Raw genomic sequence first — 56600 nt, 5'->3', positions numbered from 1 at the left:
TCTGCCCGCTGCTGGACGTCACCGTGATGTGCGACTGCACGGCCTTGCGCGCGGTGATGGCCTTGTCGAAGGTGAACGACACCGGCATGCCCACGCCGACCGTCGTGCCGTTGTCCGGCGTGTACGTGCCGATGAAGCTGTTCGACGACGTCACCGTCGTGAAGATGGAGTTGGCCGCTGCCGTCCGGCCGTCCGCGTCCTTGGCGGTCGCGGATATCTGGTACTTGGTCCCGCGCTCCAGCTGCTCCTTCGGCTTCCAGACCTTGCCGTCGCCGGAGACCGTCCCCGCGACGGCCTGGCCGCTGCCCGCCACTGTCATCTTCACGTCGGTCAGCTTCCCGTCGCTGACCTTCACGCCGGTCGCGTTGATGGACGCGCCCGTCGAACCGTCCTTCGCCGAGATGGCGATCTTCGCGACGGACGTCTTGGTGCCGCCCTTGCCGCCCTTCTCGTCGTCCTTGGCGTTGGCGCTGCCGCCGCAGGCGGTGAGGGTCAGGGCGCCGACCACCAGGGCGGCACAGGCCCCCAGAGTGCGCCGCGCTGAAATGTTCGGCGTTGTCACGGGCTGCTCCCAGTTCGTGTGATGTTGCGTGATCCGCTCCAGTACGTGGGAGTAGAGGGGCCGGGAGGCCGGGCGGGTTCCGTCCGTTCCCCATGAAGGCCGTCACGTGACAGAACCGCGACAAATTCCGGCTGCGCTGTGCATCCGCTGTGCGCAGCACGCCTGTTCAGCGGCCCCCGTACAACTCCCCGTACGACGGCCACGCTCCGCCCGGGCCGTCGACCGGCTCCGCGGCCCGCACGGCCCGGGTGATCGCGCGCGTCACCATGTCGGCGCCCGCAGCCAGGATCTCGTTCAGGGCGAGCGGGTCCGCGGTGTCCAGGGCGCGGTCGCCGGTCGCCAGCGTGAACACCGTGTCCCCGTCGTTGAGGAGATGCACCGGACGCACCGCCCGGGCGATGCCGTCGTGCGCCGTGCCGGCCAGCTTCTGCGCCTGGGCCTTGGTCAGATCCGCGTCCGTGGCGACCACCGCGAGCGTGGTGTTGAGCGGCGGCGGCGTGCTCCTCGCGGCCGTCTCGGCGAGACGCCGCTGCGCGGCCGCGTGGACCTCCGCCCCCGGGTACTCCACCCGGCCCTGGAACAACTCCCCGTACAGCACCCCCGTTTCCGGATCCACCGTCGACCCCGCCGCGTTGGCCACCACCAGCGCGGCCACGGTGATCCCCGAGCCGAGCACCGTGCTCGCGCTGCCGACACCGCCCTTCACCACCCCGACCACGGCCCCCGTGCCCGCGCCCACACACCCCTGTTGCACCTGGGCGCCCAGCTCGCTCGCCGCGGCCGCCTCGACCGCGGCCCGGCCGGTCGCCGCGTCCGGCCGGGCCCGGAAGTCACCGCCCCGCCCCAGGTCGAAGACGCACGCGGCGGGCACCACCGGCACCACATGCGCCGGAGCCGCCCCGACTCGGATTCCACGACCCCGCTCCTCCAGCCACGCCATCACCCCCGAGGCCGCGTCGAGCCCGTAGGCGCTGCCACCGGTCAGCACGACCGCCTCGACCTTGCGCACCACATTGCGCGGGTCGAGCGCGTCCGTCTCCTTGGTGCCGGGCCCACCGCCCCGCACGTCCACGGCTGCCACGGCCCCGCCCTCCGGAGCGAGTACGACCGTGGTGCCGGTGAGCCAACCGTCGCCGGTGCGTGTCGCGTGCCCCACCCGCAGGCCGGAGACATCCGTCAGTGCGTCAACTGTCATGAGTCACAGTCTCGTCCAGCCGTCGGCCTCGGCGGACGCACCGAGCCGGTGGGCGCCGTGTCAGCCCGTGGACGTGCGCGTGGAGGAGAATCCCGGGCGCCCTCACCCGGTGCGCGTCGCCGTCGCGCTCTCCCCGGCCGGCCGGCGCGCGGCCACGGTCTCTCCGGCCACCACCGACAGCGCGCAGACCACGCCCGCCGCGAACACCGCCCAGTGCCCCAGGAACGTGCAGCAGATCACCAGCAGGGCCGTCGTCGGCAGCACCAGCTGCTGGGTGATGCCCCGCTTGAAATGGCGCGAGTGCAGGGCCCACACCGTGAGCAGGTACAGAGCCGTCGGCAGGGTCACGGCAGCCGACGCCGCCAGCGTGGAGATGTGCGCCTTGCCGACCGTCTCCTCCACCGCCACCTCCAGCCCGGCCCCGATCGCCGCCGCGGAGGCGAACACCAGGTAATGGCCGTAACCCCAGAGGAACGCCTGCCGGTTGGATCGCAGATGGCCGTGGATGGGCACCGCGAAGTAGATCCACCAGGCCGCGAAGACGACCAGCAGCCCACCCGCCGCGATGGGGAGGAGCTCGCCCAGCGCGTCGTTCTCGTCGATGCCGGACTTCACCGCGACCGTGGCCGCCGCGATCGTCTCGCCGAGCACGATGATGGTGAACAGCCCGTACCGTTCCGCGATGTGCCGGGGATGCCAGGACGTGATGTGACCCCTCTCCGCGAGGGGTGGCACGCACATCTCCAGCAGCGCCATCACCAGGAACCACCAGGGCCGGGCCCCCTCGGGCAGGAACAGCAGCCCCAGCCAGCCGACCTGGCACGCCAGCACGCCGCCGGCGTAGCGCAGGGCAGTCGTGCGCTCGGGGCCCTCCCCGGCCCGGGCCGCCCGCAGCCACTGCGTCGCCATGGCCACCCGCATGATCGCGTAGCCCAGCCAGACCACGAGGTAGTCGTGTTCCTCGAACGCCTGCGAGACCCCCGCCGCGAGGACCAGCACACCCGCGATCTGCACCAGCGTGACGACCCGGTAGAGGACGTCGTCGTTGTCGTACGCCGAGGCGAACCAGGTGAAGTTCATCCACGCCCACCACAGGGCGAAGAACACCATCGCGTAGTCGAGGATGCCCTGGCCCGCGTGCCCCTCGGCGACGGAGTGCACCAGCTCGATGCCCGCCTGGGCGACGGCCACGACGAAGCACAGGTCGAAGAAGAGCTCCAGCGGCGAGGCCGTCCGGTGCGCCTCGTCGCGGCCACGGGCCCGGAGCCTGCGCAGCGGTCCCCGGCCGCCGGGCGCGCCGGAGGGGACGGGCGGGGGAGTGGGGCTGGACGTCATGCGTCCCAGCAGAGCAGAAGGCGCGGGGAATTTCTCCGCGACCGTACCCTGGTTGCATGAGTACCGTCCCCGGCCCCGAGCCGCGTGAGCCGAAGCCCGCGCTGGTCTTCGACGACCCGCTCGACCAGCAGTCCTCCGACGACACCGACCGAGGCTGGGGCGAGCGCACCGACTCCGGCGGCAGTGCGGCGGACCTCAAGCGCTTCCTGGACGAGAAGCCGCCCCACCACATCTGAACCGGCCGGGCGGCCGCCCCAGCGGGCTTCCGAGCCGCCCGCCCGGGCCTACGAGCTGTCCGCGCCGGCTTCCCGGCCGCCGGCGCCCGCTTCCACACCGCCCGGACCGCTCCCCGCAGGGCCGTTACTGCCGGTCGTGTCCCGAGCCGCGCTGGGCGACCAGGGCGTCCCGGATCTCCTTCAGGACCTCCAGCTCGGTCACCTCGATGATCTCCTGCGTGCCCTCCTTGGCCTTCCGGCGGGCCTCCTGCCGGGCCAGGTACTTCGCCATGGGCAGGACCATCAGGAAGTAGACGACCGCCGCGGTGATCACGAAGCTCAGGGTGGCGCCCAGGACGGAGCCCCACATGATCTGGATGCCCTGCTCGCCCCTGCAGGCCGAGCTCAGGCACGAGCTGTAGTGGTCGAGATTCTTGGTCCCGATGGCTCCCACGACCGGGTTGATGATCCCCTTCACCACGGCGTTCACGATGTTGGTGAAGGCGGCACCGATCACCACCGCCACCGCCAGATCGACGACGTTCCCGCGCATCAGGAAGGCCTTGAAGCCCTGCAGGACGCTCGGCTCCTTCTTCTCGCTCACCTCGGGGCGTCTCCTCACATGAGCAGCTTGTGGAACAAAACGCTCCGCAACCTATGTCAACGCCGGGCCGAGACGGGAACCTGGGTCCCACAACTAGGAACCAGGGTTCCCCGAACGTCACCACAACGTCACCGCCAACCGCCCGGTCGCACCCGCACCCGCCAGCCGCGCCGCGACGGCCCGCGGCACCGACAGCACGACCAGTGCCCCGCTCTCGCCCGCGTCCTCCACGGACTCCGGCACCTTCGTCACCCGAGCCCCGCGCGCCACCACCTTGGCGTCGCCCCCCGGCACCGCCCCCTCTGCGGCGATGACGTCGACCCGGTCGCCGGGCCGCAGCAGCCGCACGGTGGCCGCGTCGGAGATCCGGACCGGTGCGGTCACCGACCCCGCGGCACGACGCGGGTGCGCGGGCTGCTGCCCGGACATCGTCGCCGTGTGCGCGGGAGGCCGGGCCCGGGGATGACCACGGGCGCCGTCGGTATCGCGTGGACCCGCCGCCACGAGCGCGGTCGCCGTGATCGCGAGTCCGACGGCCAGGGCCCGCCGCCGGTGCCGGACGAGCCGGCCGGAGCGGTGACCCCCGCGCACCCGTACCGGGTCGAACCGCGGCACCTCACGGGTCGCGGGCACTTCCGCCCCGGGCGGACCCGAGGCGAGCGACCAGGAGGGAGGAGAGGACACGACGGAGGAACGAGCGAAGGGCACGGAGACCACCACCTGCGACGAGGGACCGGCTTGCGCTTCCCACGATGAGGCCTCGCGCCACCGCCCGCTCAAGCCTGTGGACCACCATCCGGCCTGGGGACAACTCCCTCACCCGAACGGGACGTTCCACCACCCACGCCCACGCCCCGAAACGCCCCCTGCCCCTAAACCCCCGGCCTGGGAACGCCCCCGGCCCGGAGACGCCCCCGGCCCCGAAACGCCGCCCCCTGCCCCTAAACCCCCGGCCCGGAGACGCCCCCGGGCCCCGAAACGCCCCCGCGTCACACAGCCGCCTACGGCAGCACGAACCCCGGATCCATCCCGCCCAGCGCACTCACACACAGACAGTCCCGCTCGCCCTCCGCGGGCAACCCGGCCACCGCGTCGAACAGCACCCCCCGCAGCCGGTCCACGTTCGCCGCGAACACCCGGAGCACCTCGTCGTGCGAGACCCCCTCACCCGTCTCGGCACCCGCGTCGAGGTCGGTGACCAGGGTCAGGGACGTGTAGCAGAGCTCCAGCTCCCGGGCGAGCGCCGCCTCGGGATGACCGGTCATGCCCACCACCGACCAGCCCTGCGCCTGGTGCCACAACGATTCCGCGCGGGTCGAGAAGCGCGGCCCCTCGACGACGACCAGCGTGCCGCCGTCCACCGGCTCCCAGTCCCGGCCGCGCGCCGCCTTCAGCGCGACGGCCCGCCCGGCGGGGCAGTAGGGGTCGGCCAGCGACACGTGCACCACGTTCGGCACCGAGCCGTCGGGCAGCGGCAGCCCGTCGAAGAAGGTGCCCGCGCGGGACTTCGTGCGGTCGACCAGCTGGTCCGGGACCAGCAGCGTGCCCGGCCCGTACTCGGGGCGCAGGCCGCCCACGGCGCACGGGGCGAGGACCTGGCGTACGCCGACCGAGCGCAGCGCCCACAGGTTGGCGCGGTAGTTGATCCCGTGCGGCGGCAGGTGGTGGCCCCGTCCGTGCCGCGGCAGGAAGGCGACCCGCCGGCCGGCGACGTCACCGAGGAAGAGGGAGTCGCTGGGCGGCCCGTACGGGGTGTCGACCTGGATCTCGGTCACGTCGTCGAGGAAGGAGTAGAACCCCGAGCCGCCGATGACGCCGATCCCGGCGCCTGCCCTGTCCGTCGCGTTCGCCTTGTTCGCCATGACCGCACCCTAACCGCAGGCGGAAACGCCGAGGACCCCGTCGCCCGAGGGCGACAGGGTCCCGTAAAGAATCAGGCCTTACGCGGCGGTGGTGCTGCTGGAGGAGCTGCCGGTGCTCGACGACGAGCTCGAAGCGGAGCTCGACGAGCCGGAGTCGGAGGACGAGGAGCCCGAGGACGAGCCGCTCGACGACTTCGCCGCCGGGGAGCTGCTCGACGAGGAGCCGCGGCTGTCGTTCCGGTAGAAGCCGGAGCCCTTGAAGACAATGCCGACCGCCGAGAACACCTTCTTCAGGCGGCCCTGGCAGCTGGGGCACTCGGTGAGGGCGTCGTCAGTGAACTTCTGCACCGCCTCGAGGCCCTCGCCGCACGCGGTGCACTGGTACTGGTAGGTCGGCACTGTCTTCCTCCTGGCACTCTCACTCGATGAGTGCTAACGACGATCCATAGTGACGTATTCCGGCCGCTCAGTCCACTGCCACCGGCACGCGGTGACCCACGCCACGTGCGACGGTCCGTCCGGTCGCCCGCGCCGCCAGCCGGGAGCGCAGCGCCAGGAGGGTCGCCAGGGCCAGCACCGTGCCGCCCATCGGCACCAGGAAACCGGCGCCCGACCAGAAGCGGTCCTCCAGCTGCCCGGCGGCCGTGACGGCGGCGGCCTGGCCGAGCGCCACCGCTCCGGTCAGCCAGGTGAAGGCCTCGGTGCGGGCACCGGCCGGGACCAGGCTGTCGACCAGGGTGTAGCCGGTGATCAGGGCGGGCGCGATGCACATGCCGACCAGCAGACCGAGGCCGGCGAGGACCGGCACGGAGTGGGCGGCCCACAGGCCGGACGCGGCCAGGGCGAGCGCCGCGTAGCCGATGACCAGGCGCCGCTGCGGGGCCGCCTTCCAGGCGATCGCGCCGCAGACCACGCCGGAGAGCATGTTGCCCGCGGCGAAGACGCCGTAGAGGACGCCGTTCAGGCCCGGTTCGCCGATCGACTCGGTGAACGCGGCCAGGGAGACCTGCATGCCGCCGAAGACGGTGCCGATGCCCAGGAAGGTCACGATCAGCACGCGCACTCCGGGGACGCGCAGTGCCGAAGCGTGCTCCACGCGCGCGTGCCCGCTGCCGGCGACCGAGGGCTGCGTGCTCTTCTGCGCGGCGAACAGCAGGCCGCCGATCAGGGTCAGCGAGGCTTCCGTGATGAGCCCGGCGGCCGGGTCGACGGCCGTGCACAGGGCGGTGGCCAGGAGCGGTCCGACCACGAAGGTCAGTTCGTCCGTGACGGACTCGAAGGCCGCGGCGGTGGTCATCAGCGGCGAGTCCTTGAGCTTCACGCCCCAGCGGGCCCGCACCATCGGGCCGACCTGCGGCACCGAGGCGCCGGTCGGAACGGCCGCCGCGAACACCGCCCACAGGGGCGCGTCCAGCAGCGCGAGCGCGGTCAGCGTCAGACCGGACACCGCGTGCAGCAGCACGCCGGGGATCAGCACGGCGCGCTGCCCGTAGCGGTCGGCGAGGCGGCCGCTGTAGGGCGCGAACAGGGCCATGGAGACACCGGTGACGGCCGCGGCGGCGCCCGCCGCTCCGTAGGAGCCGGTGGTGTGCTGCACCAGCAGCACGATGGAGATGGTCAGCATCGCGAACGGCTGGCGTGCCGCGAAGCCGGGGATCAGGAACGTCCAGGCGCCGCGGGTGCGCAGCAGCCGGCCGTATCCCGGGCGGGCGGAAGCCGTCGGGTTCTCCGACGCCTTCGAGGTGACCGTGGACGCCACGGCCCGTGCCTTTCTGCCGCCTGGTAGCGCGGCCCGGTAGCGGGCGGCGCCGAGAGCTGTCCTCTTGCGCGGAACTGCGGTAGATGCCGGGGCCCGGTGAGGAGGGGTGTCCCGACCGCCATACGGTCGCGCCAGCTCTGCGTCAGGCAGAGTTGGTTCGATCTGGGTAACGCCTTCATCGTACAGGGATCAAGGTGGGGTGCGCCTGTGAAAGTGAGCACCATGAGCTGCCCGCCCTGTGAATCACAAACGGTGCAAAGCGCCCTCTCAGGCGCTGGTCCCGCCCGTCCCCAGCCAGCCGGCCAGCTTGCCGCCGTGTCCCACGGCCCGCAGCCGGTTCTCGGTCGCGTCCCGGACGGGGTCCGTGGCGACCACGAGGAGCTCGTCTCCGCGCTGCAGAATCGTCGTCGGCAGCGGAACGAAGGACTCGCCGCCGCGCACGATGAGGGTCACGGCCGCGCCGTGCGGCAGCCGCAGCTCGGCCACCTCCACACCGTGCATCTTCGATTCGCCGGGGATCGCCACGGACAGCAGATGCCCGCGCAGCCGCTCCAGCGGCGCCGACTCGATGCCGAGGTCGGCGGCCTCCGAACCGTCGCCGAGTCGCAGCTTGCGGCCCAGCCACGGCAGTGTCGGGCCCTGGACCAGGGTGTAGACGACGACCAGCACGAAGACGATGTTGAAGATCCGGCGGCTGGCGTCGACGCCCTGCACCATGGGGATGGTCGCCAGGATGATGGGCACGGCGCCGCGCAGTCCCGCCCAGGACATCAGGGTCTGCTCCTGCCAGGGCACCCGGAACGGCGACAGGCAGAGCACCACGCTCAGCGGCCGGGCCACCATGGTCAGGACCAGCCCGATGACCAGCGCGGGGACGATGTCGTCACCCAGCTCGTGCGGGGTGACCAGCAGGCCGAGCAGGACGAACATGCCGATCTGGGCCATCCAGCCGAGCCCGTCGGCGAACCCGCGCGTGGCCGGCCAGTGCGGCAGGCGCGCGTTGCCCATCGCCATCGCGGCGAGGTACACCGCGAGGAAGCCGCTGCCGTGGGCCAGCGCGCCGGCCGCGTACGCCACCACGGCGATCGCCATGACCGCGATCGGGTAGAGACCGGACGCGGGCAGCGCCACGTGCCTGAGGCCCCAGGAGCCCAGCCAGCCCACCGCGAGCCCGATGGCCGCGCCGATGGCCAGTTCCCCCACGATCACGCCCAGCAGCGTGTACCAGTGCTCGACCGGACCGGCCGTGGACAGGGACACCACGAGGATGACCACCGGGGCGTCGTTGAAGCCGGACTCCGCCTCCAGCGTGCCCGTCACGCGCGCGGGCAGCGGGATCTTGCGCAGCACCGAGAAGACGGCCGCCGCGTCCGTCGAGGAGACGACCGCCCCGATGATGAGCGCCTGCCGCCACTCCAGCCCGATCAGATAGTGCGCGGCCGACGCCGTGACCCCGACGCTCACCGCGACACCGGCCAGCGCCAGTGCCGTGGCGGCCGGCAGGGCCGGCTTGATCTCCTTCCACTTCGTGCCCAGACCGCCCTCGGCCAGAATCACGACCAGGGCCGCGTACCCGATGACCTGGGTCAGCTCGGCGTTGTCGAAGTGGATGTCGCCCACGCCGTCCTGGCCCATGGCGACGCCTATCCCCAGGTACACGAGCAGGCTGGGGAGCCCGCTGCGCGAGGAGATCCGTACCGCTGCGACGGCGACGAGCAGGACGAGCGAGCAGACGAGCAGGAGCTGGTTGAGGTGGTGAACAGTCAGCGGCCGATTCCTTCCCTGGCCCGCACGCACGCGCGCGTGGGCTCACGTACATCGCACATGAAGCTGTGGCGCAGCGCGCCAACTACTTCGTTACCTTACCTAACTCTTGACGATTTCTTGACGCTTCCGGGGGCAAGATCGAACGCCAGTCCGTGCCGGTTCCCGACTCCGCGTCAAGGCGCGGAAGGCCCTGCGCCTATCGTTGCTCCAGCGCTCAGTTAAAAGCACAGCCGAACCTGCCGCTCGCGTTAGGACAGCAAGGACAGCGATGCCCCCCAACACCACCGCCTCCACGGGTCAGCAGCCCGGCAAGTCCGGCAGGAGAAAGGGGCGCAAAGCCCGCCTAATCGTGCTCGTCCTGGTGCTGGCCCTCATAGGGGGCGTGGCCTACGGGTCGTACTGGTCCATCAGTACCGTCCGGGCCTCCTTCCCGCAGACCAAGGGCACCCTGACGTTGAAGGGTCTCTCGGGCCCCGTCGAGGTCAAACGCGACAACTACGGCATCCCGCAGATCTACGCCTCCTCCGACGCGGACCTGTTCATGGCGCAGGGCTACGTCCAGGCGCAGGACCGGTTCTACGAGATGGACGTCCGCCGCCACATGGCCTCCGGCCGGCTCTCGGAGATGTTCGGCAAGAGCCAGGTCGACAACGACGAGTTCCTGCGCACCCTCGGCTGGGACAGGGTCGCCAAGCAGGAGTACGACACCAAGCTGTCGGCCACCACGAAGAAGTACCTCCAGGCCTACGCCGAGGGAGTCAACTCCTACCTCCAGGGCAAGGACGGCGAGGACATCTCCCTGGAGTACGCGGCGCTGGGCTTCACCAACGACTACAAGCCGCAGGCGTGGACCCCGGTCGACTCGATCTCCTGGCTGAAGGCGATGGCCTGGGACCTGCGCGGCAACATGCAGGACGAGATCGACCGCGCCCTGCTGACCAGCCGCCTCGGCCCGAAGCAGATCGCCGACCTGTACCCGCAGTACCCGTACAGCCGGAACAAGGCGATCGTCCAGGAGGGCCAGTACAACGAGCTGGCGGGGGCGTTCGAGCAGGGCGGCACGAGTGGCACGTCCGGCACGAGCGGCACCTCCGGCGCCAACGGGACCGGCGGTACCTCCACCGGCACCGCGTCGGGCGGCTCCGGCACAGGCGGCACCGGCTCCGGCACGGGCGGCACCGGCTCCGGTACGGCGGGCACCGCCTCCGGCACCTCGGGCACCGCGGGCCTGGACAGCCAGCTCGGCGGCCTCACCGACGTCCTGGACGACCTCCCGCCGGCCGTCGGCGTGAACGGCGACGGCATCGGCTCCAACTCCTGGGTCGTCGGCGGGACGCACACCATCACCGGCAAGCCGCTGCTGGCCAACGACCCGCACCTGTCGCCCTCCCTGCCGTCCGTCTGGTACCAGATGGGCCTGCACTGCCGCAGCGTCTCCAGCACCTGCCAGTACGACGTCAGCGGCTACACCTTCGCCGGCATGCCCGGCGTGATAATCGGTCACAACCAGGACATCGCCTGGGGCATGACCAACTCCGGCGTGGACGTCACGGACCTCTACCTGGAGAAGATCACCGGCAACGGCTACCTGTACGACGGCAAGGTCAAGCCCTTCGAGACGCGCGAGGAGACCATCAAGGTCGCCGGGGGCAAGCCCAAGAAGATCGTCGTGCGGCAGACCGAGGACGGGATGCCCCTGCTGTCCGACCGCGACGAAGAGCTCGTCAAGGTCGGCAAGAAGGCCACCGTCGACACCGCCGCGCCCGACAGAGGTGACGGCTACGGCGTCGCGCTGCGCTGGACCGCCCTGCAGCCCGGCACCACCATGGACGCCGTCTTCGCCATGGACAGGGCGAAGAACTGGGGCGACTTCCGCAAGGCCGCCTCGCAGTTCGAGGTGCCCTCGCAGAACCTGATCTACGCCGACAACGAGAACCACATCGGCTACACACTGCCCGGGAAGATCCCCATCCGCGCGAAGAAGGACAACGGCTCCATCCCGGCGCCCGGATGGGACCCCGGGTACCGCTGGACCGGCTACATCCCGCAGGACGCGCTGCCCTACGAGTTGGACCCGAAGCGCGGCTACATCGTCACCGCCAACCAGGCCGTGATCGACCCGGACGAGTACCCCTACACGCTCACCGCGGACTGGGGTTACGGCGCGCGCAGCCAGCGGATCACCGACCTGATCCAGTCGAAGATCAAGGACGGCGGCAAGATCTCCACGGACGACATGCGCCAGATGCAGCTGGACAACAGCAGTGAGATCGCCCGGCTGCTGGTGCCCACCCTGCTGAAGATCGACCCGGAGAACAAGGACGTCCGCGAGGCGCAGAAGCTCCTGGAGGGCTGGGACTACACCCAGGACGCCGACTCCGCGGCGGCCGCCTACTTCAACGCCGTCTGGCGCAACATCCTCAAGCTCGCCTTCGGCAACAAGCTGCCCAAGGAGCTGCGGCCCAAGGGCCAGTGCCTGTGGGTGGAGCCGGTCAACACCACCGGCCCGGCCGACGAGGCCGAGAAGGTCCGCGAGTGCGGCCAGCGCGACCCCGATAAGGCTCAGCCGGACGGCGGCGATCGCTGGTTCGAGGTGGTCCGGGGGCTCATGGCCCAGCCGGACAGCGACTGGTGGACGACCCCCGAGGTGGGCACCCGCCCCGCCGCCCACAACCGCGACCAGCTGTTCAAGCGGGCCATGATCGACGCCCGCTGGGAGCTGACCGCCGAGCTCGGCAAGGACATCGACACCTGGAGCTGGGGCCGGTTGCACCGCCTGTTCCTGAAGAACCAGACCCTCGGCACCTCGGGCCCCGGTTTCATCCAGTACGCCCTCAACCGCGGCCCCTGGGAGCTCGGCGGCGGCGAGGCCACCGTCAACGCGACCGGCTGGAACGCGGCCGGCGGCTACGGGGTGGTGTGGGTGCCGTCCATGCGGATGGTGGTGAACCTCGGCGACCTCGACAAGTCGAAGTGGATCAACCTCACCGGCGCCTCCGGGCACGCCTACAGCGCCCACTACGTCGACCAGACCGACAAGTGGGCCGACGGCGAACTGCTGCCGTGGGCCTTCTCGGACCAGGCGGTCGAGAAGAGCACGGCCGACAAGCTGGTGCTCAAGCCGTGAGCCACTGACGCCGGCAAGCCACTGACGCCGGCAGGACGGGCGGCCCTCCACGCACGCGTGGAGGGCCGCTTCGCGTCAGGGCGCCTGCCCGAACCGCCGTACCCCCGACGGTGTCACCACCGCGTGCACCGGCCGGTCGTGCGGCTCCTCCGGGACGTGTCCGACGACCTCGGAGTCGTACAGCAGTACCACCAGGGCGGGATGAGCGCCCGCCCGCTCCAGCCGTGCGAGGACCCGGTCGTACGAGCCGCCGCCCCGCCCGAGCCGCATCCCGCGCTCGTCCACCGCGAGCCCGGGCAGCAGTACGGTGTCGGCGGTGGTCACGGCATCCGGCCCGAGACGCTCGCCCGCGGGCTCCAGGAGGGCCATCCTGCCGCCGTGCCGGACGGGCGCGAGCGAGCCCTCGCCCTCGTACGCGCCCCAGTCGAGGTCGTTGTCGGGCAGCAGGACCGGCAGCAGTACGCGCACGCCCCGGGTGCGCAGGGCATCCAGAAGCGCGAGGGTGCCGGGTTCACTCCCCACGGAGACGTACGCGGCGACCGTGCCGGCCCCCGCCAACTCGGGCAGCCCCAGCGCCCGCCCGGCCAGCGCGGCCGACGTTTCCCGCAGGTCATCCGCCGTCAACCTGCTCCTCACCGCGAGGAACCCGCGCCGCAAACTCCGCTTGTCAGGCTCGCCCGGACGTGCGATAGGCCTCAATGGTTGCTCCCGTACCGTCGCAATACGCTCATATGAGCTCCTATGAACCGGAGCCACAGATTCCATGCAAAGGCACCGGATAGGGTGGCCGACATGACTCAGCACCCTCGGATCAGCAAGGCTGTCATTCCCGCAGCAGGCCTCGGCACCCGGTTCCTGCCGGCCACCAAAGCCACTCCCAAGGAGATGCTGCCGGTCGTGGACAAGCCCGCGATCCAGTACGTGGTCGAGGAGGCCGTCGCGGCGGGTCTCGACGATGTCCTCATGGTGACGGGCCGCAACAAGCGCCCCCTCGAGGACCACTTCGACCGCAACTACGAACTGGAGTCGGCCCTCCAGAAGAAGGGCGACGCCGGCCGTCTCGCCAAGGTGCAGGAGTCCAGCGACCTCGCGACCATGCACTACGTCCGTCAGGGCGACCCCAAGGGCCTCGGCCACGCCGTCCTGTGCGCCGCCCCGCACGTCGGCGACGAGCCCTTCGCGGTCCTCCTCGGCGACGACCTCATCGACCCCCGCGATCCGCTGCTGCAGCGCATGGTCGAGGTCCAGGAGCAGCGCGGCGGCAGCGTCATCGCGCTCATGGAGGTCGCCCCCGAGCAGATCCACCTCTACGGCTGCGCGGCCGTGGAGACCACCGAGGACAGCGACGTCGTCCAGGTCAGCGGCCTCATCGAGAAGCCCGACCCGGCCGACGCGCCCTCCAACTACGCCGTCATCGGCCGCTACGTCCTCGACCCCCACATCTTCGACATACTGCGCCGGACCGAGCCCGGCCGCGGCGGCGAGATCCAGCTCACCGACGCCCTCCAGCAGCTCGCCGAGACGTATACATCAGCGGCTACCGCCGCGGAGAAGATCGGCGGCCCGGTGCACGGCGTCGTCTTCAAGGGCCGCCGCTATGACACCGGCGACCGCGGCGACTACCTGCGTGCCATTGTCCGACTCGCATGCGAACGTGAAGACCTGGGCCCGGACTTCCGGACCTGGCTTCGCAGTTACGTAGCCGAGGAGATGTAGCACGTTGAGCAGCGCCGCGCCCCACGTCACCGGCCAGGACGACTTCGGCCCCGACCACCTCTGGTCGGTGGACGAGCACCTGGAGGACATCCTCGCCACCGTCAGGCCCCTGGAACCCATCGAGCTGCACCTGCTCGACGCCCAGGGCTGCGTCCTCGTCGAGGACATCACGGTGCCGGTGTCCCTGCCGCCCTTCGACAACAGCTCGATGGACGGCTACGCGGTACGGGTCGCGGACGTCGCGGGCGCGAGCGAGGAGTTCCCGGCGGCCCTGGAGGTCGTCGGGGACGTCGCTGCCGGCCAGGCCGAACTGCTCCACGTGGGCCCCGGCCAGGCCGCCCGCATCATGACCGGCGCCCCCCTGCCGCCCGGCGCCGAGGCGGTCGTGCCCGTCGAGTGGACCGACGGCGGACTCGGCGAGGGCCCGGTGCGCGGCATGCTCGCCCGCAGCCTCGGCCCCGAGGGCGCCACCGGGCACGTGCAGGTGTACCGCCCGGCCGAGGCCCGCGCGCACGTGCGCGCGAAGGGCAGCGACGTGAAGGCCGGCGACCGCGCCCTGGAGGCCGGCACCGTGCTCGGCCCGCCCCAGATCTCCCTGCTCGCCGCGATCGGCCGCGGCACCGCCCGGGTACGCCCGCGCCCGCGCGTGGTGGTGCTCTCCACCGGAAGCGAACTCGTCCAGCCGGACACGGAACTGGGCACCGGTCAGATCTACGACTCCAACAGCTTCGCCCTCACCGCCGCCGCCCGCGACGCCGGCGCCATCGCCTACCGCGTGGGAGCCGTCGCCGACGACGCCGAGACCCTGCGCTCCACCATCGAGGACCAGCTGGTCCGCGCCGACCTGGTGGTGACCACGGGAGGTGTGAGTGTCGGCGCGTACGACGTGGTCAAGGAGGCCCTGTCCCACGTCGGCGACGAGGACGAGGCCGGCAGCGGCATCGAGTTCCGCAAGCTCGCCATGCAGCCCGGCAAGCCCCAGGGCTTCGGCTCCATCGGCCCCGACCACACCCCGCTGCTGGCCCTGCCCGGCAACCCGGTGTCGTCGTACGTCTCCTTCGAACTGTTCGTCCGCCCCGCGATCCGCACCCTCATGGGGCTGAAGGACGTCCACCGTCCGACGACCCGGGCGACCCTGTCCGCCGACACGGCACTGACCTCCCCGAAGGGCCGCCGGCAGTTCCTGCGCGGCACGTACGCCGCCGGCAAGGTCACGCCGGTCGGTGGCGCCGGGTCCCACCTGGTCGCCGCCCTCGCCCACGCGGACGCTCTGATCACCGTCCCCGAGGACACCGTCTCCGTCGAACCCGGCACCGAGGTCGAGGTGGTCCTGCTCGGCCGATAGCCGCTGGTTGGGGGTACCGTGTCGCGCACAACAGGCCCGTGCGCCGCACCGCGACGGGCCCGGACCGGGAGCGCCACACAGCATGAGCACGCAGGACCCACCCCCGCAGGACGGCCGTGCGCCGGACCGGCTGACGCACATCGACGAGGCGGGCGCCGCCCGCATGGTCGACGTGTCGGAGAAGGACGTGACCGCGCGCACCGCCCGCGCCAGCGGACGCGTCCTCGTCTCGCCCCGTGTGATCGAGCTGCTGCGCGGCGAGGGTGTCCCGAAGGGCGACGCCCTCGCGACCGCGCGGATCGCGGGGATCATGGGCGCCAAACGCACCCCTGACCTGATCCCGCTCTGTCACCCGTTGTCGGTGTCCGGTGTGAAACTGGACCTGTCGGTCGCGGACGACGCCGTGGAGATCCTGGCCACCGTGAAGACGACGGATCGCACGGGTGTCGAGATGGAGGCCCTCACCGCGGTCTCCGTCGCCGCGCTCACCGTGATCGACATGGTCAAGGCGGTCGACAAGGGAGCGGTCATCACGGACGTACGGGTGGAGGAGAAGACGGGCGGCAAGTCGGGCGACTGGAGCCGGTCATGACGTATCGCGCGCTCGTCGTCACGGCCTCGAACCGGGCCGCCGCCGGGATCTACGAGGACAAGGGCGGCCCGATGGTCGCCGACGGCCTGAAGGGCTTCGGCTTCGAGGTCGACGGCCCCCAGGTCGTCCCCGACGGTGACCCCGTGGAGGCCGCCCTGCGCGCCGGTGTCGACGCCGGCTACGACGTCATCGTCACCACCGGCGGCACAGGCATCTCGCCCACCGACCGCACGCCCGAGGCGACCCGCCGCGTGATCGACCACGAGGTGCCGGGCATCGCCGAGGCCATCCGGGCGTTCGGCCGCCAGAAGGTGCCGACCGCGGCGCTCTCCCGGGGCCTGGCCGGAGTGGCGGGCGGCACGCTGATCGTCAATCTGCCCGGCTCCAGCGGCGGTGTGAAGGACGGCCTCGCCGTCCTGGAGCCGCTGCTCGTCCACGCCGTCGAGCAGCTCAGGGGCGGCGACCACCCCAGACCCGGCAGCGGGGGTGCGAGCTGAACAGCCCATCCTGGCCCGTGGAGCTGGTGGACGGTGACATCGTCCTTCGGCCGATAAAGCTGCGCGACCAGCGGGCCTGGCGCGAGGTCAACCGGCGCAACCGCGACTGGCTGCGCCCCTGGGAGGCGACGATCCCGCCGCCCGCACCGGGCGGGCCGATGGCGCACCGCCCCACCTTCCGCCAGATGGTCCGGCATCTGAGGTCGGAGGCGAACGCGGGCCGGATGCTGCCCTTCGTCATCGAGTACCAGGGGCGGCTGGTCGGGCAGTTGACCGTCGCCGGGATCACCTGGGGCTCGATGTGCTCGGGGCACGTCGGTTACTGGGTGGACGAGTCGGTGGCCGGACGCGGGGTGATGCCGACGTCGGTTGCGCTCGTCGTGGACCACTGTTTCCGCACCGTCGGACTGCACCGCATCGAAGTCTGCATTCGCCCGGAGAACGGGCCGAGCCGCCGGGTCGTGGAAAAGCTCGGATTCCGCGAGGAGGGGCTGCGGCCGCGCTATCTCCACATCGACGGAGCGTGGCGTGACCATCTCGTCTTCGCCCTCACGGCCGAGGAGGTGCCGGACGGCTTGCTGAAGCGCTGGCACCGGGCACGGTCGCAGAGCAACCCCGGAATGCGGCATCACCCCGGAAATTGAATATGTGTTCGAAATTGATCGGTCGATGACCGTCTCAGGGCAATGAATTCCCGGCCTGAGCGGTCTGCTGATCGCATCGGTCACAAAAAAAGTTCGAAATATCAGCCAGATCGTGCGACACACCGGCTCAATTGGCAGATGGCCTCACGCAAACCCCTCTACGGTGTGAGACGTGAGCAGCAGCGGCCTCATCTACGCAGTCATTGTCGGGGCCTGGGCCGCCTACTTGGTGCCGATGTGGCTCCGTAGGCAGGACGAGCTGAACGAGGCCCGTCCGACGGAACGCTTCAGCACCGCCATCCGGCTGCTGTCCGGACGGGCGGGAATGGAGCGCCGGTACGCCAAGGACCTGCGGGCGCGCTCCACCGACGAGGGGGAGCAGGGCGCCGACGATCCGGACGCCGTCACCGACTCGGTGGACGTCCGGGCCTTCGCCGTGTCCAAGACCCGTCCGCAGACCCAGGCACCCGTACCGTCGCCCGCCCCCGAGCAGCCGGCCCGCCCGGCGGCCCCCGAACCCCAGGCCCGGCAGTCGCCCGCACCCAACGCGGCGCGCTCCGGTCGCCCCCGGGAGCGGGTGCCCGCCGCCCGGCGCGGCGCCTCGGCGCAGGCGAACCAGGCGGCCGCGGCACGAGCCCGGCGCTCGAAGGTCCTCGCGCGCCGTCGGCGCACCACCACCATGCTGTTCCTCGCCTTCACCCTCGGCGCGATCGTCGCCGCGGTCGGAGGACTCGCGTTCCTGTGGGCCCCCGGCGTGCCCGCGGTCATGCTCAGCGTCTACATCGCCTACCTGCGCTCCCAGGAGCGCCGCCGCTTCGCCTACCAGATGGACCGCCGGATGGCCGAGGCCGCGGCCCAGCGCCTGCGGGAGCGGCAGCGCCAGCCCCGCCGGCGCGCCCTGGCCGACGAGGAGAGCGACGAACCGGAGGAGGGACCCGAGTCGGTGACCGACCCCGGCCTCTCGGCCCTCGCGGCGGACCGGCGCGCCCTCGTCGAGCAGACCGACCACGCGGAGTGGGTCGATCAGCAGCGCGAGCGCCGGCGGCGGCCCGGCCAGGGCGGCGACAGCTGGGAGCCGGTGCCGGTCCCCCTGCCGACCTATGTGACGGCCCCGGTCGCCCCGCGGGCCACCAGCGACGTGGACCTCGGGGCCCCCGACACCTGGAGCTCGGCCCGGTCCAGCACGGTGACCCCGGACGCGGAGAACGACTCCGGCGCCGCCGACCACCCGGGCGAGCCGCACCCTCCCTCCCAGGACACCGGCGACGGCGACGGACGCACCGACGCTCTCCCCCCCGGTCGAACGCGCTCGCGCGGGGGGACCCCCAGGGCGGCCTCCGCCCGGCGGGCCCGGGAGCGCGGCCGCACCCCGCTCTTCGACCAGTACGAGGACGGGGAGCGGCCCCGGGCCGCGAACGAGTAGGGCCGCGAAGCCGCAGGTGACCGCCCCTGGGGAACGGATTTCCAAGCAGGCCGATCGGGGTGCTAAAGTTTCACTCGTTGCAAGGGCCTGTGGCGCAGTCCGGTAGCGCACCTCGTTCGCATCGAGGGGGCCAGGGGTTCAAATCCCCTCAGGTCCACGCAGCTCAGAGCCCCGGTCGGGAAACCGACCGGGGCTCTGACGTGTGTTCAGCGCCACAACGTTGCCCAAGCTTGGCCGGGCCGTGAATCTCCTTCGCGATCTCACCGCGGACACTGGGGCGTCCAGCCGATGCGCTCACCGCGGAGGTGCCGTGGCACACCTCGTTCCCGACGCCGCAGGCGCCGTCGCCGCCGTCCTCGCGGGCGGCATGGACCTCTTCTTGGTCCGGGCGGCGTGGCTGCACTGGACCGGCTCCGACCGGGCGCCCGACATCTCGTACGGGTACTCGTGGAACCCGTCGGTCGTACGCGGACACGAGCGCGGCATCGTCGCCCTCGCCGCCTGGGCGGTCTGCCTCACGGTCGGGATCGCCGCCGCCGTCGCTGCCGAGGACGTCGCGGGGCTCGCGCTGGTGCATGTCAGCGCCATCTTCATCCTGGGCTCGCTCCCTTGGACGGCGCTGCATCTGACGATCGCCTGGTTCAACCGGCCCAAGGCGCTGGTGCCGCCGCACCGGCGGGGCGAGAGCGGCTCGGTGACCGAGTGGTGGCGGCAGCGCGCGGCGCGTGACAAGGGCCGCGGCCCAGACGGCCGCTGAGTCCTTGTCAGCCAGGTGATCAGAGTCGCTTCGCGAAGCAGCGGCTCGCGTCGTGGAAGCGGTAATAGCCGAACTTGGCGCACGGCTCGTAGCCACTGGACGTGTACAGGGCTATGGCCTCCGGCTGCTTGGTACCGGTCTCCAGGACCATCCGGACGCGGCCGGCCGCGCGGGCGTCCTCCTCCAGAGCGGCCAGGACGCGCCGCGCCAGGCCCCGGCCGCGCATGCCCTCGACCACGTACATGCGCTTGAGCTCTGCGTCGCCGTCGAGATTGCCCTCACCGTTGGTGTCCTGGGCGCGCCAGCCGCCCGAGGCGACGGGGGTGCCGTGCTCGTCGTACGCGATCAGGTAGACGCCGTTCGGCGGGTCGAAGTCCGCGGCGGCCATGGGCGTGGCGTCGCCGTCGTCGCCGTAGCGGACGGCGTACTCGGCCTGAACCTGGTCGTTCAGCTTCATGGCGTCGGGGTGGTCGAAGGAGACCCGGCGTATGTGCATGGCCGCTACCGTATTCGATCCGGAACTGGACCTCGTCCAGTGTGCCGGTATCGTGCCGGGGTGCTCACTGTGACCTCTGTGAATGTGAACGGGCTGCGTGCCGCCGCGAAGAAGGGCTTCGTGGAGTGGCTCGCCGACACCGAAGCCGATGTGCTGTGCCTGCAGGAGGTGCGCGCCGAGCCGGGGCAGCTCCCCGAGCACGTCCGCACGCCCGAGGGGTGGCACGTCGTGCACGCGCCGGCCGCCGCCAAGGGGCGGGCCGGGGTGTCCCTGTACAGCCGCCGCGAGCCCGACCGGGTCCGGATCGGGTTCGGCTCGGAGGAGTTCGACGGCAGCGGGCGGTACGTGGAGATCGACCTGCCGGGGGTCACCGTCGCGTCCCTCTACCTGCCCTCCGGCGAGGTCGGCACCGAGCGGCAGGACGAGAAGGAACGCTTCATGGGCGAGTTCCTCGTCTACCTGAAGGGGCTGCGGGAGCGTGCGGCCGCCGACGGGCGCGAGGTGCTCGTCTGCGGCGACTGGAACATCGCCCACCAGCCGGCCGACCTCAAGAACTGGCGCGGCAACCAGAAAAACTCCGGGTTCCTGCCGGAGGAGCGGGAGTGGCTCGGCCGGGTGCTCGACCCGGCCGACGGCGGCTACGTCGACGTCGTACGCGCCCTGCACCCGGACACCGAGGGGCCGTACTCGTGGTGGTCGTACCGGGGGCGGGCCTTCGACAACGACGCAGGGTGGAGGATCGACTACCACCTGGCCACCCCGGGGCTCGCCGAGCGGGCGGTCAAGGGATTCGTGGAGCGGGCGGCCACGCACGCCGAGCGGTGGTCCGACCACGCGCCGGTGACCGTGGTCTACGACCGCTGAGGCTTTCGCATCCTCCGGTCCAGTGCCAGGGAAAGCTCCGCCTCCACCACGCTGCGGGCCAGGGGGCGCAGGCGGGGCAGGTCCTGGGCGGAGGCGTGGCGGAGGACCAGGTCGGTGAAGAGGTCGGCGAGGGCGTCGGCGTGGGTGCGGACCTGTTGGGCCGCGGCGAGGACCTCCGCGAGGGGGATGCCCTCGTGGACCAGGGCGGATGAGACGTCCAGGAGGCGGCGGCTGATGTGGACGATCTCGCCGCCGTCGGTGCCGAGGTAGCCGAGTTCCATCGCGGCGGCGAGGTTCTCCGGGGTGGCCTCGCCGGCGAAGTGGTCGGCGAGTTCCTCGGGGGTGAGGTGGACCGGCTCCTCCTCGGTGGGGCCACCGACGCCGAGCAGGTCGCCGACGTCGCGGCCGTGGTCGAAGGCCTCCGCCAGTTCCGCGATGCCGCTGAGGGTGTGGCCGCGCTCCAGCAGGGCCGTGATCGTGCGCAGCCGGGCCAGGTGCTGGTCGTCGTACCAGGCGATGCGGCCCTCGCGGCGGGGTGGCGGGATCAGTTTGCGTTCGCGGTAGAAGCGCAGGGTGCGCACCGTGATCCCGGCGAGGCGGGCCAGCTCTTCCATGCGGTATTCACGCTTCTCGGCCACCTGGGCACCTTAAGGCGTACCAGGGGTAACTTTCCTCGTCCCGCCCCCTACCCATCAGTACGTCGCTGCCCTACGCTCCCATTGCGCCAGTGTTCACTGGCATGGTTCTCGTGGTGTGTGGAGGTGTCGGCATGGGCGAGCGCGAACACGAGCATGTGCGGGTCGCGGTGGTCGGGTCCGGGTTCGGCGGGCTGGGGGCCGCCGTGCGGCTGCGCCGCGAGGGCGTCACCGACTTCGTCGTCCTGGAGCGGGCGAGCAGTGTCGGCGGCACCTGGCGGGACAACAGCTACCCGGGATGCCGGTGTGACGTGCCCTCGCACCTCTACTCCTTCTCCTTCGCGCCCAACCCCGACTGGCCGCGCACCTTCTCGGGGCAGGAGCACATCCGCGCCTACCTGGAGCACGTGACGGACGTGTTCCGGCTGCGGCCGCACATCCGCTTCGACTCGGAGGTGAAGCGGATGAGCTGGAACGGCGAGCGGCTGTGCTGGGACATCGAGACCAGCAGCGGGAACCTGTCGGCGGACCTGGTCGTCTCGGCGACGGGGCCGCTGTCCGACCCGAAGGTGCCGGACATCCCCGGGCTGGAGTCCTTCCCGGGCAAGGTGTTCCACTCGGCCCGCTGGGACCACGACTACGACCTGAGCGGCAAGCGCGTCGCGATGGTGGGGACCGGTGCCTCGGCCGCCCAGATCGTGCCGTCGATCCAGCCCGATGTCTCGCGGCTCACCCTGTTCCAGCGCACAGCGCCCTGGGTGATGCCCCGCATGGACCGGGCGATCAGCGATACCGAGCGGTGGGTGCACCGGCGGTTGCCCTTCACCTCGCAGGTGCGGCGCGGACTGCTGTGGGGCATCCGGGAGGTGCAGGTCCAGGCGTTCACCAAGCATCCGAAGCAGCTCGGGCTCGTCGAGGACCTGGCACGGCGCAACATGGCCCGGTCCATCAAGGATCCGGCCCTGCGGGCGAAGCTCACCCCGGACTACCGCATCGGCTGCAAGCGGATCCTGCTGTCCAGCGACTACTACCCGGCGCTCGCGCAGCCGAATGTGGACGTGATCGCGAGCGGGCTGACCGAGGTCCGCGGCTCGACCCTCGTCGCCGCCGACGGCAGTGAGGCCGAGGTGGACGCGATCGTCTTCGGTACCGGCTTCCACGTCACCGACATGCCCATCGCCGACCGGGTCGTGGGCGCCGACGGACGGACCCTCGCCGAGACCTGGAAGGGCGGCATGGAGGCCCTGCGCGGCGCCTCCGCGGCGGGCTTCCCCAACTGGATGACGGTCATCGGACCCAACACCGGCCTCGGGAACTCCTCGATGATCCTCATGATCGAGTCCCAGCTGAACTACCTCGCCGACTACGTCCGCCAGCTCGACGTCCTCGGCGGCCGGGTCGCCCTCGACGCCCGGCCGGACGCCGTGCGCACCTGGAACGACCGGGTGCAGGAGCGCATGAAGCGCACCGTGTGGAACACCGGCGGCTGCACCAGCTGGTACCTCGACGCGAGCGGCCGCAACACCACCATCTGGCCCGGCACGACGGGCGAGTTCCGGCGGGCCACGCGGCGCGTCGACCTCGCGGAGTACGACGTCCTGCGGGCTCCCGCGGCGAGGAAGGACACCGCGCAGGAGAAGGCCGGGGTGGAAGCGTGAGCAGCCTCCCGCACGCCGACTCCGGCCCCTACGCCCCGCCCGCCCCGGCGCGTGAACTGACCGCCGTCTCCGCCGACGGCGCCCGGCTGCACGTCGAGGTCCACGGGCCCGAGGGCGCCCACGCCGTCGTCCTCGCCCACGGCTGGACCTGCTCCACCGCCTTCTGGGCCGCGCAGATCCGCGACCTGGCCGCCGACCACCGGGTCATCGCCTACGACCAGCGCGGCCACGGGCGCAGCCCCGCGAGCCCGGCGTGCAGCGCGGACGCGCTCGCCGACGATCTGGAAGCCGTACTGGAGGCCACCCTCGCGCCCGGCGAACAGGCCGTGATCGCCGGGCACTCCATGGGCGGGATGACCATCATGGCCGCCTCCGGTCGAGCCGCCTTCCGGGCGCACGCGGCCGCCGTCCTGCTGTGCAGCACGGGCAGTTCGCAGCTGGTCGCGGCCTCCACCGTCGTCCCGCTGCGGGCGGGGCGGGTGCGGACCTGGCTGACCCGGCGGATCCTCGGCAGCCGTGCCCCGCTCGGGCCGGTCACGCCGCTGGCCCGGCGGATCCTCAAGTACGGGACGATGGGCCCCGGTTCGGCCCCGCACATGATCGAGGCGTGTGCCCGGATCGTGCACGCCTGCCCCCGCAAGGTCCGCCACGCCTGGTCGCAGGTGCTGGATCTGCTCGACCTCGACCACGGTGTGCGCGAGCTGGAGGTGCCCACGGCCGTGCTCGTCGGTACGGCGGACCGGCTGACGCCGCCGGTGCAGGCCCGGGCCCTGGCCGCAGCGCTGCCGCACTGCACGGGCATCACCGAACTGCCCGGCATCGGTCACATGACGCCCGTCGAGGCGCCCGACCTGGTCAGCCGCACCATCCGGGACCTCGTCCGCACCCACATCCAGGTCGTATCCGAGGAGAGCGCATGAGCAGGGTGAGCCTCGAAGGCAAGGTCGCCGTGGTGACCGGGGCGGCGCGCGGCGTAGGGGAGTTGCTGGCCCGCAAACTGTCGGCGCGTGGTGTGAAGGTGGCGCTGGTCGGCCTGGAGCCGGACGAGCTCAAGAAGGTCTCCGGCCGGCTGCACAGCGACAGCGACCACTGGCACGCCGACGTCACCGACCACGAGGCGATGGCCCGCGTGGCGAGCGAGGTCGAGGAGCGCTTCGGCCGGGTCGACATCGTCGTCGCCAACGCCGGTGTGGCCACCGGCGGTCCGTTCGCGGACTCCGACCCCGAGTCCTGGCGGCGGGTGATCGAGGTGAACCTGATCGGTTCGGCGGTGACCGCCCGGGCGTTCCTGCCGCTGCTGACACGGAGCCGGGGCTATCTGCTGCAGATCGCCTCGTTGGCGGCGATCACCCCGGCGCCGATGATGACCGCGTACTGCGCGTCCAAGTCGGGCGTGGAGGCGTACGCGCACAGCCTGCGGGCCGAGGTCGGGCACCGGGGCGTGAAGGTGGGCGTCGGCTATCTGTCGTGGACGGACACCGACATGGTGCGCGGGGCCGACCAGGACGATGTGATGCGGGAGTTGAGGCAGCGGCTGCCCTGGCCGTCCAACAAGACGTACCCGCTGGGACCGGCGGTGGACCGGCTCGTGGAGGGGATCGAGCGCAGGTCGAGCCATGTGTACGGGCAGTGGTGGCTGCGGGGGATGCAGGGCGTGCGCGGTTATCTGCCCGCGGTCATCGGGACGGTGGGCCAGCGCGAGATGCGGCGGTTCGCGGACCGGCTGACGGGCATGCGCACGGGCCTGGTCGGGGCCGGTGGTGCGGCCGATGAACAGCAGCGGACTACGCTCCGTGAGTGATCGACATGCGCAGGGTCATGGCCCGTGTGAATCTGATCGAGCCAGATCCCCTCACCCCCAACGGGAGTGAACCCACATGGGTATGAAGGACCAGTTCCAGGAGAAGTCCGAGCAGTGGCAGAACCAGGCTCGCCAGAAGGCGGAGCAGGCTCGCGAGCAGGTGCCGGGCCGTGGTCGCCGGCGCGACGAGGACATGGACCCCTCGCAGCCGCAGCGCGACCGTGAGCGCCCGGAGCCGCAGCGCGACCGTGAGCGTGACCAGGAGGACCGCTTCGACCAGGACTACGACGCCTGACGTTGCGTGCCGAGCGGACTGGGGCGTCCCCGCGCGGGGCGCCCCTTTCCCCAGTCCGGGGCCGGGCGTTCACGTCCTGGGCGGCAGCTTCGGACGGGAGCGGTCCGGTACGTCGCTGTAGGTCGGCGGTGTGGCCGGCGGGTTGGTCTCCAGCAGTCCGAGCGCCAGTTCCACCGCGTCGGCCAGCTGGGCGTGCCGCCCCTCGGCCCAGTCCAGCGGGGTGCGCAGGACGTCGATGTCGGGGGCGACGCCCTTGTTCTCGATCGACCAGCCGTACGCGTCGAACCAGGCCGCGTTCATCGGCACCGTGATCACCGTGCCGTCGCCCAGCTCGTGACGGCCGGTCATGCCGACCACACCGCCCCAGGTGCGCTGTCCCACGACGGGGCCGAGCTTCAGCAGCTTGAACGCGGCGGTGATCATGTCGCCGTCGGAGGAGGTCGCCTCGTCGGCCAGGGCCACCACCGGGCCGCGCGGAGCGTTCGAGGCGTACGACACCGGCTGGGCGTCGCGGGTCAGGTCCCAGCCCAGGATCGTCCGGCTCAGCGTCTCGATGACGAGTTCGCTGATGTGGCCGCCCGCGTTGCCGCGCACGTCCACGATCAGCGAGGGGCGGGACACCTCCATGCGCAGGTCGCGGTTGAACTGCGCCCAGCCCGAACCGCCCATGTCCGGGATGTGCAGGTAGCCGCAGCGCCCGCCGCTCAACTCCCGCACCACCGCCCGGCGTTTGGCCACCCAGTCCTGGTAGCGCAGCGGGCGCTCGTCGACGAGCGGGACGACGGCGACCCGCCGGGGCGGGCCCCCGGCCCGCACCGAGTCCGCCGGCGGGGTACCGGCCGAGTCCGTCGGCGGAGTATCGACCGAAGCCGCCGAGTTCGTCGGCGGAGTATCGACCGAAGCCGCCGAGTCCGTCGTCGGGCCATCCGCCGATACCGCCGCCGATACCGCCGCCGAGTCCGCAGCCGAAACCGCCGCCGAGTCCGCCACGGGGGCATCGGCCGAGCCCCCCGCCGAGCCCCCCGCCGGGTCGAAGGTCAGCTCCACCGTCGTACCGCCCGCACCGGCCAGCAGCGGATACGGGCCCGCGTCCGGGTCCACCGGGCGGCCGTCGACGTGGGTGAGGACCGCGCCCTCCCGGATGCCCGTGCCGGCCAGCGGGGAGCGGGCCTTGGAGTCGGAGGAGTCGCCGAGCAGGATCCGCTTGACCGTCCAGCCGCCGTCCCTGCGTACGAAGTTGGCGCCCAGCAGGCCCTGCCGGCGCTGGTAGTGGGGCGGGCCCTCGTTGCGCCGGGCGGCGGTGACATAGGCGTGGGACGTGCCCAGTTCGCCGAGGGCCTCGCGCAGCAGGTCGGCGAACTCGTCGGGGGAGGCCACCCGGTCGACCAGCGGGCGGTACTGGTCCAGCACCCCGTCCCAGTCGATGCCGCACATGCCCGGGTCCCAGAAGTAGGCCCGGATGAGCCGGCCGGCCTCCTCGTAGGCTTGCCGCCACTCCGCCGCCGGGTCGACCGTGTGCAGGATGCGGCGCGCGTCGATCCACACGGTGGAGTCGCTGTCGCCCGGCTCGTTGGCCGGGACCGCGCGCAGTTCGCCCTCGTCGACGATCACCAGCCGGCTGCCGTCGCCGCTGACCGCGAACCAGTCGAGGTGCTGGGCGAGTTCGGACTTCCTGGCCTTGGTGATGCCGAAGTGCTCCAGGGTCGGCCGGCCGCTGGTGTCGTCCGGGTTGGCGAACGTCTCGCCGAGGGCGCCGGAGATCGGCCAGCGCAGCCACACCAGTCCGCCGCCCGCGACCGGGCGCAGCGCCGAGTACTTGGAGGCGGCCACCGGGAAGGGCGTGACGCGGCTCTCCAGCCCCTCGACCTCGACGGTCACGGCGGCCCCGTGGTCCCCCTCGCCGTCGTCCTCGACCGGGTCGAGGCCACCGGCGGCCGGGCGGCCCTCCGGGTTCACGGCGAACGGTGAGGGCGTCGCGGAGGACAGCGGCACCAGGTACGGGCGGCAGCCCAGCGGGAAGGACAGGTCGCCGGTGTGCACGTCGTAGACGGGGTCGAAGCCGCGCCAGGACAGGAAGGCGAGGTACCGGCCGTCGCTGGTGAAGACCGGGTTCTCGTCCTCGAAGCGGCCGCCCGTGACGTCCACGACGAACATGTCCTTGATCCGGGCCATCTTGATCTGCCGCAGGCTCCGCCCGATGCCCGGGTGCGACCAGGTGAGCCACGCTCCGTCCGGGGAGAACGCGAGGTCGCGCACGGGCCCGTTGACCGACCGGATCAGCTCCGTGACCTCGCCGCCGGTGTCCTCCGTGACGTCCACCAGGAGGAGCCGGCCGTCGTGCGAGGCGATCGCCAGCCGCTCGCCCTCCGGGTCCGAGACCAGCTCGTGCACGCGGCCCAGGCGGCCCGCGGCCGGCCGCCGGGGCGCCCGGTCGCCGCTGGCCCGGGGCAGGGAGGCGATCTCGATCGCGTCCTCGCCCTCGGCGTCCGTCACGTACGCCACCCGCCCGCTGCCGCCGAGCATCTCCGGCAGCCGCACCCGGACGCCGGGGGTGTCGGTGAGGGTGCGGGCCGGGCCGTCCCGGTGGGTCAGCCAGTACAGGCTGCCGCGCACGACGACGGCACTGGCCCGCCCGGTCTCGTCGACGGAGAGCCCGTCGAGATGCCGGGACGCCGCCACCTGGTAGGGGCGCCGCCCGGCCCGCGGCCCGCTCAGCCGTACGTCCAGCCGGCGCGGCTGGGAGTCCGGGGCCAGGTCGTCGACCAGCCACAGGTCGCCCCCGCACTGGTACACGACCCGGGTGCCGTCGCTGGCGGCGTGCCGGGCGTAGAAGGAGTCGTGGTCGGTGTGCCGGCGCAGCCCGGAGCCGTCGTAGGCGCAGGAGTAGAGGTTGGCGACGCCCTCGTGGTCGGAGAGGAACGCGATGCGGCCGCCGACGAACATGGGGGAGTGCAGGTGGCCCCCGATGCCTTCGAGCAGCCGTTCGCCGTGCAGCCAGAGCCGGCCCGTCGCCCCGCCGCGGTAGCGCTTCCAGGAGGCCGGTTCGTGCGGTGGGGTGCCGGTGAGGAGGAGGGACTTGCGCTCCCCGTCCACGTCGGCGACCTGGATGTCGGAGACCGGCCCCCAGGGCAGTTTGCGGCCCGGGTCGCCGCCCGGGGTGACCTTGTAGGCCCAGGTGAAGTAGGAGAAGGGTTCGCCGTGCGAGGCCACGGCCAGGATGTCGCCGTCCGGGGTCCAGCCGCAGACCCGGGTGTCGGCGCTGCCCCAGTGGCTCACCTGGCGGCCCGGCCCGCCGTCCACCGGGACGATGTGGACCTCGGGCAGCAGGCTGCGCCAGCTGGTGTACGCCAGGTGGCGGCCGTCGGGCGAGAAGCGCGGGTGACCCGCCTTGGTGCGGTCGACGGTGAGCCGCCAGGCCCGGCCGGGGGAGTCGAGCGGGGCGAGCCAGAGGTCGTCCTCGGCCACGAAGCACAGCAGGTCGTCATGGAGGTGCGGCAGACGCAGATAGGTCACGTCCTCATGCTTTGCCGAGGGACGTACCCGGGCAACTCAGGGCAACGGCCCGGCGGTGACCCATAGCTCGTACGAAACCGTTTCGTTTCCTTAAGGGGTGCGCTACATTCGTGACGTACGAAACCGTGTCGTTCGGAGCAGGAGGGCGAGAGGATGGCCGAGGTCGCCGCCGCGCGTCGCAGCCGGATCACCCCCGAGCGTGAGGCCGAGCTGTACACGGCCGTGCTCGACCTGCTCCGCGAGGTCGGCTACGACGCCCTCACCATGGACGCCGTGGCCGCGCGCACCCGCTCCAGCAAGGCCACCCTCTACCGCCAGTGGGGCGGCAAGGCCCAGCTGGTCGTCAAGGCGCTCCGTCACAACAAGCCGGTGAAGAACCTCGACGAGGTCGACACCGGCTCGCTGCGCGGCGACTTCCACGCCCTTCTGGCGCGCGCGGACGACGCCGAGATCGAGCAGAACGGCGCGTTGATGCGCGGCCTGGCCACGGCGATACACGCCAACCCCGATCTCCACAGCGAGTTCCGGAGCCAGATCATCGAGCCGGAGATCGCGGACTCGCGCCGCGTGCTCCAGCGCGCCGTGGACCGGGGCGAGATCCGCGCGGACTGCCCCGCGCTGGAGTTCGTGGTGCACATGATGCTCGGCGCCTTCGTCACCTGCGCGATCGTCGACGACCGGCCCCCGACGGCGGCCTTCCTCACCTCGTACATCGACGCCGTGGTCCTCCCCGCCCTCGGGGTCCCCACCGAGTAGTCCGCCTCGGCCGGCGGCGAGCCGCGCCCGCACGCTCCGGGCCACTCGCGTGCGCCCTACACGGACTACTACCGTGCTCCCCATGACGACGACAGCCGCCACGGACGCCGGGAACTCCGGAGCTCATCCCCGTTTCGCCGAAGCCCTGCGGGAGCTCGGGCTGGGGGACCTCGTGAGTCAGGTCCGCCGCTTCCCCGACGCCACCCGCACCGCCGCCGAGGCCGCCGCCGCGGTCGGGTGCGAGCTGAGCCAGATCTGCAAGTCGCTGATCTTCGCCGCGGACTCGGTTCCGGTGCTCGTGCTCATGGACGGAGCCTCCCGGGTCGACCTCGAACTCGTCCGCAAGGAGCTCGGCGCCGACAAGGTCACCCGGGCCAGGGTGGACGTCGTGCGGGAGACCACCGGGTACGCCATCGGCGGCGTGCCGCCCTTCGGGCACCGGACCAGGACCCGGGTGCTCGCCGACCGGTCCCTGCTGGAGCACGACGTCGTCTGGGCCGCGGCCGGCACGCCGTACACCGTGTTCCCCATGGCCCCCGAGGACCTCGTGACATACGCCGACGGCACCCTGGTGGACGTGCGCGAGCCCACCCCGTGACCCCCCTGGTCACCGCCGCCGTCCTGCTCGCCGCGGTCACCCACGCCAGCTGGAACGCCATCGCCCACAAGATCACCGACAAGCTCGCCGGCTTCGCGCTGATCTCGGGCGGCGGGATGGTCATCGGGCTGGCCCTGGCACCGTTCGTGGCGTTCCCGGCGGCCGGGGCCTGGCCGTACCTGCTCCTCTCCGCCGCCGTCCACATCGCCTACTACGCCCTGCTGATGACGTCCTTCCGGCTGGGAGACTTCGGACAGGCCTATCCCATCGCCCGGGGCACCGCGCCGCTCGTCGTGACCCTGCTCGCCGCCCTCTTCGCGCACGAGGTGCCCGACGGGTGGGCCGCCGCCGGGATCGCCCTGTCCTGCGCGGGGCTGACCGGCGTCGCCCTGTGGGGACTGCGCGGGCGGCGGCCCGACTGGGCGGCGATCGGGGCGGCCCTGGCAACCGGGCTGACCATAGCGGTCTACACCGTCCTCGACGGCCTGGGCGTGCGGGCCTCCGGGTCCTCCCTCGGGTACATCGCCTGGCTGATGGCGGTGCAGGGGGTGGTCGTCCCGGCGTACGCCGTGTGGCGCCGACGCGGTCGGACCGTCGCCCTGCTGCGGCCCTTCGCCGGGGTCGGGCTGATCGGTGCCGCGCTGTCCGTCGCCGCCTACGCCCTCGTCCTGTGGGCCCAGACCAGGGCCGAACTCGCCCCCATCGCGGCCCTGCGCGAGTCCTCGATCATCGTGGGCGCGGCGATCGGGGCCGTGTTCTTCAAGGAGCGGTTCGGGGCGCCGAGGATCGCGGCGGCCGGGCTGCTGGTCGTCGGGATCGGGCTGATGCTGCACGCCGGATAGGAGCCTGTCAGGCGGGTGCGTCCGGCGGGTGCGAGGAGCACCCTGGAATTAAGCGTTCCGGAGGTGATCGTCATGATGCACACCACTGTGGGATGGCACGTCGAGATGGAGTTCACGGAGGACGACCAGCACACGCGCGCGGCAGCGATGGTCCGCTTGCCCGACGGCAGTGAGGTACGGGCGCACGGGCACGCGAGCCGGCACCGGACCGACGCCAACCAGCCGAGGGTCGGGGAGGAGATCGCCGGGGCCCGGGCGTTGAACGAACTCGCCATGCGGTTGCTCACCAAAGCCCACGAGGAGATCGACCAGGCCTCCGGGCGGACCTCCCACCCGATCCACGTCTAGGGCCTGTCGTCCGGATCAGGTCGGCCGAGAGTGACTGCGCCTCCCGGCCGGCTCGAGCCCCGCGACGCCGGCATGATCCGAACGACGGGCCCTGAAGGCCGCTGATGGTGTCCGGGGGCTCTTAGAGGTTCAGCACTGCCCGCACCGCCCGCACCAGCCCCTGTGCCCGCGGGTCCGCCGTCACCGTCTTGCGGAAGCCGTTGGTGACGTAGCCGAAGGCGATCCCGGTCTCAGGGTCGGCGAACCCGAGGGCCCCGCCGCGGCCGGGGTGGCCGAAGGAGCCCGGGGTGAGGAGCGGCGAGGCGCTGCCGTGCAGCATGTAGCCGAGGCCGAAGCGGGTGCCGACCACCAGGACCCGGTCGGGGCCCGCCGACTCCTCGGCCCGGGCCAGTTCCACCGTCTCCGGTGTGAACAGGCGTGTGGAGAGGCGCCCCGCGTCGGCCGTGTCGTCGATCAGGGTCGCGTAGAAGCGGGCCAGCCCGTCCGCCGTCGCTATGGCGTTCGTCGCGGGGAGGGCGGTCGCGCGGTAGGCGGGGTCGTTCTGGTCCGGGAACGGGGAGATCGCGGCGAACGCCCGGCGCGTGAGGGAGGCCGGGTCCTCGTAGGCCTCGGTGACCGAGCGCTTGGGGCGGGCCCGCAGGCCGCCGGCCGGCTCGGCTCCCTCGACGCGGCCCACCCGCCCGACCCGGCCGGCCTCCGACTCCGGCAGACCGAGCCAGAGGTCCAGCCCCAGGGGGCCGGTGATCTGCGACGCCAGCCACTGTCCGGTGCCCTGCCCGGTCACGCGCCGCACCAGTTCGTCGACCAGCCAGCCGTAGGTGAGCGCGTGGTAGCCGTGGTCGGTGCCGGGCTCCCAGGCCAAGGCCTGCCCGGCGAGCGCCTCCGGGCCCCGCAGCGGGTCCAGCGCCTCCTGCGGGGTGAGCGGCCGGTCGAGGACCGGCAGCCCGGCCCGGTGGTTCAGCACGTGCCGGACCAGCACCCGCTCCTTGCCCCGCGCCTTGAACTCCGGCCAGTAGTGCCCCACCGGCGCGTCCAGGTCCAGCTGCCCGCGCTGGTGCAGCAGCAGGAGGACGGCGGCGGCGACACCCTTGGTCGCCGAGCGCACGACCTGGGCCGTACCGCGCTCCCAGGGGGCCGTGCCGTCGACGTCCTTCGTGCCGCCCCACAGGTCGACGACCTTCTGCCCGTCCCGGTAGACGGCGACCGCCGCGCCACGATCACCGAGCGTCTCGAAGTTCCGTACGAACGCTTCCCTGACCGGCTCGAAGCCCTCGGCGACTGTGCCGTTCACGTCCACGTCGGTACTCCTCGTCTTGCGGGCCGCTCCCCTCTAGCCAAGCAGGATGGTCACGTCGATGTTCCCGCGGGTCGCGTTCGAGTACGGGCAGATCTCGTGGGCCGCGTCCACCAGCCTGTTCGCGAGCTCCGTGTCGACGACCGGCAGCGAGACGCTGAGGGCGACCGCGAGGCCGTAGCCGCGCTGCCGGTTGGGGCCGATGCCGACCTTCGCGGCGACCGTGGAGCCGGCCAGGTCGTAGCCCTCGCGGTTGCCGACGAGGATCAGCGCGTTGTGGAAGCAGGCGCTGTAGCCGGCCGCGAAGAGCTGTTCCGGGTTGGTGCCGTTGCCGTCGCCGCCGAGCTGCGGGGGCATCGCGACCCTGAGGTCGAGCTGACCGTCCTGGCTGGTCACATAGCCCTCGCGGCCGCCGTGGGCGGTGGCCTCCGCCACGTACATGATCTTCGTCGGGCGGGTGTCGACGGCGGGGCCGTCAGTCATGCTGTCCTCCCCCGGAACCAAGTGCGCACAAATACATCGTGCACAAGGTACTGGCCGGTAACTCCCCTGTCATGACCAGGGGGTGGGAAACCGGGGGTAACCCTCAGCGGGACCGGTCCGCCGCCGACTCCGCACGCTCGGCCAGCCGCCACAGCTCCGCACGCAGCCGCCCGGCCTCCGCCGTGTCGAGCCCGGTCGCCGTGAGCAGCGCACCGGGCACCCGGCCCGCCCGCTCCCGGAGTTCGAGCCCGCGCCCCGTCAGGGCCACCAGCACCGACCGCTCGTCCCGCGCCGACCGCTCACGCCGTACCAGACCGGCCGCCTCCAGCCGCTTCAGCAGCGGCGAGACCGTGCCGTAGTCCAGGCGCAGGGCCGCGGCCAGCTCCTTCACCGGCGTCTCGCCGCGCTCCCAGAGGACCAGCAGCACCAAGTACTGGGGGTAGGTGAGGCCCAGCTCGTCGAGGAGCGGGCGGTACGCCGCCGTCACCGCACGCTGGGCGGCGTACAGCGCGAAGCACAGCTGGTCGTCCAGCCGTGGTGATCCGTCGCTCTCCTCGTTCGTCACGCGGCCATTGTCACGGACGGGCCGGAGCCGCCGGGACGGAACGCGGATCGAAACCGAAGGGCAGCTCCAGACGGTGGGCCCGCATCAGCTCCTCGTCCGAGAGCAGCTCGCCGGTCGGCCCGTCGGCCGCGATCACCCCGTCGCTGAGGATCAGGGAGCGCGGGCACAGCTCCAGCGCGTAGGGCAGGTCGTGCGTGACCATCAGCACGGTCACGTCCAGGGAGCGCAGGATGTCCGCCAGTTCGCGGCGGGAGGCGGGGTCGAGGTTGGACGACGGCTCGTCCAGGACGAGGATCTCGGGCTCCATCGCCAGTACGGTCGCGACGGCCACCCGGCGGCGCTGCCCGAAGGACAGGTGGTGCGGCGGCCGGTCCTTGAACTCCGCCATGCCGACCCGCTCCAGTGCCCGCTCGACGCGCGCCTCCAGCTCAGGCCCCTTCAGACCCGCCGCCGCGGGCCCGAACGCCACGTCCTCCCGGACCGTCGGCATGAACAGCTGGTCGTCCGGGTCCTGGAAGACGATGCCGACCCGGCGCCGGACCTCGGCCATGTTCCGCTTGTCCACGGGCAGCCCGGCGACCCTCACCGTGCCGGCGCCGCCGGTCAGGATGCCGTTGAGGTGCAGCACGAGGGTCGTCTTGCCGGCGCCGTTCGGCCCGAGCAACGCGACCCGCTCTCCGCGCGCGACCGAGAAGTCGACGCCGAAGAGGGCCTGGTGTCCGTCGGGGTAGGCGAAGGCGAGGCCGGAGACCTCCAGAGAAGCAGTCACAGGGTCCATCCCAGCAGACAGACGAGCAGCGCGGCGCAGGGGAGGGCGAGGGCGTACGACCACTGCGCCCGGGACGCGGTCACCTCGTCGATGACGGGCATGGAACCGGCGTAGCCGCGGCTGACCATGGCCAGGTGCACCCGCTCGCCGCGCTCGTAGGAGCGGATGAAGAGCGCGCCGGCCGACTTGGCGAGCACGCCCCAGTGCTTGACGCCGCTGGCTTCGAAGCCGCGGGACTCCCGGGCGATCCGCATGCGCCGCATCTCGTCGGTGATGACGTCGCCGTAGCGGATCATGAAGGACGCGATCTGCACCAGGAGCGGCGGGAGCTTCAGGCGCTGCAGGCCCAGCAGCAGTTCGCGCAGCTCGGTCGTGGCGGCCAGCAGCACCGAGGCCGCGACGCCGAGCGTGCCCTTGGCGAGCACGTTCCAGGCGCCCCACAGGCCGTTCACGCTCAGGGACAGACCGAGGACGTCGACCCGCTCGCCCTCCGCCACGAACGGCATGAGCACCGCGAACGCGACGAACGGCACCTCGATCAGCAGCCGCCGGAGCAGGAAGCCGGCGGGCACGCGCGCGACGCACGCGACGGCCCCGAGCAGCACGGCGTACAGCCCGAACGCCCACATCGCCTCGCGCGGCGTCGACACCACGACGACCACGAAGGCGAAGACGGCGGCGAGCTTGGTGTGCGGCGGCAGGCCGTGCACGGGCGAGTGCCCGTGCCGGTAGAGCTTGTGCGCGTGCCCGGCTCCCATGTCAGACGCTCGTGCTCGACGTGCTCGACGTGCTCGACGTGCTCGACGTGCTCGTGGTGCTCGACGTCTCGGCCGGGGAGGTGTCGTCCGTGCGGCGGCGGCGCACCGCCCAGAACACGCCGGTGCCCGCGACGACCGTGACCCCCACGCCGATGACACCCGCCAGCCCTCCGGACAGACGGGCGTCGTCGACGTCCTTGACGCCGTAGTCGGCGAGCGGGGAGCCGGCCGTGTCGTGCTCCTCGGTCTTCTTGTCGATGCCGTGGTCGGTGGCGACCTTCTCCAGGCCGTCGGGGTTCGCCGAGGCGTAGAAGCTGACGAAGCCGGCCAGCACGAGGGAGGTGACCAGGCCCGCGGCCCACACCTTGCGGTGCGAGGTCCGGGCGGCCACGGGAGCGGGCTCGGGCTGCGCGTCGGGCGCGTCGACCAGCTCGCCGTTCACCCGCAGCTTGAGCCTCTGCGTCAGACCGCGTGCCCCGTACACCAGGTCCGGGCGTACGGCGATGACCGCGCCGACGGTCAGCGCGGTGATCACGGCCTCGCCGATGCCGATCAGGACGTGCACGCCGACCATGGCGGTGGCGACCTTGCCGATCGAGACGTCGGTGGTGCCGCCGATCGCGTACATCAGCGTGAAGGCCAGCGCGGCGGCCGGGACGGAGACCAGGGCCGCGACGAAGGAGGCCACGGTGACCGACCGGCGGGTGCGGGGCAGCACCTTCACCAGGCCGCGGAAGAGGGCGTAGGCGACGACCGTCGTGACGATCGCCATGTTGGTGATGTTCACGCCGAGCGCGGTCAGACCGCCGTCCGCGAAGAGGATGCCCTGCATCAGCAGGACGACGGAGACGCACAGGACCCCCGTGTAGGGGCCGACGAGTATCGCAGCCAGCGCTCCGCCGAGGAGGTGGCCGCTGGTGCCCGCCGCGACGGGGAAATTCAGCATCTGCACGGCGAAGATGAACGCCGCGACGAGTCCGGCCAGCGGCGCCGTGCGCTCGTCGAGTTCGCGGCGTGCGCCGCGCAGGCTCACGGCGACGGCGCCCGCGGCGATCACACCGGTGGCGGCGGAGGTGGGCGCGTTGATGAATCCGTCAGGTACATGCACCGTTCGATGATGTGGCTTGATGCGAACGGTTTGCAAGAGCGTGAAGCTCGTTTTATCTCACCCGTGATATGTCCGGCCCCACGGGCGCAATCCGGAAAATATGCGACATTGGAGAGGGAGTGGACGCACGGTTTCCACTCGGATTGCGCACGGTGAAGGGGCCGTCCGATGTCCGTAGTCGAGCAGTACGCACGAGCCCACATCGTCTCGGACGCGGCCGTGCCGCTCGTCGACGAGCTGGAGGCGGTTCCCGTCAGGCTGCGGTACGACCCCGACCACGACCCCCGCAAGGTGCGCATGGCGCTGCCCGGGGCCGGTGGAGGCGAATGGACCTTCGGCCGCGAGCTGCTGGAGGAGGGGCTGCGGGCCCCCGCCGGAAGCGGCGAGGTGCGGGTGTGGCCCTGCGGCCGGGTGCAGGTCGTCGTGGAGTTCCACACCGCGCAGCGTGTGTCGGTGGTGCAGTTCGAGCGGCAGGCGCTGCTGCGGTTCCTGCGGCGGACGTACATGGCCGCCGCGGAACCCGTCACCCATTGAGCCCCGCGCTCAGCCGCCCGTCTTCAGCAGCGCCGCCACGATCGGACCCGCCGTCGAGCCACCGTGCCCGCCCTGCTGGACCACGCCCGCGGCGGCCAGGTCGCCCCGGTAGGCGGTGAACCAGCCGTTCGGCTTCTTCTGCCCGTCGACCTCGGCGGACCCGGTCTTGGCGCCGACGTCGCCGCCGACCCCGGCCATCGCCTCCGCGGCCGTGCCGTACGCGGCCGTGTACGACATCAGCTCCCGCAGCTGGGACAGGGTGCTCGCCGGCAGGGTGCGGGAGGCCTTCGCCAGCTTGCGTCCGTCCACGTCCGGGGAGACCAGGTAGGGCTGGTGGAAGGTGCCGGCCTTGACCGTCGCCGAGACCGACGCCATGTTCAGCGGGTTCATGCGGACCCCGCCCTGCCCGATCAGGGAGGCGCCCATCTGGGCCGCCGACTGCACCGGCACCGCGCCGTCGAAGGACGGCACACCGATGGCCCAGTTGTTCAGCCCCAGGCCGAAGACCTGCTGGGCCTCCTTGGTCAGGTCGTCGTTCTTCAGCTTCGGGGCCTGGCTGATGAAGGCCGTGTTGCAGGACCGCGCGAAGCTCGCCTTGAAGGTGCCGTTCTTGATCTCGAACTTGTCGTCGTTCTGGAACTTCCAGTGACCGTACGTGAAGTACTTCGGGCACGGGTGCTTCTTGTCCGCCGAGGCCAGGCCCTTCTCCAGCAGCAGCGACGAGGTGATGACCTTCATCGTGGAGCCGGGGGCCAGGGAGCCCTGGAAGGCGGTGTTGAAGCCCCGGGAGGCATTGGCCGCGGCCAGGATCTCGCCGGTCGACACCCGCAGCAGGACCACCGAGGACCTGGCCTTCTTCGCGACCTTCTGCTCGGCCGCCGCCTGCAGGGCCGGGTCCAGCGTGGTCTTCACCGTGCCCGGCGTGCCCTTGCTCAGCTCCAGCAGGGTCTTGTCGGAGAGGTCCTTCGCCTTGGCGGCCTTGCCGCGCACGACCCGCAGTTCGATACCGGCCTTGCCGCCGGCCTCCTTGCCGTACTTCTCGCGCAGTCCGTCCAGGACCGGGCCGAGGGAGGCGTACTTCTTCGTGGTCAGCTCCCCGCCGTCCCGGTCGAGGGCCTTGACCGGAGGCGTGCCCGCCTCACCGGTCACCAGTGTGTCGCCGTCCTTCAGGTCCGGGTGGACGACCGCGGAGTGCCAGTCGACCAGGGGCTTTCCGTCGGAGGCGCGGCGCATCACGGTCAGGGCGCTGTCGTAGGTCAGCGGCTTGTCGGTTCCCTTGTAGGACACCGTGCCCTTGACGGAGAACGGCACCTTGTCGCCGGCGGGCTTGCCCGGGGTGAGGGTGACGTCCTTGATGTGGGCGTCCTTGGTGTAGCCGGTGAGCAGCGGCCGGGCCGCGGAGGGGTCGTCGGTGGCGGCGGCGGCCTGCGTGACCTTGCCGGACTGCCAGGAGGTGAGGAAGGCGGTGGCGGTGGTCGTGACCTCGGTCGGCGACAGCGGGCCGGTCTTGACCTCGGCCTTGCGGTCCGCCGCCCGCGACCCGTCGTCGGCCGCGGCACCGCCGCCGACCAGCGCGTAGGCACCGGCTCCGCCACCCGCGACGACCACGGCGATCATCCCGCCGATCACCGCGGGTCTCGTCTTCCGTCGCTCGGCGACGCGCCTTCTGTTGCCCACTGCTGTTCGTTCCTCCGCGATTCCCCAGGGTCCCCGTCGCCCTCAGCTGTCCCAAGTCCCAACGACGGCCACCACCCTAGAGTCCCGTCCCCCGGAGGTGAGATCAGCCACCTGTTCGTAGCACGGCTGCGACAATCGGCCCGGCCGCGTCGCCGCCGTGGCCGCCCTGCTCGCTCATGGCCGCCGCCGCTATGTCGTCGCGGAATCCGGTGAACCAGCTGTTGGACTTGGCGTTGCCGTCGACCTCGGCGGAGCCGGTCTTGGCGCCGATGTCACCGCCGAGTCCGGCCATGGCCCGGGCCGCGGTGCCCTGCGTGGCCGTGAGCCGCATCATCTGCTTGAGCTGGGCGACGGTGCTCGACCGCAGGCCCTCGGCCTGTGCCGGTTCCCGGCCGTCCAGCTTCGGCGAGACCAGGTAGGGCTGGCGGAAGGACCCGGTGATGGCGGTGGCGGTGACCGAGGCCATGTTCAGCGGGCTCATCTGGACCTGCCCCTGCCCGATGGCGCCCGCCGCCCGGTCCGGCCCGTCGACCGCGGGCACGTTGCCGTCGAAGGAGACGATGCCGGTCTGCCAGTTGTCCTGTCCCAGCCCGAAGTGGTCCTCGGCCTCCTGGGTCAGCGAGGCGTCCGTGAGCGGCTTCTCGTCGATGAGCTTGATGAAGGCGGTGTTGCAGGACCGCATGAAGCTGTCGGCCAGCGTGGCGTTCTCGTTGGGCTTCATACCGGTCAGGTTCTTGAACGTCTGGCTCTGCCACACGGCGGTGTCGGGGCAGGGCGCCGGGCCGTTCATCGAGGTCACGCCGTTGTCGATGAGCATCGCGGCGGTGATGATCTTCATCGTGGAGCCGGGTGCCGACTGGCCCTCGAAGGCCGCGTTGAAGCCGTCCGTGCGGTTGTTGGCCACGGCCAGCACCTCACCGGTGCTGGGCTTGACGGCGACCACCGACGACTGGGCGAACCGCTTGACCGCGTTCTCGGCGGCCGCCTGCGCGCTCGGGCTGATCGTGGTGGTGAGCTTGCCCGGCTTGCCCTTGGCGAGGGTGAGCAGCGGGGTGTCGGGCGCGCCGTCGCCTTTGTGCCGGACGACCAGCTCGACGCCCGGGGTGCCGCCGGCCTGCTCGCCGTACTTGTCGCGCAGGGCGTCCAGGACCGGGCCGAGCGAGGGGTACCTTTCCTTGGTCAGCTCCGAGCCGTCGCGGCCGACCGCCTCGATGGGAGGGGTGGCCGACTGCTCGGTGACGAGCGTGTCGTCCTTCTTCAGCTCGGGGTGCACGACGGACGGCTGCCAGTCGACCAGGGCTCGCCCGGTGGTCAGTCCACGCACCACCTTCAGCTCGCTCCGGTAGCTCAGCGGCTCGGACTTCCCGTCGTAGGCCACCTTCGCCTTCACCGAGTACGGCACGGTGGTGCCCCGGGGCGCGCCCGGGGTGATCTTCACGTCGGTGATGTGCGCGTCGTCGGCGAAGGCGCTGAGCAGCTGCTCGGCGGCCGCGTCGTTGTTGGTGTACGACGCCGCCTTCGCGGACGCTCCCGTCTGCCAGGCCTTGAAGAACGCGGCCGTGGTCTCCCTGACCTCGTCCTTGCCGGGCGGCCCCGTCCGCTTCTCCGCGGAGACCCCGTCCGTGCCGCCCCCGTCACCGCTCAAGGCGCTCACGATGTTGTAGGCGCCGTACCCGGCCCCACCCACCATCACCGCGAACACCCCGCCTATGACGGCGACTTTGACCCCCTTGCTCATAGGGTGGCCCCTCCCCGTTGAGCCTTCCGCGTCCCCTTGAACGCGTTCAGAAAGCCCGAATCCCGGAGCACTCTATGTGTAAGCGGTTACTAACGGGACAGGCGTTTCGATTTTTGACCGAACGTAGATCAGACCCACGTATCCAGCCACATCCGCGCCCGCCAGTCGTCGATCGGGATGGCCTGGCCGGTGTACAGCGGCCAGAAGTAGATGAAGTTCCAGGTGATCAGGAGGACCAGGACGCCCGCTGCCGTGGCTCCCGCGACGCGGCGGGTGTCGGAGGAGCGGGGTGGGCCGATGATCGCGCCGAGCAGCATCGCCACCGCCAGGCACAAGAACGGCAGAAAGACGACGGCGTAGAAGAAGAAGATCGTGCGCTCCTGGTACATGAACCAGGGGAGGTAGCCGGCCGCGATGCCGCAGGCGATGGCGCCCGCGCGCCAGTCGCGGCGGAAGAACCAGCGCCACAGGACGTACAGGACGGCGAAGCAGGCGACCCACCACAGCAGCGGCGTGCCGAGCGCGAGCACCTCACGTGCGCACTTCTCGCCCGCGTCGGCGGGGCAGCCGTCCTTGCCGGGGGCCGGGGACTCGTAGAAGTACGACACCGGCCGGCCCAGGACGAGCCAGCTCCACGGGTTGGACTGGTACGTGTGCGGCGAGGACAGGCCGACGTGGAACTCGTAGACCTGGTGCTCGTAGTGCCAGAGGCTGCGCAGCCAGTCGGGCAGGAAGGTCCAGCTGCCGCCCTTGCCGCTGGTCGCGGCCCAGTTGCGGAAGTAGCCGCCGGAGCCGTTCGTGGCTGAGAGGATCCAGCCGGTCCAGGACAGGAGGTAGGTGACCAGGGCGACGGGGACCGTGGCGAGGAACGCGAGGCCGGTGTCGCGCTTGAGGACCGCCGCGTACGGGTGCCGGGCACCGGCGACCCGCCGCGAACCGACGTCCCACAACACCGCCATCAGGCAGAACGCGGCCAGGATGTAGAGGCCGTTCCACTTCGTGCCGATGGCCAGGCCCAGCATCAGGCCCGCGGCCCAGCGCCAGGGGCGCCATCCCAGGCGGGTCGTCTCGGCCGTGTGCCGGTCGGGCCGGGCCCGGCCGTCCTCGGCCGGCGGCAGCGCGGCGGCGAGTTTCCCGCGGGCTTTGTCCCTGTCGACGAGCAGACAGCCGAACGCCGCCAGCACGAAGAACATCAGCACGCCGTCGAGCAGTGCCGTGCGGCTCATCACGAAGTGCAGGCCGTCCACCGCCATCAGGGCGCCCGCGAGACACCCGAGGAAGGTGGAGCGGAACAGGCGGCGGCCGATCCGGCACAGCAGCAGCACGGACAGCGTGCCGAGCAGCGCGGTCATGAAGCGCCAGCCGAAGGGGTCGAAGCCGAACATCAGCTCGCCCAGCCCGATGACGTACTTGCCGACCGGCGGGTGCACGACGTACGCCGCGTCCGCCGGGAGGGTGACGTGGCCGCCCGTCGACAGGACCAGGTCGTTGGCGTTCTTGTCCCAGCTGAGCTCGAACCCGCGGTGGACCAGTGCCCACGCGTCCTTGGCGTAGTACGTCTCGTCGAATATCACCGCCCTCGGGCTGCCCAGGTTCCAGAACCGCAGCACCCCCGCCAGCAGCGTGACGAGCAGCGGGCCGATCCAGCCCGACCAGCGCACCAGCCGCCCCGCGAGCGTGTGCGGGACGCCGAGCGCCGCCCACAGTCGCGGGGAGGGCTCGGTGTACGGCGGCACCAGGCGGTCACGGACGTCGCGGGCGTCGCTTCCGGGCTGCCCCTGGTAGCCGAAGCGGCGCAGCCGCTGCTGCCAGGACGGCCGCTGGTCGAGCGGCGCCTGGCCCTGACGGGTGTCCGTGGAGGACGCGGTACTGGTCACCGCGCCATCGTAGGGAACCGTTCTGTGTGAGTCCCGTGCATGGCCGTATGCGTCCGCATCCTCCGCCCCTGGGAGGAGTTCCCGGTCGACGTCCCTGGGAGGATGGGAGCGTGATCGGAACCCTCGTACTCGCAGGCACCCCCATCGGCGACATCGCGGACGCCCCGCCCCGGCTCGCCGAGGAACTGGCCGGAGCCGACGTCGTCGCCGCCGAGGACACGCGGCGGCTGCGCCGGCTGACCCAGGCGCTCGGCGTCACCCCCAAGGGCCGGGTGGTGTCGTACTTCGAGGGCAACGAGTCCGCCCGGACGCCGGAACTGGTCGAGGAACTGGTGGGCGGGGCGCGGGTGCTGCTCGTCACGGACGCGGGGATGCCGTCGGTGTCCGACCCGGGGTACCGGCTGGTGGCCGCCGCCGTCGAGCGGGACGTGCGGGTCACCGCCGTGCCCGGGCCGTCCGCGGTGCTCACCGCGCTCGCGCTGTCCGGGCTGCCCGTCGACCGGTTCTGCTTCGAGGGGTTCCTGCCGCGCAAGGCGGGGGAGCGGCTGGGGCGGCTGCGGGAGGTCGCCGACGAGCGGCGGACGCTCGTCTACTTCGAGGCTCCCCACCGGCTCGACGACACGCTGTCGGCCATGGCCGAGGTGTTCGGGGCCGAGCGGCGGGCCGCGGTGTGCCGCGAGCTGACCAAGACGTACGAGGAGGTCCGGCGGGGCGGGCTGGGGGAGCTGGCCGCGTGGGCCGCGGAGGGCGTGCGCGGGGAGATCACCGTCGTCGTGGAGGGCGCACCGGAGAAGGGGCCCGAAGAGGTCGGGCCGGAGGAGCTGGTGCGGCGGGTGAGGGTGCGGGAGGAGGCGGGGGAGCGGCGCAAGGAGGCGATCGCCGCGGTGGCGGTGGAGGCCGGGGTGCCGAAGAGGGTTGTCTTCGACGCGGTGGTCGCTGCGAAGAATGCCGGTGAGTGAGCCGGGTTCGGGGTGGGGGCCGGAGTGCTTGGCGGGGCGCGCGTCGACTGTGGTTGATCGCGCCCGCGCGGCGGAGCCGCACATGGATGCACACCCGCGCCCCTGAAGGGGCGCTGAGACCCCTCTGAGCAGGGCGCATGTCGGATGAGCGTGCGCCCCATGGGTGGGCAAAGCGCAAGGGGTCCAGGGGCAAGGGACGCCCAAATCGGGGCCAATAGTCGACAGGTCTGCTGCCATCGGTCCGGCCGAGGAGTCCACTGGGTCGCGGGGACGGAATCGTCCTCACGCCACAGCGGACCAACAGGAGCTGGCATGAGTGAGATCGCAGGGCGGACCGGGCTCCGCGCCGGTGCGACCGCAGTCGTCAACGAGTCCTACTCCTTCGCCTGCATGCGGTGCGGGCACGGCTGGGAGCAGTCGTACGAGATAGAGCACCACACGGACGCCGCGGGGCACGAGTTCGTGCTCTACGTGGCCGACGGCAAGGTGGTGCCGTCCCCGTTGAGCAAGCCCGAGTGCCACAACTGCGACAGCCACGTCGTGCGGATCATGCGGCCCGGGCGGGTCGCCTCGGCGCGCGACGCGGCCCACCGCGTACCGCCTCCCGCCGGGCCCGTGGAGGCGCCCACCGCGGACGCCGAGGCCGGGACGGCGGCCGGCCAGGATCAGCGCGAACACCACCACTGGCACCTCTCCGACCTGCTGCACCCCTTCCAGCGCAAGGCGAGCTGACCCGTCCCGCTCCCCTTGTCGACGCCCTCCCCGGTCCTCCCCCACCGGGGAGGGCGTGCCCCTTTCGTAGGATCGGGGCATGCCTTCGAACACCTCCGGCCGCCCGGACAAGAACGCGGCCCCGCCCCTCCCGGAGCCCCTGCGGGTGCCGGTCGCCGACTCCCACACCCACCTGGACATGCAGTCCGGCACGGTCGAGGAGGCGCTGGCGAAGGCGGCGTCGGTCGGGGTGACGACGGTCGTGCAGGTCGGCTGCGACCTCAAGGGCTCGCGGTGGGCCGCGGAGACGGCAGCCGCGTACGACGCCGTCCACGCGACGGTCGCCCTGCACCCGAACGAGGCGCCCCGGATCGTGCACGGCGACCCCGACGGGTGGTCGAGGCAGGGCGCCCGCGAACCCGGCGGTCAGGCCGCCCTGGACGACGCCCTCGCCGAGATCGACCGGCTGGCCGCGCTGGAGCAGGTCAAGGGCGTCGGCGAGACCGGCCTCGACTACTTCCGCACCGGGCCCGAGGGCAAGGAGGCTCAGGAGCGTTCCTTCCGCGCCCACATCGAGATCGCCAAGCGGCACGGCAAGGCCCTGGTCATCCACGACCGCGAGGCCCACGCCGACGTGCTGCGGGTGCTGAAGGAGGAGGGCGCCCCCGAGCGGACCGTCTTCCACTGCTACTCCGGCGACGCGGAGATGGCAGGGATCTGCGCGAGCGCGGGCTACTTCATGTCCTTCGCCGGCAACGTCACCTTCAAGAACGCCCAGAACCTGCGGGACGCGGTGGCGGTGGCCCCGCTGGAGCTCCTCCTCGTGGAGACCGACGCGCCCTTCCTCACCCCGGCGCCCTACCGCGGGCGGCCCAACGCCCCCTACCTCGTGCCGATCACCGTGCGGGCCATGGCCGAGGTGCGCGGCATCGACGAGGACACGCTGGCCACGGCCCTCGGCACCAACACGGCACGCGCGTTCGGTTACTGACCCGCCGCTCACCTCACCGTACGACTGTGCGTAGTCGCGTCGCTTTGGAGAGTGACGATCGCTCCGCTAGGTTCTGGGGGCCCGATCCGGACCCCTCTGGACCCCCTCCGGCCCTTGGAGCGCGTCGGCGTGAGCAACCCCCGGTACGAGACGTACGAGACCTACGAGTCATACGGAACGTACGAGTCGTGCGAGATGTATCAGGCGTACGAGCCGTATGCCCCCGCCTACGCCGACCCGGTGTACGGCGGGTTCGACGTGCCGCCGGCCGATCTGCACAGCGCCGAGACCCTCGTCCACGGGACGCTCGCGCCACCCGGCGCCCACCCGGACACCTACCGGCCCGCCTACGAGGCGCCGACCCTGCCCGCGCTGCCCCGGCAGGGTGCTCCGGACGACGACGAGCCCGCGCCCGGGCCCGTCGGGCACTCCGAGCCGGGCCCGGGAGCACGCGCCGGGTCGCGTGCCGCGGCGCGCAACGGCTCGCACCGCAGGTCCACGCGCCGGCGCAGGACGCGCTACGCCGAGCGCCCGGACAGCCCCATGCGGCGGCTGCTCCCGCAGGCCCTCGTCGTCGCCTTCCTGGCGGGCGGCACCACGGCGTTCGTCGCCAAGGACAAGGCGATCGAGCTGAACGTCGACGGCAACGCCCGCACGCTGCACACCTTCGCCGACGACGTCACCGAGCTGCTGGCGGAGGAGGGTGTCGAGGTCGGCGCCCACGACGTGGTGGCGCCCGGGCCAGGCGCGCGGATCAGCAGCGGCGACGAGGTCGCCGTGCGCTTCGCCCGACCCGTGCGGCTCACCCTCGACGGACACCGGCGCGAGGTGTGGACCACCGCCCACACCGTGGAGGAGGCGCTGCGGCAGCTCGGCGTGCGGCACGAAGGCGCCTACGTGTCCACGTCGCGCTCCCGGCGCATCGGACGCGGGGGTCTCGCCCTGGACGTGCGGACCGAGCGCACGGTCACGATCATGGCGGACGGCCGCGCCCGCACCGTGCGCACCAACGCGGCGACCGTCCGGGAGGCCGTCGAGGAGGCCGGGATCACCCTGCGCGGCCAGGACACCACGTCGGTTCCGCAGGGCGGCTTCCCGCGCGACGGGCAGACCGTGACGGTGCTGCGGATCACCGGCGGCAGGGAGGTCCGCGAGGAACCGATCCCCTTCCAGGTGCGGCGGGTGGAGGACCCGACCCTGTTCCGGGGCACGGAGGTCGTGGAGCGGGCGGGCGAGCCGGGACTGCGCCGGATCACCTTGGCCCTGCGCACGGTCAACGGAGTCCCGCAGAAGCCGCGCGAGATCAGGTCCGAGGTGGTGCGCGAGCCCCGCCCGCAGCTGGTCAAGGTCGGTACCCAGCAGCGTCCGACGTCCGTGCGGGGTGCCGACCATCTCGACTGGCAGGGTCTCGCGGCCTGCGAGTCCGGCGGCCGGCCCGACGCGGTCGACTCCTCGGGCACCTACGGCGGCCTCTATCAGTTCGACACCCGGACCTGGCACGCCCTCGGCGGCACCGGCCGCCCCCAGGACGCCCCGGCCGCGGAACAGACGTACCGGGCGAAGAAGCTCTACGTGCGGCGAGGAGCCAGCCCCTGGCCGCACTGCGGGGGACGGCTGCACGGGTAGGCGTCGACGCAACCCCCCGTACCCTTGTCCCGTGACCAGCAGCCCCACCCCTGACGCCCTCCTGGGCCCCGCCGACATCCGCGAGCTCGCGGCCGCCCTCGGCGTACGCCCGACCAAGCAACGCGGACAGAACTTCGTGATCGACGCGAACACCGTCCGCCGGATCGTCCGCACCGCACAGGTCCGTCCCGACGACGTGGTCGTCGAGGTCGGCCCGGGGCTCGGGTCGCTCACCCTCGCGCTGCTGGAGGTCGCCGACCGGGTCACGGCCGTGGAGATCGACGACGTGCTCGCTGGGGCGCTGCCCGCGACCATCACGGCCCGCATGCCCGAGCGCGCCGACCGGTTCGCCCTCGTCCACTCGGACGCCATGCACGTCACCGAACTGCCCGGTCCCGCGCCCACCGCCCTGGTCGCCAACCTGCCATACAACGTGGCCGTCCCGGTCCTGCTGCACATGCTCGAGACCTTCCCGACCATCGAGCGCACCCTCGTCATGGTCCAGGCGGAGGTCGCCGACCGGCTCGCCGCCCCGCCCGGCTCGAAGGTCTACGGCGTCCCCTCGGTCAAGGCCAACTGGTACGCCGAGGTCAAGCGCGCCGGTGCCATCGGGCGGAACGTGTTCTGGCCCGCGCCCAACGTCGACAGCGGCCTGGTCTCGCTGGTCCGCCGGAGCGAGCCGCTGAGGACGACGGCCGCCAGGCGCGAGGTGTTCGCCGTCGTCGACGCGGCGTTCGCCCAGCGCCGCAAGACGCTGCGGGCCGCGCTCTCCGGCTGGGCCGGGTCGGCCCCCGCCGCCGAGGAGGCCCTGGTCGCCGCCGGGGTCTCGCCGCAGGCCCGGGGCGAGTCGCTGACCGTGGAAGAGTTCGCGCGGATCGCCGAGCACAAGGCGAACCGGCAGCAGGAGAAGGAGCCCGCGTGAGCGTCACGGTCCGCGTCCCGGCCAAGGTCAACGTCCAGCTGGCGGTCGGGGCCGCCCGCCCCGACGGCTTCCACGACCTGGCCAACGTCTTCCTCGCGGTCGGCCTCTACGACGAGATCACCGTCACCCCGGCCGACGAGCTCCGCGTCACCTGCGACGGCCCCGACGCCGACCAGGTCCCCCTGGACCGCACGAACCTGGCCGCACGGGCCGCCGAGGCGCTCGCCGGGCGGTACGGCCGCAGCCCCGGCGTCCACATCCACATCGCCAAGGACATCCCCGTCGCCGGCGGCATGGCGGGCGGCAGCGCGGACGGCGCCGGCGCCCTCGTGGCCTGCGACGCGCTGTGGGGGACCGGCGCCTCCCGCGAGGAACTCCTGGAGATCTGCGCCGAGCTGGGCAGCGACGTGCCGTTCAGCCTGGTCGGCGGGGCGGCCCTCGGCATCGGTCGGGGCGAGCGGCTGACGCCCCTGGAGGCCGGCGGCACCTTCCACTGGGTGTTCGCGATGGCCGGGCGGGGCCTGTCCACCCCGGCGGTCTTCCGCGAGTTCGACCGGCTCGTCGAGGGCACGGACATCCCCGAGCCCGTCGCCTCCCAGGAACTCCTCGCCGCCCTCGCCAAGGGCGACCCGGACGCGCTCGCCGCCGCCGTCTCCAACGACCTCCAGCCCGCGGCCCTGTCCCTCTTCCCCGAACTCGCGGGCACCCTGGCCGCGGGGCGGGCCGCCGGTGCCCTCACCGCGCTCGTCTCGGGCTCCGGCCCGACCACCGCGTTCCTGGTCCGCGACCCGGAGTCGGCGGCCGCGGTGGCACAGGCCCTGCTGGCGTCCGGGACGTGCCGGACGGTGCGTACGGCCTCGGGCCCCGCCCCCGGGGCGACGATCGCCGGGCGTTAATCACGTGCCGCGGCCGTGGCCGGGCGCCTAGGCTCCCCCAGTTGTTTTCACGACGGGGGGCACAGGCGTGCGGGAGCTGGTCGAGGCGGTACGGCGCGGGGACGCGGGCGAGGTCACGGCACTGCTGGAGGCAGGGGCCGACCCCGACACCCTCCACGACGGCCTCCCGGTCCTGTGCCTCGCCGTGGCGGCGTACGACGAACCCGTCGCCGAGGCGCTGCTCCAGGCCGGTGCCGACCCCCTGCGCACGCTGCCCGACGGCAGCACCCCGCTGACCCGGGCGGTGGACGGCGGGTCGCACCACATGACCTACGCGCTCGCCACCAGCCGGATCCCGCTTCCGGCACCGGCGCGCGCCGAACTGCTGGACCGGGCCAGGCACTGGTCGGAGGCGGGCGCCGAGGCCGGACTGCGCCGCCTCACCGGCCTCACCGGGCCCGTCGAGCGGATCCGCGTCGAGGACGGTGAGATCGGCTGGTGGTGCGAGCAGCTCACGCTCGGCCCCGTGACCGTGCGCGACGAGCACCGGGCCGTCCTGACGACCATGGAGGCCCTGTACGGCATCCGCACCCCCTTCGACGAACTGGTCGCCCGGGCCCTCGCCCACCCCGACCGCGACCACGTCGTGTGGTGCGACGTCGTGTTCACGCTCGGCCGGCGGACCGACGAGGAGACCTGGCAGTGGAGCCGGGACCTGCTCAACCACCCCGACCCGCTGCACCGTCTGCTCGCCGCCGATCTCCTGCTTTCCCTGATCCTCGGGGACGTCGGCAAAGGCAACCAGCCGTTCTGGGAACGGGGCCGGGAGCTCGTGCCCTGGGCGGAACAGGAGGAGGACCCGCGGGTGCTGGCGGTTCTCCTGCACGCGATGACCCACGACAGCGCCCCCGAGATCGAGGCCGTCGGGCTGTCGTACCTCACCCACCCGGACCCGAGGGTGCGCGCCCTGGTGCCGCAGACCGTGCACCGTCCCGAGAGTCTCACCACCGTGCTCACCCTGGCCCATGACGAGGACCCCGGCGTACGCGAGGCGGTGTGCCACTGGCTCGCCCACCACCGGGGGAGCGAGCCCGAGGTGGGGGACGCGCTGGCCGCGCTCACCCACGACGAACGGCAGGAGATCCGCATCTGCGCGGTGTCCGGCCTGGCCGTGCGCGACGACCCGCGTTGTGTGGAGGCCGAGCACCGGATCGGGCCCGTCGACCCGGAGCTGCCGTTCGACGAGCGGCTGATGGACGTGTGGCGCTACCAGCGCCGCCGGGAGGCAGCGGACGGCGGCTGACCGCCCCGGCCGGAGCACCCCCGCGCGCGACTACCCTGGGGGTCGATCCATCCCCCTTGGCAGGAGAGTAATGGCCGTCAACCTGGTCAATGTCGAGAACGTCAGCAAGGTGTACGGCACCCGTGCCCTGCTCGACGGCGTCTCCCTCGGCGTCTCCGAAGGGGACCGCGTCGGTGTCGTGGGCCGCAACGGCGACGGCAAGACCACGCTCATCCGCATGCTCGCCAAGCAGGAGGAGGCCGACACCGGGCGCGTCACCCACTCCGGCGGCCTGCGTCTGGGTGTGCTCACCCAGCACGACTCCCTCGACCCCGAGGCCACCGTTCGCCACGAGGTGATCGGCGACATGGCCGACCACGAGTGGGCGGGAAACGCCAAGGTCAGGGACGTGCTCACCGGCCTGTTCGGCGGGCTCGACCTGCCCGGGTTCCCCAAGGGCCTGGACACCGTCATCGGCCCGCTCTCCGGCGGTGAGCGGCGCCGGATCGCGCTGGCCAAGCTGCTCATCGAGGAGCAGGACCTGCTCGTCCTGGACGAGCCCACCAACCACCTCGACGTCGAGGGCATCGCCTGGCTCGCCCGCCATCTGCAGAAGCGCAGGTCGGCCCTCGTCTGTGTCACCCACGACCGGTGGTTCCTCGACCAGGTGTGCACCCGCATGTGGGACGTCCAGCGCGGCGCGGTCTACGAGTACGAGGGCGGCTACTCCGACTACGTCTTCGCCCGGGCCGAGCGCGAGCGCATCGCCGCCACGGAGGAGGCCAAGCGGCAGAACCTCGTCCGCAAGGAGCTGGCCTGGCTGCGCCGCGGGGCGCCCGCCCGTACGTCCAAGCCGCGCTTCCGCGTCGAGGCCGCCAACGAGCTCATCGCGGACGTACCGCCGCCCCGGGACAGCAGTGAGCTGATGAAGTTCGCGTCGACCCGGCTGGGCAAGACGGTGTTCGACCTGGAGGACATCACCGTCCAGGCCGGCCCCAAGGTCCTCCTCAAGCACGTCACCTGGCAGCTCGGACCCGGCGACCGCATCGGCCTCGTCGGCGTCAACGGCGCCGGCAAGACGTCGCTGCTGCGGGCCATGGCCCAAGCGGCCCGGAGCGACGGCGAGACCCAGCCCGTGGGCGGGCACGTCCGCGTCGGCAAGACGGTGAAGCTGGCCTATCTCTCCCAGGAGGTCGCCGAACTCGACCCCGCCACCCGTGTGCTGGAGGCCGTGCAGCAGGTGCGCGAGCGCGTCGACCTCGGCAAGGGGCGCGAGATGACCGCCGGGCAGCTGTGCGAGACGTTCGGCTTCGGCAAGGAGAAGCAGTGGACGCCCGTCGGCGATCTGTCCGGCGGTGAGCGCCGCCGGCTCCAGCTGCTGCGCCTGCTCATGGACGAGCCCAACGTCCTCTTCCTCGACGAGCCCACCAACGACCTCGACATCGAGACGCTGACGCAGCTGGAGGACGTCCTCGACGGCTGGCCCGGCTCGATGATCGTCATCTCCCACGACCGGTTCTTCATCGAGCGCACCACCGACCGCGTCTTCGCGCTGCTCGGCGACGGCGCCCTGCGCATGCTGCCGCGCGGCATCGACGAGTACCTGGAGCGACGGCAGCGCATGGAGGAGGCCGCGGCCGCCTCGGCCCCCGCCGCCGCGCAGCAGCAGTCCGCGGCCTCGGAGAAGAGCGCCGCCGACCAGCGCGCCGCCAAGAAGGAACTCCAGAAGATCGAGCGGCAGCTCGACAAGGTCTCCGAGAAGGAGACCAAACTCCACGCTCAAATCGCCGAAAACGCCACGGACTTCGCGAAGGTGGCTGAACTTGACGCCGAGCTGCGGGAGTTGGCCGGTCAGCGCGAGGAGCTGGAGATGCGCTGGCTGGAACTCGCCGAGGACGCGTGAAGGGTGCGTGAAGACGCATAACGGCGGCATCACGGGCCGGTCCTCCCTTGGGAACAGGGGGTGATCGGCCCGTTGTGCTGTCGGAACCTGGTGATAGAAAGAGGCGTCTTAGAACTTTATGAAGCGACTCTGAGCCCATCGCGTACCTCAGGGCGTGGCTAAAAATCAGTGATCGAACGGGGGAGCCGCTGATGACTCAGCCGCCCAGTCAGCCGCCGCACGGTGGCTTCGGAGCACCGCAGAACCAGCCGCCGCAGGACGGTGGTCACGGGGCACCGGGGACCCCGCCGCCGCCCCAGGGCCCGCCCCGGACGCCGCCGCCCCCGCAGGGCCCGCCGCAGCCGGGGTACGGCTACCCGCAGCAGTCCGGTCCGTACGGGCAGCCGCAGCAGCCGGGCCCGTACAACCCCGGCCCGTACGGCCAGCCGCAGCAGTCCGGCCCGTACGGGCAGCCGCAGCAGTCCGGCCCGTACGGGCAGCCGCAGCAGCCGGGCCCGTACGGCCAGGCCGGATACGGCTATCCGCAGCAGCCGCAGTACCCCGGCGCGCCCGGCACCCCGCCCGGGGGCGGCTCGAACAACCTCTTCAAGGGCAAGCCCGCCCTGATCATCGGCGCAGCCGTCGCCGCGCTGCTCGTGGTCGGCGGAACCGTGTGGGCCGTCACCGGTGGCGACGACGGCAAGGGCAAGAAGAAGCCCGTCGCCCAGAAGACCGACGACGCCAAGCCCGGCTCCTCAGCCCCGGTCAACCCCGGTGACGGCAGCGGCGACGGCGGCGAGGACCCGGAGGACCTCAACGCGGGCCGCCAGGCCGGGGAGGCCAAGGTCCTCTGGTACAAGGAGGCGCCCGACGCCCCCGGTTCCGGCGCCGACGCCGACGGCATGTGGATCACCGGCAAGACCGCCGTGAAGGCCGCCTACAAGCAGCTCTTCGCCTACAACGTCGGTGACGGCAAACCGTCCTGGGACGCCATCACCTTCCCCCAGAAGATCTGCGCGACGACTCCGCAGAAGACGTCCGACGACAAGATCGTCGTCGCGTACATGAGCGGCGCGAGCGACCGCGCCAAGTGCAACCAGCTGCAGGAGATCGACCTCGTCACCGGCGAGAAGGGCTGGAAGGAACAGGTCGCCGACGGCGCCCTGTTCGACTCCACGCTCTCCGTCGAACTGTCCATCACCGGCAAGACCCTGATGGTGGGCCGCTCCCAGTCCGGCACGGCCTACGACGTCACCAACGGCGACAAGCTCTTCGACAAGAAGAAGTACGGCAACGCCTGCTTCCCCGCCGCGTTCGCCGGCGGCGAGAAGCTGATCGCCGTCTCCTCCTGCGGCGCCGGCTCCGACAAGGAGCACGACGAGGTCCAGGAGCTCGACCCCAAGACCGGCAAGGCCAAGTGGACCCAGCCGTTCGACAAGGGCTGGCGCGTCGCGCGCACCTACTCGGTCAGCCCGCTGGTCGTGTACAGCACCAACGAGGACAAAAAGGCCTGGAACATCTCCACCTTCACCTCCGGCGGCAAGTTCCGCTCGCAGGTCGGCTTCGACGAGGACTTCGCCCCCGAGTGCGGCTGGGCCATCCTCGAGCGTGACCTCACGGGCTGCGAAGGCGTGGCCGTCGACGACACCACGCTGTACCTGCCGACCGAGGCCACCACCGGCGCGAACGAGGTCGTGGCTGTCAACCTCGCCGACGGCAAGGAGAAGTGGCGCGTGAAGTCACCCTCCGACGAGTCGATGCTGCCGATGAAGACCGAGGGCGGCAAGCTCATCGCCTACGTGGAGCCGTCGTACGACGCGGGCGGGCAGATCGTGTCCATCCCGACCGGCGGCAGCAGCCACAAGCCGTCCAAGCTGCTGCAGAACCCCGAGGGTGCGGCGGACATCGAGAACAGCTTCTTCTCCAAGGAGATCGACTGGGTCGACGGGCGCTTCTACATCTCGACGACCCGGCTGAGCGGGAACGACGACACGAAGGAGAAGTTGATGCTCGCCTACGGCAAGTGACTCCTCCTCCTTCCGAACTCCCTTCGTCGTCCGTCCCCTTCCCCGAGGTACCCACGCCATGACCCAGCCGCCGCCCCCGCCGCCCCAGCAGCCCCCGCAGGGGGGCGGCTTCGGACCGCCCCAGGACCAGCCGCCGCAGACCCCGCAGACGCCTCCGCCGGCCGCCCCGCAGACGCCGCCCCAGCCGCCGCAGGGTTACGGCTATCCGCAGGGTGCCCCGGCACCCCAGCCTCCGCAGGCCCCGCCCGGCTACGGCTACCCCGGCCAGCAGCCGGGGCCGTACGGGCAGCCGCAGCAGGCGTCGTACGGGCAGCCGCAGGCGCCTTACGGACAGCCCGGTTACGGGCAGCAGCCCGGCTACGGCTATCCGCAGCAGACCATGCCGCACCAGCCGCAGGCCGGACAGCCGGGCGGCGGCGGGAAGTTCAACACGCAGATGCTGATCATCGTCGCCGCGGTCGTGGCGATCGCGCTGATCATCGGCGGCGGCGTCTGGTACGCCTCGTCCGGCGAGGACGAGGGCAGGCAGAACGACACCGCAGGCCAGAGCGGCGGCACCGGCGGCACGGACGACGGCAACGGCGGCACCACCTCCGGCAAGGAGAAGGCACCGTCCGACCCCAGCGCCAAGGTGCTCTTCCAGGTCCCGGCGCCCGAGGTGAAGAACGACAGCACGGTCGTCGTCTCCGGCTCGTGGCTGACCGACAAGGCGTACGTCAAGAGCGGCATCGCCCAGATCGTCGGCTACGACCGCGACAAGGGCAGCGAGCTGTGGAAGCTCCCGCTGGCCGGTCCGGTCTGCCAGGCCGCCCGCCACGTCACCGACGACAACCTGACGGCGATCCTCTACCAGCCGGCGATGCCGACCAAGGCCGACCCCTCGCACGGGTGCAGCCAGATCGCGCTCATCGACGTCGACGCCGGCAAGAAGCTGTGGACGAAGACCGTCAAGACCGGTGACCAGCTGATCAACTTCGACAACATCACCCTCAGCGGGAAGACCGTCGCCGTCGGCAGCACCAGCGGCGGCGCCGCCTTCGACGTCTCCGGAAAGCTCCTGTGGAGCCCGAAGCCGGGCGACTCCTGCTACGACGCCGGGTACGGCGGCGGCGCGAAGCTGGTCGCGGTGCGCAAGTGCGGCTCCTACGACCAGCGGCAGCTGCACATCCAGACCATCGACCCGAAGTCCGGCAAGGTGATCTCGGAGTACAAGATGGCCGAGGGCATCGAGTACGCGAGCATCGTGTCCACCGACCCGCTGGTCGTGGCCGCCGACGTCGGCGACTCCGCGGGCGACGGCAGCGGCATCTCCGACTTCTTCTCCATCGACGGCAAGACCGGCAAGCTGCGCACGCGCATCTCCGCGCCGGGCGAGCAGTTCGCGGCCCGCTGCGAGGGCATCACCCGCGTCGAGGCCTGCAACCTGCTGGCCGTCGGCAACGACCGGCTGTATCTGCCGACCGAGGAGCACGACGGCACCGGCAAGTACAGCGAGAAGAACGAGATCGTCGCCTTCGACCTCGCCACCGGCAAGCAGACCGGGCAGCGGGCCGACTCGGGCGACGGCTACACGATCTCGCCGCTGCGCATGGACGGCGGCGACCTGATCGCGTACAAGCGTCCCCCCTACGACAAGGGCGGACAGGTCGTGAGCATCGACGGGGGCAGCTTCAAGGAGACACTGCTGCTGCAGAACCCCGCGACGGAGACGGTCCGCGACGTGGAGACCAGCATGTCGCCGGAGTACTCCGAGTTCCTGTACGCCGAGGGGCACCTCTACATGTCCAAGGTGTACGCGAGCAAGCGGTCGACGGTGCGGGAGAAGGAGTACCTCGCGGTCGGCTTCGGTACGGGCTGACCGCTCTGAGCGGGCTCCGACCGGGCTCTGACCGGGTACTGACCGGTTCTTGATCGACTGGTGGCTGATACGGCCCCGTCCCTGTTCAGGGGCGGGGCCGTGCGTGTTTGGCGCGGTCAACCTGCAATGAGAGGAATATCGGCGATCCGGGGCGATTCTCGCCGGTAGGGGGAGCGCAACGTCGAACAAGCGTGTAGCTTCCGGGGGCATGAAGGCGGGGGAGCCGGGGGGCTTCCGTGGGGGGCTGGGGTGACTGGGGGGTTGCTCGATGGGAGTGCGGCTCATGGTGGTCGACGACCACCGATTGCTGGCCGAGGCGCTGGCTTCGGCGCTGAAGCTGCGGGGGCACCGGGTGCTGGCCGCGGCGGCGCCGGCCGCGGGCGCGGCGGAGCTGGTGATCACGCGGGCACCTGAGGTGTGCCTGTTGGGGACGGCGGCGCCGGCCGAGCCGGGGATCTTCGACCCGGTGGTGCGGATCAAGCGGGAGCGGCCGCAGGTGGCGGTGCTGGTGCTGGGGCCGGTGCCGAGTCCCCGGGGCATCGCTGCGGCGTTCGCGGCGGGGGCGTCGGGGTACGTCCGGCACGACGAGCGCATAGAGGGTGTCGAGCGGGCGATCATGAAGGCGCGGGCGGGGGAGGCGGCGGTGGCGCCGCAGCTGTTGCAGGGAGCGTTCGGTGAGTTGCTCAACCCCGCGGCCCAACCCGACGACGAGGGCCAGCGGTTGCTGTCCATGCTCACGCCGAGGGAGGTCGAGGTCCTGGTCCGCGTCGCGGACGGCGAGGACACCCGCCTGATCGCGGCGGGCATGGGCATCGCACCGTCGACAGCGCGTACGCATGTCCAGCGGGTGCTGATGAAACTGGGCGTGGGTTCACGTCTGGAGGCGGCCGCGCTGGCGGCGCGGACGGGGTTGCTGGATCGGGCGGGGCCGGTGCGGCGGGAGCCGTGAGGCGCGGGGGCGCTGGGTGCGCGTGCTTCGCCTGACGGGGGCGGCGTGCGTGCTTCGTCTGACGAGGGGGGGCGGTGCGGGTGGCCGCGCCTACCGCCGGGTGGTGGGGCGGGGCAGCGCCGGGGGGGTGTCCGTCCTCGGAACGGCGCGATGGACTTGCATACCGGCTGACCGGCGTCGACGCGCCAACCGCTGCGGGCGGACACCCCCCGACAGGTCCCCTTGCGTCGTCCGGCGGCTGCGGGCGCATCGTGGCTTGCGCCGCGCATCGGACAACCCCGGGTCACTCCACCCGCTCGTCGTCCTCCGGAGGGGCCGGCGCCGCAGGCCTCAGCTTGAGCCAGGCCAGGAAGAACAGGCCCAGCAGGAGCATCCCCAACCCGGTCCAGAGGTTGATGTTGACGCCCGCCGCCTTGTCGATGTCCGCGTCGGACGCCGTGAACCCCGCGATCGTGACGATGACGCCGTAGATCACGAACAGCCCGCCGATGATCCGCCGGATGTCGAAC

At 71.9% G+C, this 56600-nt stretch carries 53 protein-coding genes and 1 tRNA gene (2 of these 54 only partly in view); 31 read left to right on the top strand and 23 right to left on the bottom strand.

Going from position 1 to position 56600, the window contains the following annotated elements; all coding sequences use genetic code 11:
• The 3 genes from ACFY5B_RS29995 to ACFY5B_RS29985 form a co-directional block, all read right to left on the bottom strand.
• A protein-coding gene (locus tag ACFY5B_RS29995; protein ID WP_389975220.1) for an Ig-like domain-containing protein crosses the window boundary here: on the bottom strand, window positions 1-562 show its beginning. The gene continues 656 nt to the left of window position 1, outside the view; only the first 562 of its 1218 coding nucleotides appear in the window; its start codon is at window positions 560-562; its stop codon lies beyond the left edge, outside the window.
• Window positions 563-728: 166 nt separating this feature from the next.
• Window positions 729-1757: a P1 family peptidase gene (locus ACFY5B_RS29990; RefSeq protein WP_389975217.1), complete on the bottom strand. Its 1029-nt coding sequence runs from the start codon at window positions 1755-1757 to the stop codon at window positions 729-731.
• 102 nt (window positions 1758-1859) lie between these two features.
• Entirely contained in the window at window positions 1860-3092 is a 1233-nt protein-coding gene (locus ACFY5B_RS29985; RefSeq protein WP_389975214.1) for a low temperature requirement protein A, read from the bottom strand.
• Window positions 3093-3148: 56 nt separating this feature from the next.
• Between ACFY5B_RS29985 and ACFY5B_RS29980 the strand changes: the two genes are divergently transcribed.
• Entirely contained in the window at window positions 3149-3328 is a 180-nt protein-coding gene (locus ACFY5B_RS29980) for a hypothetical protein (protein WP_053675926.1), read from the top strand.
• A gap of 124 nt (window positions 3329-3452) precedes the next feature.
• Here ACFY5B_RS29980 and mscL read toward each other — a convergent pair whose 3' ends face one another.
• The 6 genes from mscL to ACFY5B_RS29950 all read right to left on the bottom strand — a co-directional run bounded on the left by mscL (window position 3453) and on the right by ACFY5B_RS29950 (window position 9329).
• Window positions 3453-3911: a large conductance mechanosensitive channel protein MscL gene (gene mscL, locus ACFY5B_RS29975; RefSeq protein WP_389975211.1), complete on the bottom strand. Its 459-nt coding sequence runs from the start codon at window positions 3909-3911 to the stop codon at window positions 3453-3455.
• 117 nt (window positions 3912-4028) lie between these two features.
• Window positions 4029-4619, bottom strand: coding sequence for a hypothetical protein (locus tag ACFY5B_RS29970; RefSeq protein WP_389975208.1), 591 nt, complete (start codon window positions 4617-4619; stop codon window positions 4029-4031).
• Between the two features lie 293 nt (window positions 4620-4912).
• Window positions 4913-5773, bottom strand: a complete 861-nt coding sequence (locus tag ACFY5B_RS29965; RefSeq protein WP_389975205.1) for an S-methyl-5'-thioadenosine phosphorylase — start codon at window positions 5771-5773, stop codon at window positions 4913-4915.
• 78 nt (window positions 5774-5851) lie between these two features.
• Entirely contained in the window at window positions 5852-6172 is a 321-nt protein-coding gene (locus tag ACFY5B_RS29960) for an FmdB family zinc ribbon protein (RefSeq protein WP_389975202.1), read from the bottom strand.
• Window positions 6173-6239: 67 nt separating this feature from the next.
• Entirely contained in the window at window positions 6240-7532 is a 1293-nt protein-coding gene (locus tag ACFY5B_RS29955; protein ID WP_389975199.1) for an MFS transporter, read from the bottom strand.
• Between the two features lie 267 nt (window positions 7533-7799).
• Window positions 7800-9329: a potassium/proton antiporter gene (locus ACFY5B_RS29950; RefSeq protein WP_389975196.1), complete on the bottom strand. Its 1530-nt coding sequence runs from the start codon at window positions 9327-9329 to the stop codon at window positions 7800-7802.
• Window positions 9330-9567: 238 nt separating this feature from the next.
• Between ACFY5B_RS29950 and ACFY5B_RS29945 the strand changes: the two genes are divergently transcribed.
• Window positions 9568-12426, top strand: a complete 2859-nt coding sequence (locus ACFY5B_RS29945) for a penicillin acylase family protein (protein ID WP_389975193.1) — start codon at window positions 9568-9570, stop codon at window positions 12424-12426.
• Window positions 12427-12501: 75 nt separating this feature from the next.
• Here the strand turns inward: ACFY5B_RS29945 and ACFY5B_RS29940 are convergent, their stop codons facing one another.
• A complete protein-coding gene (locus tag ACFY5B_RS29940) occupies window positions 12502-13050 on the bottom strand; it encodes a 5-formyltetrahydrofolate cyclo-ligase (RefSeq protein WP_389975190.1) in 549 nt (182 codons plus the stop codon).
• Between the two features lie 168 nt (window positions 13051-13218).
• On the opposite strand from ACFY5B_RS29940, the gene galU reads away from it, so the two are divergent.
• The 8 genes from galU (at window position 13219) to ACFY5B_RS29900 (ending at window position 19400) form a co-directional block, all read left to right on the top strand.
• Window positions 13219-14142, top strand: coding sequence for a UTP--glucose-1-phosphate uridylyltransferase GalU (gene galU / locus ACFY5B_RS29935; RefSeq protein WP_389975187.1), 924 nt, complete (start codon window positions 13219-13221; stop codon window positions 14140-14142).
• A 4-nt stretch (window positions 14143-14146) separates the two neighbouring features.
• A complete protein-coding gene (glp, locus tag ACFY5B_RS29930; protein WP_389975184.1) occupies window positions 14147-15487 on the top strand; it encodes a gephyrin-like molybdotransferase Glp in 1341 nt (446 codons plus the stop codon).
• Between the two features lie 82 nt (window positions 15488-15569).
• Window positions 15570-16079 carry a cyclic pyranopterin monophosphate synthase MoaC gene (gene moaC / locus ACFY5B_RS29925; RefSeq protein ID WP_389975181.1) on the top strand — a complete coding sequence of 170 codons (510 nt, stop codon included), beginning with the start codon at window positions 15570-15572 and terminating at the stop codon, window positions 16077-16079.
• Window positions 16076-16576: a molybdenum cofactor biosynthesis protein B gene (locus ACFY5B_RS29920; protein ID WP_389975178.1), complete on the top strand. Its 501-nt coding sequence runs from the start codon at window positions 16076-16078 to the stop codon at window positions 16574-16576. Before moaC ends, ACFY5B_RS29920 begins: the two co-directional genes overlap by 4 nt.
• A gap of 23 nt (window positions 16577-16599) precedes the next feature.
• A complete protein-coding gene (locus ACFY5B_RS29915; protein WP_361947298.1) occupies window positions 16600-17220 on the top strand; it encodes a GNAT family protein in 621 nt (206 codons plus the stop codon).
• Window positions 17221-17392: 172 nt separating this feature from the next.
• Window positions 17393-18643, top strand: a complete 1251-nt coding sequence (glpR, locus tag ACFY5B_RS29910) for a gephyrin-like molybdotransferase receptor GlpR (protein WP_389975176.1) — start codon at window positions 17393-17395, stop codon at window positions 18641-18643.
• Between the two features lie 83 nt (window positions 18644-18726).
• Window positions 18727-18800: transfer RNA gene (locus ACFY5B_RS29905), tRNA-Ala, on the top strand.
• Window positions 18801-18953: 153 nt separating this feature from the next.
• Window positions 18954-19400 (top strand): hypothetical protein, encoded by a 447-nt coding sequence (locus ACFY5B_RS29900; RefSeq protein ID WP_389975173.1) that lies wholly within the window; start codon window positions 18954-18956, stop codon window positions 19398-19400.
• Between the two features lie 19 nt (window positions 19401-19419).
• Here ACFY5B_RS29900 and ACFY5B_RS29895 read toward each other — a convergent pair whose 3' ends face one another.
• The gene (locus ACFY5B_RS29895) at window positions 19420-19896 is read right to left on the bottom strand and encodes a GNAT family N-acetyltransferase (RefSeq protein ID WP_389975170.1); all 477 of its coding nucleotides are present in this window, start codon (window positions 19894-19896) and stop codon (window positions 19420-19422) included.
• 60 nt (window positions 19897-19956) lie between these two features.
• Here ACFY5B_RS29895 and ACFY5B_RS29890 point away from each other — a divergent pair, with 60 nt between their 5' ends.
• On the top strand, window positions 19957-20760 hold the full coding sequence (locus tag ACFY5B_RS29890) for an exodeoxyribonuclease III (protein WP_389975167.1): 804 nt from the start codon (window positions 19957-19959) through the stop codon (window positions 20758-20760).
• On the opposite strand, the gene ACFY5B_RS29885 is transcribed toward ACFY5B_RS29890, so the two are convergent.
• The gene (locus ACFY5B_RS29885) at window positions 20748-21398 is read right to left on the bottom strand and encodes a MerR family transcriptional regulator (RefSeq protein WP_389975164.1); all 651 of its coding nucleotides are present in this window, start codon (window positions 21396-21398) and stop codon (window positions 20748-20750) included. The genes ACFY5B_RS29890 and ACFY5B_RS29885 overlap by 13 nt on opposite strands.
• A 131-nt stretch (window positions 21399-21529) precedes the next feature.
• Between ACFY5B_RS29885 and ACFY5B_RS29880 the strand changes: the two genes are divergently transcribed.
• From ACFY5B_RS29880 to ACFY5B_RS29865, 4 genes are all read left to right on the top strand, one after another.
• Window positions 21530-23053 carry a flavin-containing monooxygenase gene (locus tag ACFY5B_RS29880; protein ID WP_389975161.1) on the top strand — a complete coding sequence of 508 codons (1524 nt, stop codon included), beginning with the start codon at window positions 21530-21532 and terminating at the stop codon, window positions 23051-23053.
• Window positions 23050-23973, top strand: coding sequence for an alpha/beta fold hydrolase (locus tag ACFY5B_RS29875; RefSeq protein ID WP_389975158.1), 924 nt, complete (start codon window positions 23050-23052; stop codon window positions 23971-23973). Before ACFY5B_RS29880 ends, ACFY5B_RS29875 begins: the two co-directional genes overlap by 4 nt.
• Window positions 23970-24854 (top strand): SDR family oxidoreductase, encoded by an 885-nt coding sequence (locus ACFY5B_RS29870; protein ID WP_389975155.1) that lies wholly within the window; start codon window positions 23970-23972, stop codon window positions 24852-24854. Before ACFY5B_RS29875 ends, ACFY5B_RS29870 begins: the two co-directional genes overlap by 4 nt.
• A 76-nt stretch (window positions 24855-24930) precedes the next feature.
• Window positions 24931-25149 carry a hypothetical protein gene (locus tag ACFY5B_RS29865; RefSeq protein ID WP_389975152.1) on the top strand — a complete coding sequence of 73 codons (219 nt, stop codon included), beginning with the start codon at window positions 24931-24933 and terminating at the stop codon, window positions 25147-25149.
• A gap of 69 nt (window positions 25150-25218) precedes the next feature.
• On the opposite strand, the gene ACFY5B_RS29860 is transcribed toward ACFY5B_RS29865, so the two are convergent.
• Entirely contained in the window at window positions 25219-28662 is a 3444-nt protein-coding gene (locus ACFY5B_RS29860; RefSeq protein ID WP_389975149.1) for a S41 family peptidase, read from the bottom strand.
• Between the two features lie 153 nt (window positions 28663-28815).
• Between ACFY5B_RS29860 and ACFY5B_RS29855 the strand changes: the two genes are divergently transcribed.
• The 4 genes from ACFY5B_RS29855 to ACFY5B_RS29840 all read left to right on the top strand — a co-directional run bounded on the left by ACFY5B_RS29855 (window position 28816) and on the right by ACFY5B_RS29840 (window position 31206).
• The gene (locus ACFY5B_RS29855; RefSeq protein WP_389975146.1) at window positions 28816-29418 is read left to right on the top strand and encodes a TetR/AcrR family transcriptional regulator; all 603 of its coding nucleotides are present in this window, start codon (window positions 28816-28818) and stop codon (window positions 29416-29418) included.
• A gap of 82 nt (window positions 29419-29500) precedes the next feature.
• Window positions 29501-30016, top strand: a complete 516-nt coding sequence (locus tag ACFY5B_RS29850) for a YbaK/EbsC family protein (RefSeq protein WP_389975144.1) — start codon at window positions 29501-29503, stop codon at window positions 30014-30016.
• Complete coding sequence (locus tag ACFY5B_RS29845; RefSeq protein ID WP_389975141.1) at window positions 30013-30858, top strand: EamA family transporter; 846 nt, start codon at window positions 30013-30015, stop codon at window positions 30856-30858. Before ACFY5B_RS29850 ends, ACFY5B_RS29845 begins: the two co-directional genes overlap by 4 nt.
• 72 nt (window positions 30859-30930) lie before the next feature.
• Complete coding sequence (locus ACFY5B_RS29840; protein ID WP_053675991.1) at window positions 30931-31206, top strand: DUF1876 domain-containing protein; 276 nt, start codon at window positions 30931-30933, stop codon at window positions 31204-31206.
• Between the two features lie 121 nt (window positions 31207-31327).
• On the opposite strand, the gene ACFY5B_RS29835 is transcribed toward ACFY5B_RS29840, so the two are convergent.
• The 6 genes from ACFY5B_RS29835 to ACFY5B_RS29810 form a co-directional block, all read right to left on the bottom strand.
• Entirely contained in the window at window positions 31328-32503 is a 1176-nt protein-coding gene (locus tag ACFY5B_RS29835) for a serine hydrolase domain-containing protein (RefSeq protein WP_389975137.1), read from the bottom strand.
• Window positions 32504-32536: 33 nt separating this feature from the next.
• Complete coding sequence (locus tag ACFY5B_RS29830; RefSeq protein WP_389975134.1) at window positions 32537-32983, bottom strand: organic hydroperoxide resistance protein; 447 nt, start codon at window positions 32981-32983, stop codon at window positions 32537-32539.
• Between the two features lie 103 nt (window positions 32984-33086).
• Complete coding sequence (locus ACFY5B_RS29825; RefSeq protein WP_389975131.1) at window positions 33087-33548, bottom strand: MarR family winged helix-turn-helix transcriptional regulator; 462 nt, start codon at window positions 33546-33548, stop codon at window positions 33087-33089.
• Between the two features lie 10 nt (window positions 33549-33558).
• Window positions 33559-34326, bottom strand: coding sequence for an energy-coupling factor ABC transporter ATP-binding protein (locus ACFY5B_RS29820; protein ID WP_389975128.1), 768 nt, complete (start codon window positions 34324-34326; stop codon window positions 33559-33561).
• Window positions 34314-35075 carry a cobalt ECF transporter T component CbiQ gene (cbiQ, locus tag ACFY5B_RS29815; protein ID WP_359154266.1) on the bottom strand — a complete coding sequence of 254 codons (762 nt, stop codon included), beginning with the start codon at window positions 35073-35075 and terminating at the stop codon, window positions 34314-34316. Before cbiQ ends, ACFY5B_RS29820 begins: the two co-directional genes overlap by 13 nt.
• A 1-nt stretch (window position 35076) precedes the next feature.
• A complete protein-coding gene (locus tag ACFY5B_RS29810; protein ID WP_389975124.1) occupies window positions 35077-36183 on the bottom strand; it encodes an energy-coupling factor ABC transporter permease in 1107 nt (368 codons plus the stop codon).
• Between the two features lie 168 nt (window positions 36184-36351).
• Between ACFY5B_RS29810 and ACFY5B_RS29805 the strand changes: the two genes are divergently transcribed.
• Window positions 36352-36717 (top strand): SsgA family sporulation/cell division regulator, encoded by a 366-nt coding sequence (locus ACFY5B_RS29805; RefSeq protein WP_389975121.1) that lies wholly within the window; start codon window positions 36352-36354, stop codon window positions 36715-36717.
• Window positions 36718-36726: 9 nt separating this feature from the next.
• Here the strand turns inward: ACFY5B_RS29805 and ACFY5B_RS29800 are convergent, their stop codons facing one another.
• The 3 genes from ACFY5B_RS29800 to ACFY5B_RS29790 all read right to left on the bottom strand — a co-directional run bounded on the left by ACFY5B_RS29800 (window position 36727) and on the right by ACFY5B_RS29790 (window position 42009).
• Window positions 36727-38394, bottom strand: a complete 1668-nt coding sequence (locus ACFY5B_RS29800; RefSeq protein WP_389975118.1) for a penicillin-binding transpeptidase domain-containing protein — start codon at window positions 38392-38394, stop codon at window positions 36727-36729.
• A 103-nt stretch (window positions 38395-38497) separates the two neighbouring features.
• Window positions 38498-40132, bottom strand: a complete 1635-nt coding sequence (locus ACFY5B_RS29795; protein WP_389975115.1) for a penicillin-binding transpeptidase domain-containing protein — start codon at window positions 40130-40132, stop codon at window positions 38498-38500.
• 128 nt (window positions 40133-40260) lie between these two features.
• Entirely contained in the window at window positions 40261-42009 is a 1749-nt protein-coding gene (locus ACFY5B_RS29790) for a dolichyl-phosphate-mannose--protein mannosyltransferase (protein WP_389975112.1), read from the bottom strand.
• A 110-nt stretch (window positions 42010-42119) separates the two neighbouring features.
• On the opposite strand from ACFY5B_RS29790, the gene rsmI reads away from it, so the two are divergent.
• The 11 genes from rsmI to ACFY5B_RS29735 all read left to right on the top strand — a co-directional run bounded on the left by rsmI (window position 42120) and on the right by ACFY5B_RS29735 (window position 56091).
• Complete coding sequence (gene rsmI, locus ACFY5B_RS29785; RefSeq protein WP_389975109.1) at window positions 42120-42968, top strand: 16S rRNA (cytidine(1402)-2'-O)-methyltransferase; 849 nt, start codon at window positions 42120-42122, stop codon at window positions 42966-42968.
• A gap of 312 nt (window positions 42969-43280) precedes the next feature.
• The gene (locus tag ACFY5B_RS29780) at window positions 43281-43700 is read left to right on the top strand and encodes a hypothetical protein (protein WP_389975106.1); all 420 of its coding nucleotides are present in this window, start codon (window positions 43281-43283) and stop codon (window positions 43698-43700) included.
• A 79-nt stretch (window positions 43701-43779) separates the two neighbouring features.
• Window positions 43780-44670: a TatD family hydrolase gene (locus ACFY5B_RS29775; protein WP_389975103.1), complete on the top strand. Its 891-nt coding sequence runs from the start codon at window positions 43780-43782 to the stop codon at window positions 44668-44670.
• A gap of 129 nt (window positions 44671-44799) precedes the next feature.
• A complete protein-coding gene (locus tag ACFY5B_RS29770) occupies window positions 44800-46296 on the top strand; it encodes a ubiquitin-like domain-containing protein (RefSeq protein WP_389975100.1) in 1497 nt (498 codons plus the stop codon).
• A gap of 31 nt (window positions 46297-46327) precedes the next feature.
• A complete protein-coding gene (gene rsmA, locus ACFY5B_RS29765; RefSeq protein WP_389975097.1) occupies window positions 46328-47218 on the top strand; it encodes a 16S rRNA (adenine(1518)-N(6)/adenine(1519)-N(6))-dimethyltransferase RsmA in 891 nt (296 codons plus the stop codon).
• The gene (locus ACFY5B_RS29760; protein WP_389975094.1) at window positions 47215-48114 is read left to right on the top strand and encodes a 4-(cytidine 5'-diphospho)-2-C-methyl-D-erythritol kinase; all 900 of its coding nucleotides are present in this window, start codon (window positions 47215-47217) and stop codon (window positions 48112-48114) included. The genes rsmA and ACFY5B_RS29760 overlap by 4 nt, the downstream gene beginning before the upstream one ends.
• Before the next feature lie 67 nt (window positions 48115-48181).
• Window positions 48182-49396: a hypothetical protein gene (locus ACFY5B_RS29755; RefSeq protein ID WP_389975092.1), complete on the top strand. Its 1215-nt coding sequence runs from the start codon at window positions 48182-48184 to the stop codon at window positions 49394-49396.
• Window positions 49397-49466: 70 nt separating this feature from the next.
• The gene (locus ACFY5B_RS29750; RefSeq protein WP_389975089.1) at window positions 49467-51278 is read left to right on the top strand and encodes an ABC-F family ATP-binding cassette domain-containing protein; all 1812 of its coding nucleotides are present in this window, start codon (window positions 49467-49469) and stop codon (window positions 51276-51278) included.
• A 191-nt stretch (window positions 51279-51469) separates the two neighbouring features.
• Window positions 51470-53284 carry a PQQ-binding-like beta-propeller repeat protein gene (locus tag ACFY5B_RS29745; protein ID WP_389975086.1) on the top strand — a complete coding sequence of 605 codons (1815 nt, stop codon included), beginning with the start codon at window positions 51470-51472 and terminating at the stop codon, window positions 53282-53284.
• Between the two features lie 58 nt (window positions 53285-53342).
• Window positions 53343-55142, top strand: coding sequence for a PQQ-binding-like beta-propeller repeat protein (locus tag ACFY5B_RS29740; RefSeq protein WP_389975083.1), 1800 nt, complete (start codon window positions 53343-53345; stop codon window positions 55140-55142).
• A 268-nt stretch (window positions 55143-55410) separates the two neighbouring features.
• Window positions 55411-56091 (top strand): response regulator transcription factor, encoded by a 681-nt coding sequence (locus tag ACFY5B_RS29735; protein WP_104780177.1) that lies wholly within the window; start codon window positions 55411-55413, stop codon window positions 56089-56091.
• A 283-nt stretch (window positions 56092-56374) separates the two neighbouring features.
• Here ACFY5B_RS29735 and ACFY5B_RS29730 read toward each other — a convergent pair whose 3' ends face one another.
• Window positions 56375-56600 carry the 3' portion of a hypothetical protein gene (locus tag ACFY5B_RS29730; RefSeq protein WP_389975080.1) on the bottom strand. The gene runs 80 nt beyond the window's last position, so 226 of the gene's 306 nt are visible here — the last part of the coding sequence; its start codon lies beyond the right edge, outside the window — the gene reads right to left on this strand; it ends in the stop codon at window positions 56375-56377.

It is taken from the genome of Streptomyces sp. NPDC013187 (assembly GCF_042899705.1).
Lineage (GTDB): Bacteria > Actinomycetota > Actinomycetes > Streptomycetales > Streptomycetaceae > Streptomyces > Streptomyces hawaiiensis_A.
Note: the sequence above shows the minus strand (reverse complement) of the source record. Positions and strands in the feature narration are given on the sequence as shown.

What these genes read in the sequence shown, in the direction of transcription:
- ACFY5B_RS29735 (WP_104780177.1), top strand. Translation starts at nt 55,411, where the DNA reads ATGGGAGTGCGGCTCATGGTGGTCGACGACCACCGATTGCTGGCCGAG.
- ACFY5B_RS29945 (WP_389975193.1), top strand. Translation starts at nt 9,568, where the DNA reads ATGCCCCCCAACACCACCGCCTCCACGGGTCAGCAGCCCGGCAAGTCC.
- ACFY5B_RS29775 (WP_389975103.1), top strand. Translation starts at nt 43,780, where the DNA reads ATGCCTTCGAACACCTCCGGCCGCCCGGACAAGAACGCGGCCCCGCCC.
- ACFY5B_RS29795 (WP_389975115.1), bottom strand. Translation starts at nt 40,132, where the DNA reads ATGAGCAAGGGGGTCAAAGTCGCCGTCATAGGCGGGGTGTTCGCGGTG.
- ACFY5B_RS29895 (WP_389975170.1), bottom strand. Translation starts at nt 19,896, where the DNA reads ATGCACATACGCCGGGTCTCCTTCGACCACCCCGACGCCATGAAGCTG.
- ACFY5B_RS29850 (WP_389975144.1), top strand. Translation starts at nt 29,501, where the DNA reads ATGACGACGACAGCCGCCACGGACGCCGGGAACTCCGGAGCTCATCCC.
- ACFY5B_RS29805 (WP_389975121.1), top strand. Translation starts at nt 36,352, where the DNA reads ATGTCCGTAGTCGAGCAGTACGCACGAGCCCACATCGTCTCGGACGCG.
- moaC (WP_389975181.1), top strand. Translation starts at nt 15,570, where the DNA reads ATGAGCACGCAGGACCCACCCCCGCAGGACGGCCGTGCGCCGGACCGG.
- ACFY5B_RS29840 (WP_053675991.1), top strand. Translation starts at nt 30,931, where the DNA reads ATGATGCACACCACTGTGGGATGGCACGTCGAGATGGAGTTCACGGAG.
- ACFY5B_RS29980 (WP_053675926.1), top strand. Translation starts at nt 3,149, where the DNA reads ATGAGTACCGTCCCCGGCCCCGAGCCGCGTGAGCCGAAGCCCGCGCTG.
- ACFY5B_RS29820 (WP_389975128.1), bottom strand. Translation starts at nt 34,326, where the DNA reads ATGGACCCTGTGACTGCTTCTCTGGAGGTCTCCGGCCTCGCCTTCGCC.
- ACFY5B_RS29965 (WP_389975205.1), bottom strand. Translation starts at nt 5,773, where the DNA reads ATGGCGAACAAGGCGAACGCGACGGACAGGGCAGGCGCCGGGATCGGC.
- ACFY5B_RS29990 (WP_389975217.1), bottom strand. Translation starts at nt 1,757, where the DNA reads ATGACAGTTGACGCACTGACGGATGTCTCCGGCCTGCGGGTGGGGCAC.
- galU (WP_389975187.1), top strand. Translation starts at nt 13,219, where the DNA reads ATGACTCAGCACCCTCGGATCAGCAAGGCTGTCATTCCCGCAGCAGGC.
- ACFY5B_RS29855 (WP_389975146.1), top strand. Translation starts at nt 28,816, where the DNA reads ATGGCCGAGGTCGCCGCCGCGCGTCGCAGCCGGATCACCCCCGAGCGT.
- ACFY5B_RS29740 (WP_389975083.1), top strand. Translation starts at nt 53,343, where the DNA reads ATGACCCAGCCGCCGCCCCCGCCGCCCCAGCAGCCCCCGCAGGGGGGC.
- ACFY5B_RS29870 (WP_389975155.1), top strand. Translation starts at nt 23,970, where the DNA reads ATGAGCAGGGTGAGCCTCGAAGGCAAGGTCGCCGTGGTGACCGGGGCG.
- ACFY5B_RS29750 (WP_389975089.1), top strand. Translation starts at nt 49,467, where the DNA reads ATGGCCGTCAACCTGGTCAATGTCGAGAACGTCAGCAAGGTGTACGGC.
- ACFY5B_RS29865 (WP_389975152.1), top strand. Translation starts at nt 24,931, where the DNA reads ATGGGTATGAAGGACCAGTTCCAGGAGAAGTCCGAGCAGTGGCAGAAC.
- ACFY5B_RS29880 (WP_389975161.1), top strand. Translation starts at nt 21,530, where the DNA reads ATGGGCGAGCGCGAACACGAGCATGTGCGGGTCGCGGTGGTCGGGTCC.
- ACFY5B_RS29920 (WP_389975178.1), top strand. Translation starts at nt 16,076, where the DNA reads ATGACGTATCGCGCGCTCGTCGTCACGGCCTCGAACCGGGCCGCCGCC.
- cbiQ (WP_359154266.1), bottom strand. Translation starts at nt 35,075, where the DNA reads ATGGGAGCCGGGCACGCGCACAAGCTCTACCGGCACGGGCACTCGCCC.
- ACFY5B_RS29985 (WP_389975214.1), bottom strand. Translation starts at nt 3,092, where the DNA reads ATGACGTCCAGCCCCACTCCCCCGCCCGTCCCCTCCGGCGCGCCCGGC.
- ACFY5B_RS29780 (WP_389975106.1), top strand. Translation starts at nt 43,281, where the DNA reads ATGAGTGAGATCGCAGGGCGGACCGGGCTCCGCGCCGGTGCGACCGCA.
- ACFY5B_RS29745 (WP_389975086.1), top strand. Translation starts at nt 51,470, where the DNA reads ATGACTCAGCCGCCCAGTCAGCCGCCGCACGGTGGCTTCGGAGCACCG.
- ACFY5B_RS29830 (WP_389975134.1), bottom strand. Translation starts at nt 32,983, where the DNA reads ATGACTGACGGCCCCGCCGTCGACACCCGCCCGACGAAGATCATGTAC.